The following is a 46,672-nucleotide window of genomic DNA, read 5'->3' as shown; positions in this document are numbered from 1 at the left end:
GAAGGCATCGGACTCTGCCGTACAGAGCATATGTTCTTTGAAGAAGACAGAATTGCAGCATTCCGTGAGATGATCTGTTCTGATACTGTAGAAGAAAGAGAAGCAGCACTTGAGAAGATCCTTCCATATCAGCAGGGAGATTTCAAGGCTCTTTACGAAGCCCTGGAAGGATGCCCGGTTACCATTCGTTTCTTGGATCCACCTCTTCATGAGTTCGTTCCTACAGAGGAAGCAGACATCAAGAAGTTAGCAGATGCTCAGGGCAAGACTGTAGAGCAGATCAAGACAATCATCGATGGACTCCATGAGTTCAACCCAATGATGGGTCACAGAGGATGCCGTCTTGCTGTTACTTATCCTGAAATCGCCAAGATGCAGACAAAGGCTGTTATCCGCGCAGCAATCGAAGTTCAGAAAGAGCATGCTGACTGGAACATTAAGCCTGAGATCATGATCCCACTTGTATGTGAAGTGGAAGAATTGAAGTATGTTAAGAAAGTCGTTGTTGAGACAGCAGACGCTGAGATCGCAGCAGCAGGCGTTACATTAGAGTACGAAGTTGGTACTATGATCGAGATCCCAAGAGCAGCACTTACTGCTGACGAGATCGCTAAGGAAGCAGACTTCTTCTGCTTTGGTACAAACGATCTGACACAGATGACATTTGGATTCTCTCGTGATGATGCCGGTAAGTTCTTAGATGCTTACTATGACAAGAAGATCTTTGAGAACGATCCATTTGCTAAGTTAGACCAGACAGGTGTTGGTAAGTTGATGGAGACTGCTATCAAACTTGGTAAGCCAGTCAACCCGGCACTTCATGTTGGTATCTGTGGAGAGCATGGTGGAGATCCTTCTTCCGTTGAGTTCTGCCACAAGATCGGTCTTGACTATGTATCTTGCTCACCATTCCGTGTACCTATTGCACGTTTGGCAGCAGCACAGGCAGCAATCGCAAACAAGTAGGCGAACGTTCTTTCGATGAAGTTCATCTATTTACAAAGCGATTAAGTTTTGAAGAAGCACAGAGGTATAGGAAAAGTTATGGTAGATATCTACGGAAAAATCAATGGGATAACATTAATGTCGAAGTAGTAATGTTACTGTAAAATTGAATATATTATGTGAGTTGATCCCATCAAGTAGTACAATCTACTTGGTGGGGTTATTTATTGTATACCTATACAATAAAACCACCTGCTCTGCGGGTGGTTCCCCATCCGGCTTTAGCCCTAGATAACAAAACCTCCAATGCTATAATAAGTGTGGGTCCTAAACCGCACTACATATAACAAAGGAGGTATCCCAAAATGGACAAAATACTTTATCACACACAACGTGGGAGTGCAAATATCACATTGTATTTGCACCAAAATTCAGAAGGCAAGTAATTTATGGAGCAATAAAAGCAGATGTGGCAAATATATTAAGCACACTATGCAAGAGAAACGGTGTAGAAATAATAGAAGCTGAATGTTACCCAGACCATATACACATGTTAGTAAGAATACCACCAAATATAAGTGTTTCAGAATTTATGGGATATTTAAAGGGAAAAATCTCGTTAATGATATTTGATAGGCATGCAAATTTAAAGTATAAATATGGCAATCGTAAATTTTGGTGTCGAGGTTACTATGTAGACACATGTGGAAAAAATGCGAAGAAAATCAAAGAGTATATAAAGAATCAGCTCATGGATGATCAAGCATATGACCAATTAAGTCTTAAAGAATATATCGACCCGTTTACGGGGGAGCTAGTAATCAAGGGCAAGTAAAAAGTCCTTGTAAGGACTAGCCAGGAAATAAGGTGCGGTTGGGGCTCTTATTTTCGTAGGACCTTTGAGGTCCAAGCCGGCAATAGTCCCTTACAGGGACAGAGCAAACCACCAGCTAAGCTGGTGGTGCTGATTTTGCAGAAGAATAGGAAGCAGATTTAAGCGTCCACATGACCAAAACCTCAAGGTCGTGTGTGGCGCTTTTTTTGTTGTCTGAAACCGGAAAGCGCGCGCCGGTGTTTCTATTAAAACTGTCAAAGAAAAGGAGAAAATTGAATATGGATTATGAACGTTTCAAAGAAGGTTTCCAGGATGCTTTAAAGGCTGAACTTGCTGTTAGAGGAGCTGATGTTGAACATACTGCTCGTAGAGTTGATAAGATGAATGACAGCTATGATGCTATTACAGTAAGACCTGTGGACAGTTCCATTGGATGGCAGTAAATGTATTGTGCAGGTGAGAGGTGTGAGGCCTTTTCTCTCAGATAAGTATGACCTGACGAAACATCCAAACTATCCATTGACAGCAGATTATGACAAGAAGAACTGGTTTGATATTGAGAAGTATTTAAACAGAAAGCTTGTCCTTCACCCAAATGATGAATACGAAGTATTCGAGGTTGATAAGAGCTGATGTCTTGGCTAAAATGTTATTGATAATTTTTATTTCGGTAAAAATTAGTCTCCAAACCTGAGAAGCAATAAATGCACGGATAATCTGATTTTCAGATTCAGCTAAGAAGGTGACAGTATTGTCCGCTATCTGGTGCGTGGTTGCTGCTATGGAATTCAGGTAGAAAGGAGATAATAGTCATGGCAAAAGGTGTATCATCTAAGACACACAGTCAAAAAGAATTGGATAATTACGCTAATCAGCATAATCCAAACAACAAGGCCTACAAGGCAAGAGTTGCTAATGATCAGGCGACTAAGAAACAGTCCAAGAAAGCATTGACAAAACAAGCTAAGAAGCGTGCAAAACGTCAGGCTGAATTCGAGGCGGAATATGGTGTCATGTATCCGCTTGATTGGATGTGTTCCAGCAATCCATATGATTTTGACTAATCATGAAAGCAAGAGAGCATCAATCTATTATGGTTGGTGCTTTTTTGTTGTAGTTTTTTAATTTTGAGAAAGAGCTTCTAACGCAGTTGCATTAGGGGCTTTTTTTAATGCGCGCATTTTCAAAGTTCAGTCGACGGGGCTTTGGAAGGACAACTAAATACAAAGAAACCAAAAACATTTTTTTTTAGAAAACAGGAGAATTTTATTATGGCATTTTTCAACTCAGCAGTAGGCGTACTTCAGACACTCGTTATCGCACTTGGTGCAGGTCTCGGAATTTGGGGTGTTGTAAATCTTATGGAGGGTTACGGCAATGACAACCCTGGAGCAAATGCTCATGTACGGTAAGGAAGCAAGCAACCGAAAACAAGAGATAGACCGCCAGCACTACACTATTCCGAACCAAAGACCAAAAGATAAGCATTGTGGGAAAATCTAAACTTTTGGATTTTCCTACAATGCCGACTACGGCGGAATCCTTCCCACTCCTTATATCTTTATTTCCGTATACATTGAATTTGTATTTAGTAAATGCTATAATGTCCCTATTCAAATTATAAATGTGTTGAATTAGTTACATGTACATATTTTTTGTGCCGCATAAATACCCTGTTGAGGTTGTCGTTCTTTGTCCAGATGTGGAAACAATAAAAGGAAGGGAACGATACAGGGAGAAAACAGGCTATTCCGGCTTTACGGTTGAAACCTTATACGATACATTTATGCAGACAACACCACGGATCGGCTTTTGGCTGGACAATTCCAACCAAACACCACAGCAGACAGCAGAAACCATTCTGAACGCCAGAAAGTCGGTATGATTGTTACATATAAGGGGAAGAAAAATTTCTTTTAGGTACTTTCTTTCCTAAAACTAATGTGATATAATAGCATCATTCCAAAAAAGGAGTAAAAAATATGCGGCAAGGTATTCTTAAATAAAACTATAATCAAATAGTGGGAACAAAGGATTATGATAGTCCCTTTTGTGGGGGCTTGGTTTTTTGTACCCAATTTAAGAATACTTTTGCCTTATCAATTTTGACATATCCGAAAAACAGCAATCACAAACAGGTGTATGCTGTATATGTGTATGTCCGCAAATTATAATCCCCAGGGGTAAAAGTATTTTACTGCTGGGGATTTTTATGCCCTTTTGGGGCTGTAAAAGGAGGACAATCACATGAAAATAATCAATATTGGAATTCTCGCCCATGTAGACGCAGGAAAAACAACATTGACGGAAAGCCTGCTGTACACCAGTGGAGCGATTGCGGAACAAGGAAACGTGGATAAAGGAACTACAAGAACAGACACTATGATTTTGGAACGGCAGCGCGGAATTACCATTCAGACAGCGGTTACTTCTTTTTGCTGGAATGATTATAAAATCAATATCGTGGACACTCCCGGTCATATGGATTTTTTAACCGAAGCATACCGCTCTTTATCTGTCCTTGACGGAGCTGTTTTAGTCATTTCGGCAAAAGACGGCGTACAGGCACAAACCCGTATATTATTCCATGCGCTTCAGAAAATGGACATTCCGACAATTATCTTTATAAATAAGATAGACCAAAATGGGATCGACCTGCGGCGTGTTTACCAAAGCATTAAAGATAAACTTACCAGTGATATGATTGTCATGCAGGAGGTTTCCCTGTCGCCAAAGATAACCATGACCGATATTTCTGATTTGGACAAATGGGATATGATTATTTCCGGAAGCGATGAACTATTAGAACGATATGTTGCAGAGGATTCTTTGGATATACAGGAATTACAATATGAAAAGTGCAAAAGAACCAGATGCTGCTCTTTGTTTCCTGTTTATCATGGGAGTGCAAAAGACAATTTAGGAACAGAAAAACTGATTGAAGCGATTACAGAAACTTTCATTACAGAAACAGACGATATTCAGTCTGAATTATGTGGATATGTTTTTAAGGTTGAGTATACAGAGCGGAAAAAACGGCTTTCTTATTTACGCCTGTATCATGGGACGCTCCATTTACGGGATACCCTGCTGCTGTCAAAAAAGGAAAAAATAAAGATTACAGAAATGTGTATTCCGTCAAATGGTGAAATCGTCCCGGTTGACCATGCCTGTCCGGGAGAAATTGTTATTTTAGCTGATGATACTTTGAAACTGAACGACATTCTGGGAAATGAAAAACTCCTGCCTCACAAAACACGGATTGATAATCCCATGCCATTACTTCGGACAACGGTAGAGCCGCAAAAGCCGGAGCAAAGGGAAGCCCTGTTAAATGCCCTCACAGAGATTGCTGATACAGACCCTCTTTTGCATTTTGACATTGATACTGTTACACATGAGATTATATTATCTTTTTTGGGAAAAGTACAGTTAGAAGTTATTTGTTCGCTATTAGAAGAAAAATATCATGTGGGCGTGGCTATGAAAGAGCCTTCGGTTATTTATCTGGAAAGACCGCAAAAAAAAGCGAGCTACACGATTCATATTGAAGTGCCGCCGAATCCGTTTTGGGCATCTATTGGTTTGACTGTAACACCGCTTCCTGTTGGAAGCGGAACACAATATAAAAGCGAGGTATCTCTCGGCTATTTAAACCAAAGTTTTCAAAATGCCGTCATGGAGGGTGTGCGTTATGGAATGGAGCAGGGCTTATATGGCTGGGGAGTGACAGACTGCCAAATTTGTTTTGATTATGGAGTTTATTACAGCCCGGTCAGCACCCCCGCTGATTTTCGTTTTCTTGCGCCTGTCGTGTTGGAGCAGGCATTGAAAAAAGCAGGAACACAACTGTTGGAACCATACCTTTCCTTTACCCTTTTTGCACCGCAGGAATATCTTTCACGGGCTTATAATGACGCACCAAAGTATTGCGCAATCATTGAATCAACCAGACTTGAAAAAGATGAAGTTATTTTTAAGGGGGAAATCCCTGCCCGTTGTATTGGTGAATATAGAAATGATTTGAATTTTTATACAAATGGAAGAAGTGTCTGCATTACAGAATTAAAAGGGTATCAGGAAACTTCCGGCGAGCCTGTGTTTCAGCCACGCCGCCCGAACAGCCGTTTAGACAAGATCCGGCATATGTTTCAGAAGATAATGTAACATCTTGCGCAATGCAAACGTTCATTGCTGGCTATTGCGAAATATCATTGATAAAATCAGCATCAGAGAGGAGGAACCATTTTGAACCAGAAACAGACGGATATTACAACAGGAAAGCAAATACGTCATCTGCGAACACAATCGGGAATGACACAGGAAGAACTGGCTGGGAAATTGAATGTTACCCGGCAGGCGCTATCGAATTGGGAGAGAGATGTTAATGAACCCGATTTAAATACGTTGAAAAAAATTTGTTTTCTTTTTGGAGTCCACATGGACGATTTTGCGAAGGAGGTAATAACAAAAATGGAAACATGTGAAAAAAAGAGAAACGACAATTTAATAAGTATGATATGGCAATTGGACTTTTTTATGGTGTCGGGATATTTCTTGGCATTGGTATTTTCTTTGTTGGCGGTTTTATGACAATGTCGGGTGCAGGGTGGGGAGCATCACTATTTGGCGGTGGCTGTTTTTCTCTTGTATTTGGCTTGATATGCCATGCAGTTATTACATTGAGAAGAAATGACAAATGATGACATATCCTGCTTTCTAGTCTTTTCGGTCATATCGCGTAAAAAAGCCGCTGCTTTTGGCTTTCCAATAGCGGCGGCAAAGGGAAATATCCTTTGAATACCTTACAGAAGAAAAGTTTTGCAGCATTATAAAAATAAAAGCCTATACCATTTTGGAAAGAAAAGATACATAATAGTCAAGACGGCAACAATCAGAAGTTATGGAGGGTAACAATGGAATATAGTAAGGAAGATTTAATGGAAGCAAAAAGGCAAATTTTGGGAGTGGGAGAGAACATGGGAACAGAGGAAAGCAAAAAGATCTGGGAGAAAAACGCACAATTTTGGGATGATGCAATGGGTGACGAATCCAATGAATTTCACAGAGAGGTAGTACGTCCCAAAGTAACGGAACTTCTCTCTCCTGATCCTTCGGATTACATTTTGGATATTGCGTGCGGCAATGGAAATTATTCTTCGTATCTTGCACAGAGAGGCGCTTCGGTCGTCGCTTTTGATTACAGCAAAAAAATGATAGAATTGGCTAAAAGACGGCGATCACAATATGCAAAACAAATTGAGTTTTGCGTAGCGGATGCGACCAATAGAGAAAGCTTATTAGGATTAAAAAGAAATCGAGCCTTTACGAAAGCAGTTTCTAATATGGCAATTATGGATATTACGGATATTGAACCGCTTTTTATGGCTGTTTATGAACTATTGGAGGAAAACGGGATTTTTGTCTTTGCAACGCAGCACCCTTGTTTTATCACATTGACTGAAAAATATATGACACCGCACAGTTACTATGATATAGCGATCGAAGGGCAGCCGGAGGAGCAGATTTATTATCATCGTTCCATACAAGATATTTTTAACCTTTGTTTCAGAGCTGGATTTGTCATTGATGGATTTTATGAAGAATGTTTCAAAAACAATAAAGAAATTCCTATGGTAATGATAGTAAGGCTTAAAAAGGTAAAACGTGATAGCTTAAAATAAATTCAAGTTTGCCGGATAAATAGCAAACCCGGCCGAGCCAGTCAACGGTCAAGATGAACGGGCTTCGCCCGCCGTTGACAGCCCCGCCCGGTTTTGCAGTTAGGCAGTCAAGGAGCGACAGCCTAAAGTGCTGCCGCCCCTTACTATCATAAAAAGCAACTACTAACCAGCCACAGCCCTTTTGGGAGGAAAGGGGGATTTTCCATGACCTGTACAGAAGAATATCGGGAACATATCGAGTACACTTTCCATGCCTTTTGCAAAGTCGTTATCCGAAATGCAACGATCAACGCAGCGAGGACACGGAGCAGGAAGCACAAAAGAGAAATATCCCTTGAATACCTCACAGACGAAAAGCACTACCCTTTAGGCACGACAGATGAATATTTCCAAGCCCCGGAGCCGGACGAGGAATACATACTTACCCTTTGCGGCGATACGGTCATTTTCAGCAGCGGTTTACTTGCGGAAGCCCTGTCACGGCTGGACGAACGGGAGCGGGAAATGATTTACCTGTCCTTTTTCAAGCGTATTCCACAGCACGAAATTGGCAGACAGTACGGGCGCAGCCGCAGCACAGCGGGCTACCATATCCGAAAAGCCCTACGGCAGCTCCAAGCGGAAATGGAGGGAATGGCATATGAGAAATAATAGGCTTCTCCCCTATGAAACAATCGTCCAAGCCGCCAGCGGGGAGCCGGAAGCGGTGGGAACTGTATTGCAGTATTACCGCCGCCGCATACAATGTGCCGCCCGTGTGAATGGACGGGTAGACCAAGATACAGAGGACTACATCACCCAGACGCTTCTCACAGCTATTTTCAAGTTCCGCTTTGGGAGATAGCCCTACCGCCTACAACTGAATAACCGCCGCTTCGCCGGCAACCAGAAAGCAGTAAATCTATTCAACAGATTTGCTGCTTTTTTTCGTTCCTGTTTGGCATTTTTGAAAATCCCCAGTATGAAAAAACAAAAGGGAAAATAGCCGCCGCAGTTGGCAAAATCCCTTACTTATCCGTAGAGGGTATCAAAGAAAAAAATACTGCCATTGTCCGCCTATTCCGGCTTGCGTGGTGTTGTAGGGAATAGAGGGGAAATTCTAAAAATCTCCGTCCATTTTGCTTTGCGTGGTGTTGTAGGTAGTGAAAGGAAAATTTTCAAGATAAGCCGGAATAGCGGGTAGCAAAGCCCTTTTGAAACGTTTTGTTAGCGGAAAGGACGGGAGCCGGGGAACGCCGGAGTTTTTCAGAGCAAGATTCTACCGCAGTACCAAAATTCGCTTTTCGCTCATTTTGCTCCTGCGGGAATCTTGTTGGGGAGTGCCTTCCCCAAACCCTGCTTATGCGGCTTACGCCGCTTATCCCGCCGCAGCCATGCGGCAGCCGAAAGGAGGTTTTTACCATGCGAAAACGATACAACACGCCGCACCGCAGCCGGGTAGTCAAGACACGCATGACCGAGGAAGAATACGCCGAGTTTGCGGAAAGGCTTTCTGCCTGCAACATGAGCCAAGCCGAGTTTATCCGGCAAGCCATAACCGGGGCAGCCATACGCCCCATCATAACCGTTTCCCCCGTCAATGACGAGCTGCTTGCCGCTGTCGGGAAGCTGACCGCCGAATACGGCAGGATCGGCGGCAACTTAAACCAGATAGCCCGGACGCTGAACGAGTGGCACAGTCCCTACCCGCAGCTTGCCGTGGAAGTACGGGCGGCGGTTTCCGACCTTGCTGCCCTAAAGTTTGAAGTCTTGCAGAAAGTGGGTGATGCTGTTGGCAACATTCAAACATATCAGCTCTAAAAATGCCGACTATGGCGCAGCGGAAGCCTACCTCACATTTGAGCATGACGAGTTTACCATGAAGCCCACCCTTGATGAAAACGGGCGGCTGATACCGAGGGAGGACTACCGCATTTCTTCCCTTAACTGCGGGGGCGAGGATTTCGCCGTTGCCTGTATGCGAGCCAATCTCCGCTATGAGAAAAACCAAAAACGGGAAGATGTGAAAAGCCACCACTATATCATCAGCTTTGACCCACGGGACGGGACAGACAACGGCTTGACCGTAGACCGGGCGCAGGAGCTGGGCGAGCAGTTCTGTAAAGAGCATTTCCCCGGACACCAAGCCCTTGTATGCACCCACCCGGACGGGCATAACCACAGCGGGAATATCCATGTGCATATCGTCCTCAACTCCCTGCGGATTTATGAAGTCCCGCTTCTGCCCTACATGGACAGACCAGCCGACACACGGGAGGGCTGCAAGCACCGCTGTACCAACGCCGCTATGGAATATTTCAAGAGTGAAGTTATGGAGATGTGCCACCGGGAGGGGCTTTACCAAATCGACCTCTTGAACGGCAGCAAGGAACGGATAACAGAACGGGAATACTGGGCGGCAAAGAAAGGGCAGCTTGCCCTTGATAAAGAGAACGCCGCCAGAGAAGCCGCCGGACAACCGACCAAGCCCACCAAGTTTGAAACGGACAAGGCGAAGCTGCGCCGGACGATACGGCAGGCACTTTCCCAAGCTACCAGCTTTGACGAGTTTTCTTCCCTTTTGCTGCGGGAGGGCGTGACCGTCAAGGAGAGCCGGGGGCGGCTTTCCTACCTCACGCCGGACAGAACAAAGCCTATCACAGCCCGGAAGCTGGGGGACGATTTTGACAAGGCTGCTGTCCTTGCCCTGCTTACGCAGAACGCCCACAGAGCCGCCGAAAAGCCTAAAGCCATACCGGAATACCCACATACCCAAAAGGGACGCTTGCAGGAGGAAAAAACCGCAAAAACCGCCCCGGCAGACAACACCTTGCAGCGCATGGTTGACCGGGAAGCCAAGCGAGCCGAGGGCAAGGGCGTGGGCTATGACCGCTGGGCGGCAAAGCACAACCTAAAGCAGATGGCGGCTACCGTTACCGCCTACCAGCAGTACGGCTTTTCCTCCCCGGAGGAACTGGACGAAGCCTGTTCTGCCGCCTATGCCGCCATGCAGGAAAGCCTTACAGAGCTGAAGCAGGTGGAAAAGACGCTGAACAGGAAAAAGGAGCTGCAACGGCAGGTACTTGCCTATTCCAAGACCCGCCCTGTCCGGGACGGGCTGAAACAGCAGAAAAACGCCAAAGCAAAAGCAGCCTACCGACAGAAGCACGAAAGCGACTTTATCATAGCAGACGCAACCGCCCGTTATTTCAGGGAGAACGGCATTTCCAAGCTGCCGGGCTATAAAGCCTTGCAAGCAGAGATTGAAAGCCTTATCAAAGAGAAAAACAGCGGCTACAACGATTACCGGGCAAAACGGGAGGAATACCGCCGCTTACAGACTGTCAAGGGCAATATCGACCAGATTTTACGCCGGGAACGCAAGCCTGTGAAAAGGCAGGAACAGGAGCGATAAAAAACCGTCCCCAAATGTACCTGAACCCATACAGAACAAGGGGGCTGCCCCGTACCCTATCCGCAATACCAAAGGATTTTTTAACTGGCTTACAGGGCAGAAAAACCCCGAAAATGATACCGAGATGATACAGAATTATCGCCGATACCGCCACACCAGCGGAAACGGCAGAAAGGAGCGCACCCATGCCAAGAATGAGCAAGAAACGGCGGCTGGAATGGTGTTTTTTCCTGCGGCAAGTGAAAGTCGGGAATGCCACCTGCGACCGTATCACATACAACGACCTCTGCCGGGGCTGTACCCATAGCTGCAAGCAGAGCTTCCGGGCGGTTATCATACTCTGCCCCCGCTACTACTCCAAACGCCGGAAAAAGGGGGACAGGGACAATGGCAGATAACCGCAAATATTACTACCTCAAGCTGAAAGAGAACTTTTTTGACAGCGACTCCATTGTGCTGCTGGAAGATATGAAAGACGGGATTTTATACTCCAATATCCTCTTGAAGCTGTACTTAAAATCGCTGAAAAACGGCGGGAAATTGCAGCTTGACGAGCATATCCCCTACACAGCGCAGATGATAGCAACACTGACCCGCCACCAGATAGGGACAGTTGAGAGGGCTTTAGAGATTTTCCGGCAGTTGGGGCTTGTGGAGCAGCTTGACAGCGGGGCTTTCTATATGACCGACATTGAGCTGATGATAGGACAGTCCTCTACCGAAGCCGAGAGAAAACGGGCTGCAAGGCTGGAAAACAAGGCACTTTTACCGCCCCGGACAAAAGACGGACATTTGTCCGACATTCGTCCACCAGAGATAGAGATAGAGTTAGAGAAAGAGAAAGAGATAGAGATAGAAAAAGAGAGAGAGGGAGAAACGGGACACCCCGCCCCCGCCGCTTATGGCAGATACAACAATGTGATACTGACCGATACAGAGCTTTCCGGGCTGAAAACAGAGCTGCCCGACAAGTGGGAGTATTATATTGACCGGCTTTCCTGCCATATCGCTTCCACCGGGAAGCAGTACCACAGCCATGCAGCCACCATTTACAAGTGGGCGCAGGAGGACGCTGCCAAAGGCAAGGCTGCCCCGAAACAGGGCATACCCGATTATTCATGCAAGGAGGGCGAGAGCTTATGAAAAACGAGATTGAAGCTATGATTACGGACATTACAGCCACTACCGCCGAAGCGGAGGACTACACAGGCGAGGACGGGCTTTTATACTGCGGCAAGTGCCATACGCCCAAAGAAGCCTACTTTGCAGAGGGAAAGACCTGTTTCGGGCGTGACCGCCACCCAACAGACTGCGACTGCCAGCGGGCAGCCCGTGAAAAGCAGCAAGCCGCCGAAAGCCGACAGAAGCACCTTGAAAAAGTGGAGGACTTGAAACGCCGGGGCTTTATCGACCCCTCTATGCGGAACTGGACATTTGAGCATGACAACGGCAGAAACCCGCAGACCGAAACCGCCCGCTTTTATGTGGAGAGCTGGGAAACCATGCAGGCTGAAAATATCGGCTACCTGTTTTGGGGCGGCGTGGGGACAGGAAAAAGCTACCTTGCTGCCTGTATCGCCAACGCCCTTATGGAGAAAGAGGTTGCCGTCTGTATGACAAACTTTGCAACGATACTGAATGACCTTTCCGCCAGCTTTGAGGGCAGGAATGAGTATATTTCCCGCCTTTGCAGCTACCCCCTGCTGATACTTGATGATTTTGGTATGGAGCGAGGGACAGAGTACGGGCTGGAACAGGTTTACAGCGTGATTGACAGCCGTTACCGAAGCGGCAAGCCGCTGATCGCCACGACCAACCTCACGCTGGAGGAATTGCAGCACCCGCAGGACACGCCCCACGCCCGTATCTATGACAGGCTGACTTCCATGTGCGCCCCCGTCCGCTTCACGGGCAGCAACTTCCGAAAGGAAACCGCACAGGAAAAGCTGGAACGATTAAAGCAACTGATGAAGCAGCGAAAGGAGAGCCTATGACAGAAACCAAACAGACAAGCACCACCAAAACAGACCGCCGCCCGGACTGTGTAACGGAAATCCGCATGGGCAACTCCGTCCTTACCGTTTCCGGCTTCTTCAAGCAGGGCGCAACCGATACCGCAGCAGACAAGATGATGAAAGTGCTGGAAGCGGAAGCTGCTACACAAAAAACGGCGATTTGACCGACCATAAAGAAGCAGATTTGACGCTTTTGCCGCTATACAGACAGCCGCCCCATGTGGTACAATCAAGGTACGGAATAGTGGGGCTGGCTGTCGGAAACGGAGGATTTTATGTTAAGACAGACCAACCAACAACCAATTACCGCCCTTTACCCAAGACTTTCCCATGAGGACGAGCTGCAAGGCGAGAGCAATTCCATTTCCAACCAGAAGCGTATTCTTGAAACCTATGCAAAGCAGAACGGCTTTTCCAATCTGCGCTGGTACACGGATGACGGTTATTCTGGTGCGAACTTTCAAAGACCCGGCTTTCAAGCCATGCTTGCGGACATTGAAGCCGGAAAAGTCGGGACAGTTATCGTAAAGGATATGTCGAGGTTAGGGCGAAACTACCTGCAAGTGGGAATGTACACGGAAATGATTTTCCCACAGAAAGGCGTCCGCTTCATCGCTATCAATGACGGAGTGGACAGCGCACAGGGCGACAATGACTTTGCCCCGCTGCGGAATATCTTTAACGAATGGCTGGTGAGAGATACGAGCAAGAAAATCAAAGCAGTAAAACGCTCAAAAGGCATGAGTGGCAAGCCCATCACAAGCAAGCCTGTGTATGGCTACCTCATGGACGAGGACGAAAATTTCATTATTGACGAGGAAGCTGCACCCGTAGTCAAGCAGATATACAACCTCTGCCTTGCCGGGAACGGTCCGACTAAGATAGCCCGTATGCTCACAGAGCAGCAAATCCCCACGCCGGGGACGCTGGAATACCGTAGGACGGGCAGCGCCCGCCGCTACCACCCCGGCTATGAGTGCAAGTGGGCGACCAATACCGTTGTGCATATCCTTGAAAACCGGGAATACACAGGCTGTCTGGTAAACTTCAAGACAGAAAAGCTCTCTTACAAAGTCAAGCACAGTGTAGAAAATCCCCTGGAAAAGCAAGTGATTTTCGAGAACCACCACGAGCCTATCATAGACACCCAGACATGGGAACGGGTGCAGGAACTTCGCAAGCAGCGCAAACGCCCCAACCGCTATGATGAAGTGGGCTTGTTCTCCGGCATACTGTTCTGTGCGGACTGCGGCAGTGTCATGTATCAGCAGCGATACCAGACGGACAAGCGCAAGCAGGACTGTTATATCTGCGGCAACTACAAGAAACGCACCCATGACTGTACGGCGCACTTTATCCGCACCGACCTCTTGACCGCTGGCGTACTCTCCAATCTGCGGAAAGTGACAAGCTATGCGGCAAAGCATGAAGCTCGGTTTATGAAGCTCTTGATTGAGCAGAACGAGGACGGGGGCAAGCGCAGGAACGCCGCCAAGAAAAAGGAGCTGGAAGCCACCGAGAAACGCATAGCCGAGTTATCCGCTATCTTCAAGCGGCTGTATGAGGACAGCGTGACCGGGCGCATATCAGACGAGCGTTTCACAGAGCTGTCGGCAGACTATGAAGCAGAGCAACGGGAACTGAAAGAAAGAGCCGCCGCTATCCAAGCGGAGCTTTCCAAAGCACAGGAAGCCACCGTGAACGCAGAAAAGTTTATGAATGTTGTCCGGCGGCATACCAGCTTTGAAGAACTTACCCCTACTCTGCTGCGGGAGTTTGTAGAGAAAATCGTTGTGCATGAGTGCGGCTATGACGAGAACAAGACCCGCAGACAGGACATTGAGATTTATTATTCTTTTGTTGGCAAGGTAGACTTGCCCGAATAACCGCCCGACCTATCCGACACAAGAGCTAAGTGCCGGATAGGAACGGCAAAATTTTTTACACTTCTATTACTTCTTTATCGCACATCAGTAAAGTCACAGGGCATGAAGCAGCTCATGGCCAGTGGTGGAGTTGCCCTCATCGGTACTACACTTGTTCCACTTCTTTCCGGACTTTTTTAATCCGACCTATCAAAAACAAAAATCAGGAAGGGCAGTGTAACAAGCTGCCCTTCTCTGAGAAAGGAGGCAATCGTTGGAAAGTTTGTTAGAAAAACTGACTGATTGGCTCAAAGACATGCTGGTAGGTGGGATTATGGATAATCTCACGTCTACATTTTCAACCTTGAATCAGAAGATTGGAGAAGTAACAGCACAGGTAGCACAGACTCCGGACCAGTTCCAGCCTACGGTTTATAACCTCATCAGGAACCTGTCGGAGAATGTGATTCTACCCATAGCAGGAATTATCCTTACGTTTATTGCCTGCTATGAACTGATACAGCTGGTCATCGCTCACAATAACCTGGCAAACTTTGAAACCTGGATCTTTTTCAAGTGGGTATTCAAGATCTTTGTAGCAGTAACGCTTATTACAAATACCTTTAATATCACCATGGCAGTCTTTGACGTAGCACAACATGTGGTCAGTCAATCAGGATCACTTATTACCGGAAGTACCGCAGTGGACGGTTCAACGCTGGCAATCATGCAAAGCACATTAGAAGCAATGGGTGTCGGGCCATTGCTTGGTATATTCCTACAGTCTTTTGCGGTGAAGTCCTTATTTGAGATTTTATCAATTCTGATCTGGGCTATTGTTTATGGTCGAATGATAGAAATCTATTTGACTATCAGCCTTGCTCCGATTCCTTTTGCAACCTGTGGCAACAGAGAACAGAGCATGATTGGACAGAACTATTTGAGATCCCTTTTTGCACTTGGCTTCCAGGAATTTTTAATCATGGTCTGCGTAGTAATTTATGCAGCCCTGGTTCAGACAGTTTCATTTTCATCAGATATCATGGGCTCTTTGTGGAACGTCCTTGGTATTACCTTACTTCTTGCATTTACCTTGTTTAAGACAGGTTCAATCGCAAGATCAATATTCCACGCACATTAAGGAGGAAAAGAAATGACATCTTATATTCCGGTGCCTCGTGATCTCACGAAGGTTAAGAGTAAAGATATGCCGGATGAGGTAGAACGTAAAGGTCTTGGTACGCCTGCAACAAGAGCTGGTGTTATTGAAAAGCTGGTTCGTATCGGTTTCGTAGAACGACAGGGAAATAAGAAGACGAAATATCTGGTTCCTACCGATAAGGGAACTTCTCTTATTACCGTAATGCCGGAACAGATTCAGTCAGCATCTATGACAGCTGAGTGGGAGCAGAAACTTCTGGAAGTGGAAAAACAGGATATTGCATCGGAAGACTTTATGGCTGAAATCAAGGATATGATTGTTGATCTGATTGAGACTTATGAGCCTGTAAAGAGTGCGGATAAGCTTTTTCCACCTCGTCAATACAAGCAGTATAAAAAGTATCCGAAGAAAGGAGCGCCCAGATGGCAAAGGTAAAGAAAATCAGAAAATGGGATGAAGTCACAGGAAATGCAGTAGAGGAACAGATTCCTGAGTCCATTGATCCGATAGAGGATGTTGGGGCAGGTCCATCTATCAGCAGAAATCATATGCGTGGCATCGAGGATATGGTTGAACAGAATGATAATTCATTTGATGGAATCATAAATAATGTGCCTGCAGCTCCTGTGCCGGATTTTGCAGAAATCAATGAAAAGGCAGATCAGGAGGATATCATTGCTGATACCAAGGCTTCTGTGATGGAGAAGATAAAAGAGCAGCAGGAAAAAGTGAAGCTGGCTCCAATACCGGAAACTGAGAAGAAGACTCCTGTGGTTCGCCCCTGCAGGGAGATGTAGTCATGAATAACAGAACGGAGCAGTTTCATTTCTTTGCTACTCCTGAGGAAGCAAAGCTGATTCGTGAGAGGGAGAAAGAAATCGGCATCTTAAATGAGAGTGCATATCTTCGCAAAATGGCGATTGATGGTTATCTCATCCAGATGGATTTAAGTGATGTCAAAGAGGCCGTAAGGCTTTCTTGGCATCACATCTTCTAACGTGATTCAGTATGCAAAGAAAGCAAATGAAACCGGCAGTATCTACAAAGAAGATATCGATGATATCAGACTTCATCAGGAAGAACTTTGGAAAGTGATGAAGGAAATACTAAAGCGCTTGTCTACGATTTAGGAAAGGAGGTGAATGCGCATGGCGGCTACAAGACTTATCACGGTGCACCAGAATAAAGGTAAAAGCGTAGCGAAGTCTCTCAGCGATAGAACAGATTATGCCAAGAATGGAGAGAAGATCGAAAATGGTCAATTCATCAGTTCATACGCCTGCCAGGCTGAGAGTGTTGATGAAGAATTCATGCTCTCAAAAAGAGAATATGAGCGTCTGACAGGAAGACATCCCAGGGGCAATATCATCGCTTATCAAATCAGGCAATCCTTTAAGCCGGGAGAGATCACACCGGAGGAAGCGAATCAGGTAGGCTATGAAACCGCCATGCGATTTACCAAAGGCAATCATGCTTTTATCGTAGCGACTCATACGGATAAGGCGCATATTCATAATCACATCATCTTTAATTCTACGAGTCTTGATTGCACCCATAAGTTTAGAGATTTCTTTTTTGTTGGTCTTGCTTTGCAGAGATTATCGGATATCATCTGCCTGGAGCATGGCTTATCTGTTATAGAAAAGAAGAAGCCAAGTGACCGTGTTAAGCGAACAACTTATCCTGAGAAGAAATCTTTCCGTGATGATATTAGAGATGCGATTGATAAGATTCTTAAGGAAGGCAGCGCAAAAGATTTTAATGAGCTGCTTTATAAATTGGAAGATGCCGGATACGAGATTAAGCGTGGAAAGCATATTTCTCTAAAGGGAAAAGATCATAAGCGCTTCATCCGGCTGCGCTCTCTGGGTGATGGTTATACAGAAGATGACCTTAAGAAGATTCTTGCCGGTGAGATGGAGCATGCTTTCTATGATAATGAAAAAGCCGAAAAGCAGCCAAAGACTTATCAGCGGAAAAAGGAAGATCATGAGTTTGACCTTCTTATCGATATTCAAAAGAAGCTGGCTCAGGGAAAGGGAAAATATTATGTTCGCTTTGCCAAGAACTTTAATACAAAGCAGGTAGCCAAGGCAGTTTTATATCTGAAGCAGCATGACATCCGAAGCTATGATGATCTGGAGAAAAATGTGAAAACAGCAACAGCCCACTATACAGAATTATCAGCTTCCATCAAAGAAAAGGAGAAGCGACTTGCTGAGATTTAGGTCTTGAAGAAACATATCTTTGATTACTTTAAGACTAAAGACGTATATGCGGATACAGAAAGAAGTTTCTGGAAGAGCATAGGCAGGAAATTCTGCTTCATAAGGCTGCCAAGAATGCCTTTGATGAGCTTCATCTGAAGAAGCTACCAAAGGTAAAAGATTTAAGTGCGGAGTATGCAGAGATCCTTGCAGAAAAGAAAAAGCTGTACGGTGAATATCGTCAGGTTAAGAAAGATATGCAGGAGATTCAAAGAGCAAAATATGATATCGATCAGTTCCTTAAAAGTGATGAAGAACAGAAGAAGGAACGTGTCAGAAAACACAATATCACTCGATAATTCTAATGGGGAATCTGTAGGTTTAAGACTTATGGATTTCCCTCTTTTTTTCATTTCTGAAGAAAATTCCAACATCAGAAAACAGCGATTCGGAAGAATTGCGTAGCCAAGCGATTAGCTTGTTCAAGGGGATTGGGGATGTGCCACCAACGAGCGGAAAGTAGCTTTTTGTACAAAAAAGCACTGCTCGCCACTTTGCGAAGACGCGCCCTAACACCATCGAAGATGGTGCCGCGCGAAGGGCGGGAAGAGTAGAAAAAATAGTTTACGAGTCCATATAATGGGACAGTGCTCTTGATAGAATTGTATTCAAACACATATGTAGGGGTAAAAAATTTTGATTTGAGAAATTAGTTTTAGAGAAGCAAAATATTGTCTTTTACTTTCTAAAGATCTACCGTGACTTTTGAGGTGCGCTGTGATATACTTTTCACTGGATATGTATTTTTTGTTTTGCGCTATGTGCGCAACTTAGTGAAAGGGAAAAATATGGCTATATCTTATAACGGCTTATGGAAAATGCTAATTGACAAAAACATGTACAAGAAGGATCTTGCTGCAGAGCTTAATATTAGTTCTGCTACTATGGCTAAAATGGGCAAAGGTGAAAATGTCTCTCTTGATGTTCTTCAGAAAATTTGCGAGTACATGGATTGCAACATTGGCGACATCATGAGTTTTGAAAAAGAAGATAAAAACGAAAAGGAAGAATGACATATAGAGTATAGCGCAGGGAATGTAAGCAATTTGCTTTGGTTCGTTGAAACGCGAGAAACAATGCGTCTTCTTAATACTGATTCAGTGGATAATGTAATGAATCGGGTTATAGACGAAAATGTGTATCAACAAAAAGATTTGAAACGTGCGAAGAGACAATTCAATGTGAAATGCTTTATACAGCCCTTACAAGGCAGCTTAACAAGATTATTATCCTGTATAATCAAGAGCCTTATCATCTGCTTAATTACTCGACAGATGCAAATTCAGATATAGCTACAAGGTTTACGGATCTATTTGCTGATGTATTTAAGGATGAAGGGCCTGATCTGAGACCTCAGATTGTCGAAGTCGGCGGAAAATTCTATGAGGATAAGCTGATTCATAGAACAGCTCGTGGAGAGCTTGTACGTAGCAAGTCAGAGGTGGCTATTGCAAATGCTTTGTATTATCACCATATCGACTATGAGTACGAGCCCGAATTGAAGCTGGAGGATAAGATTAAGCGCCCTGATTTCAAGGTCGAGGATTATGATACCGGAGTTGTCTGGTACTGGGAGCATTGCGGCATGATGACAGATCCTCAGTACAGAAAGCGTTGGGAAGATAAGAAGAAGTTCTATGAGAAGAATGGCATTGTGGAAGGCAAGAATCTTATCGTCACATATGATGACGAAAACGGTGGAATAGATACGGAACTAATAGAGAAGATCATAAAAGATACATTTGATGAGGATTAGATACAGCTATGGAAGGTAAGTATCCTGTTGTTACTCTTTGCGGAAGTACAAGGTTTAAAGAACAGTTTATGGAAGCACAGAAGAGACTTACATTGGAAGGCAACATTGTTATTAGCGTAGGTCTCTTTGGACATTCTGGTGATCAGGAAGTCTGGGAGAATATGGATGAAGGAATTCTCACTAAGACTAAAGAAATGCTGGATGATATGCATAAACGCAAGATTGATATGGCAGATGAAATATTTGTAATCAATGTTAATGGATATATTGGTGATAGTACTTGCTCTGAAATTGAGTATGCAAAGGCACATGGTAAGAAGGTAAGATATTTGGAAAAAATATAGTATGTACAAGGACTATAGTAAAAATAATAGAGTGAATCGAGGAGAGCAAATTGGTTATTGAATGGGGTAAGGCTGCAGGTATTGCATATAATATAATAAGTCTTTTTCTTAATGATGAAATATCATCAGGAAAGAACAAGATTAAAAATAAAGTTATAGAAAGATTTCATAGGCGAAAAATAAAAAGGTTCTGTTACTCATATTTTATAAAGCATAATGGAACAGTTATAACTAATCCTGTTTTTGCTGAATTCATAAAAAACGATCAGACTATAGAACGTCTTTTTATTGATACCGGGAAAGCGCATGTAGATCAAACTGATAGTGAATATCTTAATTCTGAAATGATTAGAATTGAGAAAGAATTAGAATACCCTATTACTGTTTTAGATAAAAAAGCTATTCGAGGATTCTTAAATGGATTGCTTTTACAACATAGGCAGTACAGAGAAAAATGTTTGACTGATGATTCTAAGCAAATTATTCAAAATAATGATAGAAATACGAAAGAAATTATAAACAGCTTTGAATCGATAAATGAAGATACTAAGAATGAACTATTGGCAGCTATATCCGCCAAGGGATCATTACAGATTAGTCAGGAGAATGCAATCTTTAAGATTCTTAATGATAGTTTTTGGAACGGCGAATTCTACATTTTGGAGAGCATACAACCTGCTCTTCATGAAAAGAGTGAAAGCCTTGATATTTGGGTAAATATGGTGCTAAATATGGCACTTCTTAATGGTGAAAACTATAGCAATTTTCATTCTGTAAATGATATAAAAAATCCAAATGTAAGAGAGGATGCAGTACGGAAGAATGTTATTTTTTCTTATTTGAGCAAAAAAACAGATGAAATTGAAGCGTTCAATGTCTCAGGAGACCTTAAAGAATTAGTAGAGAGAATTAGTATTGGTGATGAATGGCTATTCAGTGAGTCTAAAGAGGTAAAGGATAATGTTGAATGCTATAACATTACGCCTTTTTCTGGGCTCAAGCAAGAAGATGAGACGATTAAAAATCTCCAGATTATTTATATATTTGGCAAGGGTATTTTAGGCGTTGCTAAGGTTATTGATAATATTGGTGTTAGAGAATCCAATTTTATTGTAGAGTTGTTAAGTGATACTAGGCATTATGAAGATTCTATAATAACTTGTGAAAGTGAGACAGAAGCTAGAAAACTATCGTCAGCTTTATTTGAAAAGCTATGGGGCGAAAAAAATAAATATGTCAAAACATGTAAGGAATTGCAAGTGATTTATTGGCGTATATTATTACAAGCAGCATCTGTTAGTAACAACAATAGAGTTAATGATATTGTTTCGAATATTCCGGAAGTAATTAAGGAAGAATTAGCTGAAAGTATTTTTCTGGCCCGTTTTGAAAATGGAGAAGACATTAGCAACAAAGAAGTCATTGATATATGGAATAAGACAAAAAAACCACGTATTATGATTCCATATTTTGCAAAGACTAGTGCCGATAATGCTAAACAGCTTATTAGTGAAATTTCTGATATTATGCAAAATCCGGAATTAGTTATAGTTTACATAGAAACCTATCTAAAAGAGGATAGATATGATGAAGCAAAGCTTTTAATAAGACAATATGAAGCTTTGTGCAATGGGTATGCTGAATTCTTGGTTGATAAGATACAAGTTTTTCATGATGAGGAAGACGTGAAAGTACTTGTGGAAAAATGGAATAATCGGCAGTTGTCTTATATTACTAATCAAACGGATATAGCAATTGCTCACCTTTTGTTTGATTGGAAAAAATATGAGATGTGCCTGAATGTTCTTCAGGCCTTGGAACTTAAGGGATTTGTCAACCATAAATTAAAAAAACTGCGTGCTTTTTCCTTGATAAATACTGATAGAACGGTTGAAGGTCTTTCTATTTTGAATGAGCTTATTCCTGAATGTAGGGAGGATAAGGCAGTTGTGGGCAATATATTAAATTGCTCACTTGGTTTACAGAGAGAGATTTCTGAGGAGGTATTATTAGCAGCAGAAGAGATTAATACTCCTGAGATTAATCTTTACTTAGCAGTTGCCTATGAGCGGCGTGGTGATATAGCGTCTGCCAAAAAGACATATTGGAAATCATTATTATTTAATAAAAATGCTAAGTCAAAAGTTTATGGTACGTATTGGTTTTTCTCAACAAATCATATAAAAGGCAATGGTGAAGTTGAAATATCTGATGAAAATACATGTATTATCGCAGATGAAGTTGATGGTAATAGAAGAGTATCCTTGGGAATTCTTTCAAAAGAGTACTTAGAATCAGAACTTAATTTAGATGATTTATTCATTGTACCAACAGATAATGCTATAAAGCGAGGTTGGATTGGAAAAAAAGTTGGGGCGGTTATTGAATATGAAAGTATTCAGTATAATATAGTCCAGATAAAAACTATGGATGCTCGTTTTTCCGAATATTGTCTTGGAAAAATGATAGATTATGACAATGTAAAAGTTCTATCTGTACCTCAAGATTCTGAACCAGAAAAGATGAGGGAATACTTTGTTAATTTCTTAAAAGAGAACTCTTTCGGAAATAACAAGATTCAAGATTTGATTAAAGATTACAAAGACTTATCAAAAGTACCATTAAGTTTATTTTCTTTATCACAAAGCTTACGTCCCAATTATATAGTTTTAGTGTATGAATTCTTGAAAGATCCGTCATTGTTGATTAGAGAATGGATAGATTATGACAATGATGTAGCTTGCATAAATGAGGAAGGTTACATTCTGTCGTTTTCATCACTTATCCTTCTTTTTTTACTAGATGTACCGGTTGAGATGTTAATCGATAATAATGTATATCTGCCGAAGTCCACAGTATTAGAACTAAGAGATGAGAAAGATAAAGTTATTTCTGAGAACAAACGAGATGGCGGAGGAACGGTAGCTGTTGTTGATGATCAATTGCAGTTTTTTGTAAATTCAGATGATTCAAAGCAAGAATTGATGAAGTATGTAACTGAACTGCTAGAATATGCTGAAAAAATACCTACAGTTGATAATAAGAAGGACTTTTCGTTAAACAATATTCCAGAATCTCAACTGCGGCTTTTATTAGGAACTCCTGATTTAGATGCCATTTCAATTTGTAAAACAGAGAATTATGCTCTTATATCATTTGAAATATTTTTAGTAGAGTTAAATTTATTAGCTGGAAATAAGAGCATTACTCCGCTCGCATATATTAATTCAATCGAAAAAGATGATAGTGGTTTGATTGGTTATCTAAATAAAATGGTTCAATTTCATATGATGAATATTCTTAATAAGGATATTTATGAAAGAATAGCAAAGAGCACTGCCTCAGGAATTACGGAAGAGTGGAACCAATATATTGGAATGATTGATCAACAAGACAGTAATTATAAGAACTGGATTAAAGAACATTTTGCGCTTGTTGGACAAAAATATCAACAGAACAGAGGCGAAGATCAAACTATAAATGATATAGAAAAAATATACACCGTCGAATTATATAAACTCTTGGAACGAGAAGTACATTATAGTATGGATACTCTGCATGATGAAAAAGGCAACTTGGTGATTCGTACATACATGAGAGTATTTGATAAAAAGGAGCAAAAATATATAGAAGGCCTAGATCAAATTATAGATAGCGTGTTTCAAATTGATTTTTCGGATGAACAATAGAAGCCGGAAAATATGAAAAAGGTTAGAATAATGTTAAAAAAGTAAGTCGCGCTCCTTGAAAACCATCTCGCGTTCATGTTTTGCTTGATTTTGTGATAGGGTTTTATCTGAAGGAGGAATAAGACATGAATCTTATGGAAAAGACTTACATTGATAATGGCATAACATATTACATTGATGTTGACGCTTTGAATGCAGAACTAGATATCAGACGAGGTAAAGAAGGTATACAAAATTATGTTGATTCTTTGCCCCAAAAGGATGAAATGAATATGCCTTCTGGTAGATCTGTTTTGGATTGGACAACGAAGGTTCATTGCCCTCGTAATATTTCACAGCTAAAATGCTTGTTGGATGTCATAGCGGTTGAATATGAGAAGGTTATGATTCCAGAAAGCGTGGCATTTGATCCAGAGTATGAAAAGAAAAAGATAGTTGAACGTCAATTGTCTCTTAATGAAAAGAGGAAAAGGTTAGGGCTGGATGTATTCTTGATGGCACATTACCTTTTTTATTTCGGTCCATATAAAATTAGTCCGTTCAATATGAAAAGAGTTTTTGATGGAAAAATGATTGCACCGAGTGAATTCCTTGATGATGTAGAAGAAGTATTAAATCGTTATGATAAGGAACCAGTATATTCTAAAAATATTAAATCAGACTATAGGTGGAACGATGCTAATGATAGGAGCTTACGAAACAGATTTAAAATAGTTTTTCCAGGTTATGAGCTTGTGTCAAAAGTCCTTCGTTATGAGTATGGATTCAATGTATCAAGATGGCAACTGATGCTAGTTATAAATGGTATATATAGTCCATCTCCAGAATTGACTAGCGCTCTTGAGGAGATTTACAATGAAGCGAAGCAACATGTAATAGCAAATAATTTTGGAAGTGATTATTTAGATTTTGAATATTGTGAACCAATTGAGGAAGTAGCAAAAGGTGATTGGTATGTTCCAATATTATTGGGAAATGATACTATAATTACAAGGCATTTTAAATACAAAAAAATGGAGAAATTCTGCAAATTGAATGAAAAGCGTATGCAGCCTGCATGCGTACACGATATGAATATTAGTTCAATATGGGATATTCAAGAAGCTGTAGATCTTGCTCAGGAGAAATTCTCAACAGTATTGGTTTATGCTAATTGGGATTATGTAGATGAAGATATAAAGGCCCTAATATGTAATTACTCGAAAAATCATAATGTCCCGCTACAATACATGTTTAAGGATAATCGTATAGCATAGCCGTTCTAGTCTGTCCCTATAAAAGGACAGGATTTTTGTTACCATAGGTATCATAAAAGGGGGAGTGCACGATTTTCGCGGCTATCAGATATTTTTGATATTTTGTAGATCAGTGTTGCAAACAAGTGTTCGCGGTGATATACTTTCAAATAGGAAGTAACGAAAGCAGATTGTTTCCTTTAGAAAGGAGCGGCGTATGAGACATAAATCTACAGAACTTATGGGTACTATTAAGGCATTTGTAGAGGAATACTACAAGAATTATCGCCACTCACCGTCTACAACAGAGATTGCCAATGCGGTCGGTATTGCTAGAGGAACTGCATATAAGTATCTGTTAGCCATGAGTGACAATGGCATGATCAGATATGATGGCCAGCAGATTTCTACTGAGCAGACCGAGAAGGTTCAGACAGAGTTTACAAGCGTAGCACTTCTTGGTGCTGTTTCCTGCGGCGTTCCCACACTGGAGGAAGAGTACGCTGAAAGTTATGTGTCATTGCCTGTTTCTATGTTTGGCAACGGAACTTTTTTCCTACTTAGAGCTAACGGCGAGTCCATGATTGATGCTGGAATTTCTCCCGGAGATCTGGTACTTGTCAGAAAGCAGTCGGAAGCCATGGATGGCGATATTGTTGTTGCACTTGTAGGGAATGAGAACACGCTGAAGCGCTATTTTGTAGACAAAGAGAATCAGAAGATCAGACTTCATCCTGAGAACAAGACTATGAAGGACATCATTGTTTCAGACTGTGAGATTCAGGGTGTGGCTGTTAAGGTCATTAAAGACCTCGCGTAATGTGTGCTAAACAGTTTTTACAGATCAGACCAGTCGTGCATTGATAATGGCAGTGTTGACTACACTACGGAAAGGCCATTGTCGGGAGATTACAGTATGCTCATCATATCGGTTTCTTGCCCTTTTCCGAATGAGAGATATCAAGCTTGAAAGACAAAGGAGGCGTGATGTTGATGAGTTCAGCGGAGGAAAAAATTGGGGAATGCGTGGTTTGCTGCCACAGATGTGGTGGATTTCTTATGGAGTCAGCTAGTACAACTTCGTATATGGCCTGCCCGGAATGCGGTGCTCGCCTTGTTGTGTGCGTGAAGAAAGGCAAGGTATCCGTATTCGACGACAATAGATCCGAGGAGGAGCTTGCTAAGAAACGGCATGCTCGCTTAACCGGATACGCTGCGAAGCTTAACAAATTAGGCAAGTAGCAATTAGATTTACAATTTAATATTCATGAGGATGCTAGGGAGATTGCTGGATTGGTCGTCGGTATGGCGTTAAAAGACTTACAAATGAGTGACGTCTGGCATTCAAGAGTTTGTGAAGAGAGTCGTATTTACTACGGATAGATGCAGCAAGGGCGTAAGACATCTATTCAGATTAAAAAGGGCCTGCAAAACAGAAGCTAACTTGAAGTATGTTTTTACATACTAAGAGATTTAGTGGTTGTTTTGCAGTGCTCTTTTTATTTTTGTGCTCTTTTTCCGGTTCGCTTCTGTTTTGGAAGGCACCGGAAAGGGTGCAGATTATGAAGAAGGTAAACAGAAACAATAGAGCAATTGATGTAACAACAGTTGGTGGAAGAATTAAGAAGTTACGTACTGAAATGGGAATGAGCCAAGAGGAATTAGGATTTGCTCTTCACATGGAGGGGAAAAGTGTTATCTATGGGTATGAATCAAATAGAAGAGGAATAAGTGGTGATATTCTTGTTGACCTTGCTAAGTTATTACATTCTACACCAGAATATATCATGAATGGAGAATCTCCAGCTGACGAGGATCCGTATATATCTGCTGTTGTTTCATTGATGAAAGGGTTGAAAACGGATAAAAGAAGAAGAATAGCTCTTGAACATATAAAAATCGTTGCTGAAATGGAAGAATAGTCTTGGCGATTGTTCAATCCCATGGTATCTTATATACAGATGAATGAACAATCATATGTATATAGAAATGGAGGTTGAAATATGAGCTATAGAGTACAGTTCACGATATCTGATGAGCAGAAAATTAAGCTTGAAGAAGATATGAGAAAGGACGGTTATCCTAATATATCAGAGCTATGTAAGGCTAGAGTGTGTGGTGATCGCTCGTATGCATCACTATACAAACAACTAATAGAAAGAATTGAGAAACTAGAACCAGGGACAACCTTTATTATTCGAGATTTAATTGATACACCACCAGCGCTTATTGGGCGTTGGTTGTATCAGAATGTTGATAGTGGTGAAGGAAAAAATGTTATTCATGACGGTAAAGATTCCGTTGGTACCGAAAGATATAAAAAAATCTAGATATAAAATGAGGAAGAAATGATGCGAATTGAAAAAGATGTGGCGTTAATAGATAATCCGTTATTGCGTGCAGCAATATGGGGAGATCAGTCGTGTTTATATAAAAGCGTGAAATTTACTGGATATGTTCAAGCGAGTATAGATAAAATAGGCAAAGCATTTATTGAATATTGCATTGCTAGAGCATTAGGAATATATAGATTACCTAATTGTGGTTATGATTACTATACTGACACAAGTGTGTTGTTTAACTCTCTACCAGAAGAGGATATAAATGCAGCATGTGAAGAAATGGAACAGGTAATTAAACATGTTCAAAAAAAGTTAAACGAGTCAAAATTAGTAAAGAATGGAAAAATATCAGTTGTGCGTTGTTTGTCTCATTATCAATTGGAAGATGCAACAGAACAGCTTTTGGATGAGTCTTGTCGAAGCGTGACATTTCCTGTTAGCATTTTGTCCTCTTATTCCTATGATGGTAATGAAAATGAGATATATCCTTCAGGACGTACAGAAACTGGGCAACATATAAACATAAGGGAAGATGTTTCTGTTAGTGATATAGTTTTGTGGGATCAATATGTAGGTGATGGAGGACGAGAATGCATATACTGTAAGTCTATGTATGATGAAGAAAGAGAGCTATGGGTTGTTGATAGAAGTATTAATGGGATGAAGACATTACCACGAGAATGTTTTCTTTATTCAGATGGTCTTCCGGATATCAATAGGATTTCTAGATTTAGGTCGTTTGGAAAGGACTCGCCATTGTGTAGTGGGTTGTATCAAAAGCGTCCATGTGAATATGAAGATTTTTTGACAAAAATAGTAATGAAGAAAAATAAAGCAAAATTAGAAGCGGAGTATATTGAAACAAAAAGACGTTAATTGATATAAGGTTAATTAAAGGTCAGCCTATGCAAAGAACATAGGCTGATTTTTTTGTATAAATTGCATACCCAAAGTGGTCAGAACGCAGACGAAAATAGAAGTCTTTTTTCTTATCATAATTCTTGTAAAGAGTTACGAAGCAGCGCGCAGCTTAGTGACATAAACACAACTGAATATAGGAGGTGTATATGGCCACTAAGGTTAATTTTTATGAAAACTACGGTGACAAGTCAGCGAGGGAGAGGGCCGAGCTGATCTATTCTAATTACTCTTCCGTCCAGGGAATCATCGAGGATTGCAAGATGAGACTGATCTACGAGATTAAGGCAGAGAAGGAAAGAAAGCGTAGCAATCACAAAGATGAACTTGGAGTCCGTATTCAGAATTTGGGCAACTACAGTAATCCTACAGCGGATGAAGCGGTTCTTGATGTAATGCTTGAGGGAGCAATTAAAGGACTGAATTCAGCAGAGGATGCTTTATCAGATCCGGCTCTGGTACAGGAATTCAAGAGAAGAGAGTATGTCATTGTGATGATGGCTGATGAATACGCATCCTTCAAGAGGCACCTGCATGCACTTAGCGTGAAGGAGCAGGAACTTATCATTCCGCTTCTGAAGCAGGAGAAGGACTACTACACACTGGCAGAGGAAGCTGGTGTATCTGTTCCGGTTGTCAGAAGAAAGGCAAGCCGTATTCATTGTGAATTGATTTCCTACATGGAAAATTATTTCATTGAGAAGCTTTAGGAGGGATGGTCATGAAGGAATTAAAAGAGCTTACATTTCCTCCAGAGGCTGAGGAAATGGCTGTTAAGTATGCTGCTTTTGACATTATGAAGCAGCATAACAAAGAAGGAAAGATAACAGACGAAGAACTGCGGTATATCGCGAAAAAGCTTGATTTACCAATTGAGTAATTAGAGTAACCATTATATAATTAAGCTGTATGATGTACTCATAGTACTGACAGCTTAATTGGGAATGCGAGGTGCAATATGGCGCGAAAAGCTGCTATCTACGCCCGTGTTTCTACAGAGCATGAGGCGCAGATTTCTGCACTGGAGAATCAGGTGCAGTACTATGATGAATTATTACAAAGGCATCCTGACTGGGAGCTGGTTGATAGATATATTGATGAAGGTATCACAGGTACATCTATTCACAAGCGTGAATCTTTTATGAGAATGCTTCAGGATGCAAAAGAGAAGAAATTTGATCTGATAATTACCAGAGAGGTATCCAGGTTTGCACGAAATACAGTTGATACACTGCAGCAGACCAGAATCTTCAAATCTTACGGCGTGGAGGTGTGGTTCACAGAAGACAATATCTGGACAATGAATGATGAGGACGGAGAGCTTCGTCTATCAATCATGGCAATGCTGGATCAGAACGAAAGTAAGAAGATTTCACAGAGAGTAAAAGCCGGTCAGATGATTTCATTTAAGAATGGAGTTCTGTATGGCAATGGTAATATCCTTGGCTACGACAGAGTAGGGGATAAGCTTGTTGTAAATAAAGAACAGGCTGAGACCGTGAAGAGAATCTTCGAGCTTTATTTATCCGGCAATGGTGTTCGTATAATTCAGGACATCATGGAGCAGGAGGGCCGAAAGACTGCAACAGGACTTACCAGATGGCAGTCCGGTAATATTAACAGGGTGCTTAGAAATCCTTTTTATTGCGGAAGAATCGTTTATCGTAAGCAATATGTTCCTGATTATCTGGTTCAAAAGAAAATCAATAATTTTGGAGCCGTTGAAAAGGTTTATGTGGAAGGCACTCATGAGAAACTTGTATCACCTGAAGATTTTGATCGGGCTCAGGAGTTAAGAGCAAAACATCGAATCGGAAAGCGTGATAAGAATGGCAGATCTGTTGGTCAGTCATCATGCAAGCATATCTGGGGCAACAAATTTGTTTGTACCTGTGGTCATGCTATGAACAGAAGAATCGCTCACAAGGCAAAAGATGGAAATCTTTCGTATATCTATCAGTGCTATGGACAGTTAAGAACAGGCACACCTGAAAGCAGACGGAAGAAAGGCCTTGAGGTTGATGGAATCTGTGACAACTCATCGTTTATGGAATGGAAGTCGGAAGTTCAGGCTGATTTCATTTTTAAAAAGCTTTTAAACAATAAGGAAGCTATTTACCGTGAAGCAATGTCGATGTTGAATGATGTGGCTGAGGTTAAGGCTCCTGAAAGAAATGATAAGGAAAAGCTTGAATGAAATATGAAGCAACTGGATAAGCTGCATAAGCAAATGGCTAATCTTGTTGATATGTGTGCTGACGGAGATATTTCCAGAGAAGTCTTTCGCAGTAAGAAAAAGAAACTTGAAGATCAGATTTCAAACATTGAAAAAATTAATAGTGAGTGTAGACAGCAGATTCTAGAATTGGAAGATAATGAAGCAAAGGATAGACGCATTGAAAGTCTTTCTGAGTTCATTAAGATGACTGCTTATGATGCCAGGCGAAGATTCCAGAAACAGTGATTGATAACTTTGTGGATCGTGTGGTATTTGATCATGGAGATTTCATCTGGTATCTGAATCCAACCTTTGGAAATGAAGTATACAGTCAATCCACTTCCGATTGGAAAAAAACAACTGTCAACCGCTAGAAGATATGTCATATGCCTGCTCCAGCACAGGCAGCAATCGCAAATAAGTAGTCTGTGACGTAAATTTAAAAATATTTTTTGTAATAGCAATAAATGCCACGAAAATACAATTCGTGGCATTTATTATGTATAGCTTATTCTTCTAATCCGTTAGGATCATATTTTAGTATATCTCCAGGCTCACAATCCAGCACCTTACAAATACCAGCCAGGGTAGAAAAGCGGATGGCACTTACCTTGTTATTCTTAATCTTTGACATGTTCACATTGGTTATTCCGACTTGGTCTGCCAAATCGTTCAAAGACATATGGCGCTTTGCCATCATCACATCAAGTTCTAATACAATTTTACTCATGCCAGAAATCCTCCTATAATAAACCGTCTACATCTTTTTCAAGATTGGCTCCATAGTGGAAAAACTGAGATAGACATAAAACTACAAGACCAAAAAAGATAGTTGAAGCATCAACACTCACTTCAATTGTATTTGTGCTTATAAGTCCAATAACGATGCTTATAACGATTTGGGTTACAGGAATAGCAATCGCAAATATACCAATTTCTCTGACTCTTCTGATATTGTCGGTGCAAAAAGGAAGTTCAGCTTTGAAAATCTGGTTGATATTTCTGCAAATCATAGCACATAATCCCATGCTGACGATGCCTGCAATAAATGCAAAAAGAATAGCAAGAGTATTAAATGAGCCATCAGCAGAAATAACATTTATGTCAAATCCGGTAACAGTGAACGAACCATCATCAATTCTGGATTTAAGTATGTTTTCTATAAATTCGCCAGCTGCCATAGTTACTATGTATGCAACAATCATTAAAGTATCCCCAAGCCATAATAAAATTTCAAAAATCTTGGCTAATACAGCAGTTATATTTATTAATTTTTTGCTCATAAGAATTCATCCTCCAAAATGTTTTGTTTAATTGTGATAGTAATAACACTGCAGTAGCCATTGGTTATCGTTTATCGATAATTATTATATAACACTCGATAAAACAATTGTCAACTATTTTTTTGGATATGTAATAGGGAAAAATCAAATTATCAAAAAGCTAGATTGAAAAATTAAGTAAACGCTCAATAGCGAGTACGATTAAAAATTAAAAACCACCGTAATTGGCGGTTCCTGGTTATGGTTGTTTTGGAATCTCCTTCAGGAGATTTACAAAATAATCATATGGCTTTAAGTTATTTGCCTTTGCAGTTTCAGCAATGCAATGGAATTTGAACTGCTTGCAGATAGTATTAAGCAAATAAATGATAAAGCAAGTTCAGCAGCAAAAAAGGAATGAATTATACGCTTTTTAAGGCTTGTAGACAGTTTTATAAAGTATATCCTCAAATTGGTTCAACAGTGTCGGGTTCCCGTTATTTTTATCAGTAAACATATAGATACCTACTTATGATTTGTGTAAATGAACCTTAATTTAGTCAAAATAACTAAAATGACTAAATTAAAGCTATTGACGACCAAATTAAATCGTAATAGAATAACAATAAATTCATTATGCCATTTGTGAATAAAAAGACGAAATTAAACGTGCAATGAGGTAATTGGATGAGAGATTACAATTATAAAGGTAAATGGGAAAAGCTGCTGACGCCAGAAATAGTGAAAAAGCTCACTCTTATTCATGAGTTCAAAGGTGAACAGAGATTATTTATCGAAGCACACAAGGATGAATTAAAAGAATTGGTGGAACTTGCAAAGATTCAGAGTACAGAGGCTTCAAATAAAATCGAGGGCATTTTTACCTCTGATGATAGATTTAAAAGCTTAGCGCAGGCAAAAACAACTCCAAGAAATAGAAAAGAGTCAGAGATTGCCGGATATCGAGATGTGCTTAATACGATTCATGAGAGTTATGAATATATACCGATTAGTGCTAGTTATTTTCTGCAGTTGCATCGGGATTTATATAAATTTGTTGCGAATAATGATGGTGGTACTTTTAAATCCAGTGACAATATTATTCGGGAAATGGATGTGAAAGGAAATGAGCGTATAAGATTTCACCCCGTACCGGCTTGGGAAACACCTGCCGCTATTGATGAATTATGCAAAGCATATGCGGATGCAAAAGGGGAGATAGATCCGTTGATTTTAAATGCAATGTTTATTCTTGATTTCTTATGTATTCATCCATTCAATGATGGTAATGGAAGAATGAGTCGCCTTTTGACATTGCTTCTGCTATATAAGTTTGGATTTATCGTTGGCAAGTATATCAGTATCGAAAAGATTATAGAAGAATCTAAAGAAACATATTACGAAGTACTTCAGGATAGTTCTATAGGCTGGCATGAGAATGAGAACGATTATAAGCCGTTTGTAGACTATATGCTCGGAGTCATTGTTAGCGCATATAAAGATTTTGAATCCAGGGTGAGTTTGGTGACAAATCCGAACTTTTCAAAACCAGATCGTATACGCGAGATGATAAAAAATCATATCGGTACGATTACGAAATCAGAACTAGTGGAGATGAATCCGGACATTAGTGATACGACGGTTCAGAGAACTCTTTCAGAATTATTAAAAAATGGAGAAATAAAGAAAATCGGCGGTGGTCGTTATACGAAATACACATGGAACACGGAGGGGCAGTAAATGATTACAGGTGAGTTAAAAAATAAAATCGATGGACTTTGGGATGTGTTTGCAGCAGGCGGACTTGTAAATCCACTGGAAGTAATCGAACAGATCACATATCTTATGTTTATTAGGGATTTAGATGATGTAGATAATAAGCGTGAAAAGGAAAGTGCTATGCTTGGACTTTCATATCATAGCATCTTTGAGGGGAAAGTGAAAATCGGTGACCGTTCTATTGAAGGAATACAGTTGAAGTGGTCTGTGTTTCATGACTTTCCTGCAGGAAGAATATATACGGTAATGCAGGAGTGGGTGTTTCCATTTATTAAGAATCTTCATAGTGATAAGAATAGTGCATATTCCAAATATATGGATGATGCGATTTTTAAGCTTCCAACACCACTTCTTTTGTCGAAGGTAGTGGATTCGCTAGATGAAATCTATGACATTATGAACGCTACACAGTCATTGGATGTTCGTGGAGATGTATATGAGTATCTGTTAAACAAAATTGCATCGGCAGGAAGAAATGGTCAGTTTAGAACGCCTCGTCACATCATTCGAATGATGGTAGAGATGGTAGATCCAAAGTCTGATGATGTAATCTGTGATCCGGCATGTGGTACTTCCGGATTCCTTGTTTCAGCTGCGGAATATCTAAGGGAAACAAAGAAAGAAGAAATCTTTTTTGATAAGGATAAAAAAGAACACTACATGAATTCTATGTTCAATGGATTTGATATGGATAGAACCATGCTTCGCATCGGTGCTATGAACATGATGACACATGGTATTGATAATCCGTTTATCGAATATCGTGACAGTTTATCGGATCAGAATGCAGATCATGATAAGTATTCATTGATTCTTGCAAATCCACCTTTTAAGGGAAGTTTAGATGCGGATGCAGTTTCCGGAGATTTGCTTAAAGTATGTAAGACAAAAAAGACAGAACTTTTATTTTTGGCACTTTTCCTTCGCATGCTAAAAGTGGGTGGAAGATGTGCGTGTATTGTTCCAGATGGTGTCCTTTTTGGTTCATCAAAAGCTCATAAGGATATCCGTAAGCAGATTGTAGAAGAGAATCGATTGGAAGCGGTGATTTCTATGCCTTCTGGTGTGTTCAAACCATATGCTGGGGTATCTACCGCCATTCTTATTTTTACAAAGACCGGCCATGGTGGAACAGATAACGTATGGTTCTATGATATGACTGCTGATGGATATAGTTTGGATGATAAGCGTACACCGGTTAGTGAAAATGATATTCCGGATATCATCGAACGCTTCAAGAACCTGGATAAGGAAACCGATAGAAAGCGTACGGATAAGTCATTTATGGTTCCAAAGCAGGATATTATAGATAATGATTATGATCTTTCGATTAACAAATACAAAGAAGTGGAGTATCAGAAGGTAGAGTATCCACCAACATCAGAGATTATGGCTAATATCCGCCAAATCGAGATGGAGATTGGCAAAGAAATGGATGAGTTGGAGAAATTGTTAGGAGAGTAGAAAAGTGGCGAAGGTAAGTAAACGGGGTGGTTTTTCCGATCGTTATAACATCAAGACAGAGAATACCACAATTCAAGTAAAAGAATTTGATAAACGAACAAGAATACAAATCCAAAATATGTTAAGTGAGATGTATCAGGAAGTATATCTACATAAAACATATTGGGGAAATGAAGATATACAAGAATTTTTTCGTTATATTTTGGGAACAGTGTATGCTGAATTGGTAGATACTAGAGAAAAAATAGATGATGATTCTATTTGGCAAATGATTAATAACACTATACTGTTTGATGAATATGATGATGTGCTAACGGTGATGGAAGCAATAGTTCAGTATTGGGATAGATACATGCGAGATAGTAGAGGATTTAAATATTATAATCCGTACGATAAATGTTATCAAAGTATTTCGTTGTTTCAGCTAGTTAATGAATATCTTAAGCGTGAATATATAGGGTATCGATTTGTTGACGGACAGTTAACACCAATCACTGACGACATAGAGATCGAGGCAATTAATCAAGCCATTAATATTAAATACGAACCTGTACGTATTCATTTATCGAAAGCAAATAAGTTGATGGCGGATAGAAATGCTCCTGATTATGAGAATTCAATTAAAGAGAGTATAAGTGCAGTAGAAGCATTATGCGAGATTTTAACAGAAATAAAAGGAAAAGAGGCTACATTAGGTAAAATGCTTAAACTATTGGATGATAGAGGCATTGAAATACATTCGGGGTTAAAATCGGCGTTTAATGTTTTGTATGGATATACGTCAGATGCAAATGGGATCAGACATGCAGGTAACATAGGAGGACCGGCATCTACATTTGAGGAAGCAAAGTATATGTTGGTTTCTTGCAGTGCTTTTATTAATTATTTGATAGGAGTGTCGGCAGATTAGATGAAAGGAAAAACAAATTCGGATTTGTAGGGCTGATTGAAAAACAGAATATATGTTTGACATAGATGCGGTTAGATGCTAGTATAATGATAAAGAAGGTGCTACCGATAGACGGTTAGCCCTGATACATGTGATTAAAAATAACCGCCAAGTTTTGTCAGGACAGGGCGGTTATTTTTGTGTCTTATCATTGCTCTTAGACCCAACGGTATAACCAAGAGCAAAGCAAGTAATACATAAGCTGATAATGGCTATAAATAGCTCCGTTGTAAGCATAAGCACAAACCTCCTCAAAAGATTTCCAGAAGTGGATTTCTATGTAAACACAGGCTATAACTCCTGTGGAGAAGGCTAACCGCCTACCGAATAGGGTAGCACCAAATATATTATACCAAACATATGTTCTAATATCAAGCCTGCGAAAAATAACGAGAGATTTGTAAGGGATAAAGATATGGATAAGATGTATGTAGAAGATTGCTGCCAAATACTTGATTCTATGCGAGTGCCCATTACAGCATCTGATAGAAAAGAAGGTGAATATCCTTATTATGGAGCAAATGGTATACAAGACTATGTTGCAGATTATATTTTTGATGATGAACTTGTATTATTGGCTGAGGATGGTGGTAATTTTGGATCGAAGGAAAGACCTATTGCATATAGAGTTTCTGGGAAATGTTGGGTTAATAATCATGCACATGTATTAAAACCAAAAGAGGGGTTAGATGTTGATTATCTATGCTATTCATTAATGTTTTACAATGTGGATGGAATGGTTAATGGTGCTACAAGGAAAAAACTAACTCAAGCGGCTATGCGTAAGATGCAGATTCCCTCAAGAAGTATGGAGGAGCAAAAATTTATTGTGGATGAATTGAATCGCATTATTAAGATAAAAGAACAGCGTCAGCAAGAGTTGCAGCTATTAGACAATCTTATCAAAGCCCGATTTGTCGAGATGTTTGGAGATCCCTTTGGGAATCCGAAGGGGTGGAGAAGATTGACATTTAAGGAAGCGGGAGAAAGGCTAAGCGATGGTCCTTTTGGCTCAAATCTGAAGTCTGAGCATTATACTGATAGAGGTATTCGTGTAATAAGGCTTGGTAATATAGGGGTTGGAAGATTTATAGATGATGATAAATCATATATTTCGCCAGAACACTATGAGAGATTAAAAAAATACACTTGTAAATCTGGAGAGATTATAATCGGAACACTCGGAGAACCAAATTTGAGAGCTTGTATTGTTCCAGAAGTGGTAGGCGTTGCAATAAACAAGGCAGATTGTGTTCACTATATTCCAAAGAGCGAGATATTGAACAATGATTTTGTGTGTCAGTACATAAATTGTCCGGAAACTTTGTTGCTCGCGAAAGGAATGATACATGGACAGACCCGTTCAAGAGTTTCATCAGGGCAGATAGCACAGATGCCTATTTTTGTGCCGCCGATAGATCTTCAGAGAGATTTTTCTGAATTTATGTCTCAGACTGACAAATCAAAAGTTGCTGTTCAAAAAGCACTAGATGAAGCGCAGCAGTTGTTTGACAGTTTGATGCAGGAGTATTTTGGGTAATCATTAAGACGATATAGGAGCAGCATATATGGATATAAATAGAGTTTCCGTGGAGACAGGAATAAAGGAAATTGTATTACAGGAAATTATTCAATTAGCAAAACAGAATAATGTCGAAAAAGTTATCCTTTTTGGGTCAAGAGCAAGAGGAGACTTTAAAGAGCGTAGTGATATTGATCTGGCATTTCGCGGCGGTCATAGAAGTCATTTCGTTTTGGATGTAGATGAAATGACATCGACATTACTTGAATTTGATATTGTGGATTTAGATATGCCAGTTAAAGAGGAATTACTTGAGTCTATTAAAAGTGAGGGAGCAGTTTTATATGAAAAAATTTGAGAACTTTAAAGCATCATTAGCTAATTTGAAAGACATTTTTTCTTATCAAGAACCATATGGAAATGTAGAAATTGCTGGTATGGTTGGATTGTATGAAATATGCTTTGAACAATCATGGAAAGCTATGAAGGAAATATTAGAAAACTATGGTTATGCGGAGGGAACCACAGGATCACCAAGAGCAATTCTGAAAACAGCATATAAAGCGGGAATGATTACGGATGAGGAAGTATGGTTAGATGCTCTTGTGTCGAGAAACAATGTGACGCATGCATATAATCAAGCGATTGCAATGGATATTATCAATCAAACAAAAGAAAAATATTATGATATGTTTATACAGTTGGAGCAGACAATAGAACAGAACTGGCTCTAGTAGAACATGTTTAATCATATAAAATATGGCTGTAGGATGTTGGTATCAGAAAAGGAGAAACCAACATGGAAGAAAAAATTGTAATAGTACTAAATGAAATGTCAGAGTACTTATCAATCACCCAAATGAAAAAACTGCAGGAGGTTATTATTAAAACATTTGCAGAAAATAAAGTGTCAAAAGTAGCCATAAAGAATGAAGATTTTTTAAATATGTTTCTGTCAGCAAAGAGAATTGAGGGATGTTCAGAGAGAACGATTAATTACTACAAGGTGACGGTTGAACATTTATTATCGTATACGGAGAAAAATGTTCGAAAGATTACGACTGAGGAAATGAGAGAATATTTGTCAAACTATCAAAAACGCAATAATTGTTCTAATGTTACGATTGATAATGTGCGTAGAAATATTTCAAGTTTTTTCTCATGGCTGGAAGAGGAAGATTATATCTTAAAAAGTCCAATGAAAAGGATACATAAGATAAAAACAAAAAAGACTGTTAAGCATACAATCACGGATGAAGAGATAGAAAAACTGCGTGACAATTGTAAGGAAAAAAGAGATTTAGCAATGATTGATCTTTTGTATTCAACGGGAATCAGGGTAGGAGAACTGGTAAATCTAAATATAGAAGATATTAATTTTGAAGGCAGAGAATGCGTTGTTTACGGAAAAGGTGACAAAGAACGAAGAGTATATTTTGATGCAAAAACGAAAGTTCATTTAAAGCAGTACCTTGAAAGTAGAACGGATTACAATGAGGCTCTGTTTGTAACGTTGGACGCACCATATGAGCGATTGAAAATAAGTGGTGTGGAAATACGGTTGCGAAATATTGGAAGAGGTTTAAATATCGAAAGGGTACATCCGCATAAATTTCGTAGGACAATGGCAACAAGAGCAATTGATAAAGGAATGCCAATTGAACAAGTGCAAAGATTACTGGGGCATTCACAAATAGATACAACCATGCAGTATGCAATGGTGAATCAAAATAATGTCAAAACATCTCATCAAAAATATATAGCCTAGGCAAAAGATACAATTCGGATTTGTAGGGATGTTATGAAGCGTAGAATATGTATAAATGAAATTGCAGATTATTCAAAAGGACAACAAATCAACGGGGATGATTTGTTAGCAGATGGCAAATACGATTATCTTAATGGGGGAATTAATCCGTCAGGAAAATGGTCGGATTATAACGTTGAAGGTGGTACTGTAACAATTAGTGAGGGCGGCAATTCTAGCGGATATGTTAATTATATGAATTCTCCGTTTTGGTGTGGAGCGCATTGCTATTATTTGTACAACGTAAAGGGAAATACAAGGTATCTGTATTATGCATTAAAAAGTCAGCAGGATAAGTTGATGGGGATTCGCTCTGGTGCTTGTATGCCAAATATTAAAAAATCTGATTTGGGAAAGTTTGAAGTTTGGTTTGATACTGATATAAACGAGCAGGTAAAAGTCATAGAGGTTTTAGAAAAAGTAGAGAACATTATTCAGGCAAGGAAGAGACAATTAGAAGCCTTTGACCAATTAATCAAAGCCCGATTTGTCGAGATGTTTGGTGACCCTGAACTGAATCCTATGGGATGGGAGCAGGTCACGCTCAATGATGTATGTTCTTCTATTGTTAGGGGACCTTTTGGTAGTGCATTAAAGAAAGAGTTTTTTGTAGAGCCAGATGAAACAACCTATAAAGTATATGAGCAGAAACATGCAATTCAAAAATCTGCATCAATAGGTACGTATTATATTACCGAAGAGAAGTATCAGGAATTGAAGCGATTTGAATGCTTGCCAGGTGATATATTGATGAGTTGTTCTGGCACTATGGGAGAGTTGTATCAGCTTCCAGATGGATGCGAAAAAGGTGTTATAAATCAGGCTCTATGTAAGTTTACATTAAATGAGCGTATTTTGCCGATTTGCTTCCTGGTATACATGAAACAAACTATAGGCAATCTTGAGACTAAAGGAAGTGGTATTCAGAATATTGCAGCTGTTTCCTATGTTAAGCAGATGCCAATAAACTTACCGCCAATGGACGTTCAAAATGAGTTTGAACAGTTCGTCCACCAAGTCGACAAATCAAAAGTTGTAGATATAAAAGCAGCATAAATGGAGATGTTAGAGGTATCGTCGTAGAGATATATAGAACGCTAAAGGGGTGGTTATATGATGACAAATTTTGATTATTTAAAGCGAGAACCCAAATTTAATAGCTTTTCAGGTGTGGCGATTTCTGCTGAACGAATTATTCTTATGGATCCGGAGGCTAGTATTATTAACAGCCGCCGTGCTATGGAATTTGCATTGAAATGGATGTATTCCGTGGACAAGGAATTGGAAATGCCGTATCAGGATAATTTGCAGAGTTTGATGAATGCGGAAGAGTATCGACAGATTATCGGACCGGATTTGTGGAAACGAATGGATTTTATCCGAAGATGTGGTAATAACGTTGCACATAGCGGAAAAAAGCTTGGACGGGATGAGGCAATGCTTTGTCTTGAGAATCTGTTTATTTACTTGGATTATATTGCTTATTGCTATTCTGATTTGTATGAAGAGCGTAGCTTTAATCCAAATCTGATTGATGAACGCATCAAGAAGAGTAAGGAGAATCGTGAACAGGCAGAGGCAACAAAAGCAGAACTCAAAAAGGAAATAGAAAATTCGGCACAGAAAGATTTAGATTTACAAAAGCTTCGTGAAGAAAATGAATCTTTAAAAGAGGCTTTGTCTGCGCGTCGTGTGGAAAAACAACAGACTTACGTGCCAAAGCCGCTTGATTTGTCAGAATATAAAACCCGTAAAATTTATATCGATTCTATGCTCGTTGATGCAGGCTGGACAGAGGGTAAGGATTGGATTAACGAGGTAGAACTTCCAGGAATGCCAAATAAGTCTGAAGTAGGATTTGCGGACTATGTTCTTTATGATGATGCCCATAAACCACTTGCGGTTATTGAAGCAAAGCGTACTTGCGTGGATGTGGCTAAAGGACGTCAGCAGGCAAAACTTTACGCTGATATTTTAGAAAAAGAATACGGTAGAAGACCGGTTATATTCCTGACAAATGGTTTCGATACAAGAATCATAGATAATCAATACCCAGAGAGAAAAGTGGCAGAGATTTATTCGAAGCGCGATTTGGAAAAATGGTACAATCTCCAGTCGATGAAGACCAGTTTGAATCATATATCAGTGGATAAAAATATAGCGGGTCGTTATTATCAGGAAGCTGCGATTAAGGCAGTTTGTGATAGCTTTGATAAGAAAAATCGAAGAAAAGCGCTCCTTGTCATGGCGACAGGTTCCGGAAAGACGAGAACGGTTATTGCATTATGTAAGGTATTGTTAGATGCCGGATGGGTGAAGAATATCCTTTTCCTTGCAGACCGTAATTCATTGGTTACACAGGCAAAGAGAAGTTTTGTAAATTTGCTCCCGGATTTGTCATGTACAAACCTTTGTGAAGAGAAGGATAATTACAAGTCACATTGTGTATTTTCTACGTATCAAACTATGATGGGGTGTATCGATTCTATCAAGGATGAAGAAGGAAAACTTTTTACAAGCGGACACTTTGATCTCGTGATTTGTGATGAGGCACATCGTTCCATTTATAACAAGTATAAGGATATCTTTACGTACTTTGATGCTCCATTGGTAGGATTGACTGCTACACCGAAAGATGAGATTGATAAGAATACCTATTCTATTTTTGAATTGGAAAATGGTGTTCCGACATACGGATACGATTTGGCACAAGCAGTAAAGGATGGATATCTTGTTGATTATATGTCGGTTGAGACGAAATTAAAATTCATCGAGCAAGGCATCAGCTATGCGGAACTTTCCGAAGAAGAGAAAGAAATCTACGAAGATACTTTCGAGGATGAAAATGGCGAGATTCCGGAGCGGATTCATTCGTCTGCATTGAATACGTGGCTATTTAATGAGGATACCATTCGCCAGATTCTTCATATTGTGACGCGTGATGGATTGAAGATTAATTACGGCGAGAAAATAGGAAAAACAATTATCTTTGCAAAGAACCATGCACATGCTGAAAAGATTTTGGAAGTGTTCAATAAAGAGTATCCGAATCTTGCGAAGGGAGCAAATGGACAGGCTTTTGCAAAGGTCATTGATAATTATATGACTTATGCGCAGAGCGCGATTGACGAGTTCTCTGATGCGAAGAAACTTCCTCAGATAGCGATTTCTGTAGATATGCTTGATACCGGCATTGATGTACCGGAAGTTTTAAACCTAGTCTTCTTTAAGAAGGTTATGAGTAAGGCAAAGTTTTGGCAGATGATTGGTCGTGGTACCAGACTTTGCCCGGGACTTGTTGATGGAGAAGATAAGAGCAAATTCTATATCTTTGATTTCTGTGGCAATTTTGAATTTTTCCGAATGGGAGAAGGACGTCCAACAGCCAATATGATTGCTTTGCAAGGGGCGGTATTTAATCTGGAATTCCAGATAACGTATAAGCTTCAGGATATTAATTACCAGGTGGAACGATTGATTGCATATCGTAATCAGTTGGTTGAAATGATGACGGGAAAAGTGAAAGAATTAAATCGCGAAAACTTTGCGGTCCGTCAACATATTAAGTATGTAGATTTGTATTCGAATGAGAGTAATTATCAGAATCTCTCTTATGAGGATACTTTACTGGTGCGTGATGAATTAGCACCGCTGATTTTGCCGGATAACGATGAGGCATCAGCGGTTCGTTTTGATGCATTGATGTATGGATTAGAATTAGCACAGCTTGCGGGTAGAAAGTATGGACGATTGAAATCGGATTTGTTTGATAAGGTGGGCGCGATTGCGACGGTGGCAAATATTCCAGAAATTCAGGTTCAGAAAGAATTAATTGAGAAAATTCTTAATACCGATTATGTAGAACGTGCAGGAATTGAGGATTTTGAACATATCAGAGAAAATTTGCGTAATCTGATGAAATATTTACCTCATCCAAAGGTGCGTTATGACACAGATTTTACAGATGATATCCTGGATACTCAGTGGAATGAATCTGAACTTGAAAATGATGAATTGAAGAATTATAAGGCAAAAGCAGAATATTATATTCGCCAGCATCAAGATAATATTGTTATTGCAAAGCTTCGTACAAATCAGCCGCTTACACATTTAGATGTGGAGTCGTTGGAAGAGATTCTTTGGAAAGAGGTTGGTACTAAGGAAGATTACGAGAGGGAATATGGACAGAAACCATTAGGTGAGTTCGTTCGCAGCATCGTCGGAATGGAAATGAATGCTGCCAAGGAAGCATTTTCAGAGTTCCTAGATAATACAAGTCTTGATAGCAGACAGATTTATTTTGTAAATCAGATTATAGAATACATTGTGCATAATGGTATGATGACAGACCTTTCTGTACTTCAGGAGCCACCTTTTACGGATCAGGGGAGTGTGGTTGATATCTTTACTGATTTAACGGTTTGGAGTGCGATTCGAAAGACCATTGAGAGGATAAACGCAAATGCGGTAGCATAATAAAAGGTAAAAGTATCAAATTTTTCTGGTATGGTTGTTTCATGGACAATAGGAACTTCACCCAATGCCGAGCTGACAAACACTATGCTTGGCAACGCAATTGACACACTAAATGATAATGAACATCCTTTGGTTCACTCGGACAGAGGTTGTCATTATCGATGGCCAGATTGGATAAAGCTGATGGTTGGGGCCGCACTGACACGTTCTATGTCAAAAAAAGGGTGTTCTCCGGACAATTCTGCATGTGAGGGGTTCTTTGGTCGACTCATGAATGAAATGTTTTATAACACAAACTGGAATCATATCTCTATTGAATCGTTCGTTAATGAACTTGATGAATATATGCACTGGTATAATGAAGATCGAATCAAAATGTCACTTGGTGGAATGAGCCCACTTAAGTATAGACGTAGTCTGGGAATAGCAACTTAGTCCAAGAAAACGTCCGCACCCCCCCCCCTTAATTCCACCGCATAAGCGGAGGGTGGAATTAACGTTTTCAATTTTTAGTGGATAATTGATACAGTTTGTGGTATTATAACATTGTGGTTCCTGCTCACTGTCAGGTAGAGGTCGTAATTCCAGAGTTAGATGATATGAGATTCTCAGTTGGAGAATATACTTTTCAATTGGATAAGAAGGAATTGTGCAGTTAAGAATTCTTGATACAAGGAGAACAAACATGAAAAAGCAAGCATTTAATCCATATTTACCAAGTTATGAATATGTGCCGGATGGAGAACCACATGTCTTTGGGGACAGATTATATATTTATGGTTCTCATGACAAGTTTAATGGCAAAAGATTTTGTGAAAATGACTATGTGGCATGGTCAACTCCAGTTGATAATTTGGCTGATTGGAGATATGAAGGTGTTATATATAAAAAGACGCAGGATATTGACAATGCAAATGGAGATAAGGTGATGTATGCTCCGGATGTGGCAAGAGGAGTAGATGGAAAATATTATCTCTACTATGGTCTTGAAAACGACAACAAAATTGGTGTGGCTGTGTGTGATAGCCCGGCTGGAGAATATCATTTTTTAGGTTGTGTGCAGGATAAAAATGGTGAATACTGGGGGAGAAGACCGCAGGATTTTATGCCGTTTGATCCGGGTATTCTTGTAGACAATGGCAGAGTATATCTTTACGCAGGTCAGGGACCTATGATGGAAAAAATGGCCAAGAGTGAGTATAAGCGACATTTCAGAGATAGTTCTTATTTTGTGGAACTTGAGACCGATATGCTTACGATGAAACAAGAACCGGTTAGATTATTACCAAATATAATGGATTCTGCAGGCACGGGCTTTGAGAACCATGAGTTTTTTGAGGCAAATTCCATTAGAAAATTTGACGATAAATACTATTTTATTTATTCATCCGTGCAGAGTCACGAGTTGTGTTGGGCTGTATCTGACAGACCAGATGGAGATTTTACTTATGGTGGTGTATTAACTTCTAATGGTGATGTGGGTCCTCTTGGCTTTACATCTACAAAAAGTTATGCTAAGCCATTGGGATACGAAGTCAAGAATTACATTGGAAATAATCATGGTAGTGTAGAAAAGATAAAGGACAGGTATTATGTTTTTGGACATAGACATACTGCCAGAAATATGTTTTCCAGACAGGGGTATGCAGAGGAGATAAAGTTTAAAAACGGAAAATTTGAATATGCTGAACTTACAAGTTGCGGTCTTAATGACGGCCCTCTGATGGGAGTTGGTGAATATGAGGCAAGGATAGCCTGTCATTTGTATTCAAAGAAAGGTCCGACTTGGTCTGCTCATAAACTGGTCCAAAACAAAGAGCATCCAGCCTTTATGCAAGACGGATTAGATCGCGAGGACAATCCAAACCAATACATTCAGAATATGAAAGATGGTGCTGTTGCTGGATTTCGGTATTTTGATTTTGAAAACTATGAGCCGGATTCGATTTCTGTAAAGATTCGTGGAAAGGCTAATGGGTATTTCTACATATACGATGACGCTGACAAGAAAAATATACTAGGAAAGATCGCTATAGTTGTGAATGACAAGAAGAATTTTTGCTGTGTAAAAGACTCTTTAACTGTTCCAAAAAAGAATAGTGCACTTTACTTTGAATACAAGGGTAAGGGATATCTAGATTTTTATAGTTTTGAACTAAAATAAATGTTCATACATATCACTAAGGAGCCGAACGTAATGGCGCAAGGAATGTCTTGGATCAAAACGAATATGAAACTTGCGATGAATACATCGGATGAAACCATTGCGGAACTTATGACGGACGGATGTAATATGGGAGTGAAGTCTTTGAATCGGTATTTAAATCAGTATAAGGCAGCGGATGATAGGGCAAAGGCAATCACGAAGAAATTGATCAATTTGGAAACTGATTTGTGTAGTGATTTAAGAGTATATTTATAGCAAAGAGTGTGCGGTAAAGCACACTTTTTCTATATACAGAAATGATATATAAGATATGCAAATTAGAATATAATTTGACTATGAAGATAGAGAGGTATTGTAAGAGATGATAGAGTGGCACCGATTAGTGGAACATTTGATGATTTAAGACAGATGCTGCGGGAGGGATAGGATTTGAAATATAAGGTCATTCGAACAGATACTGCAGATGCCTCGAGCATAAAGTACTTGGCAGAGTCCTGAAATTCTGTTTATAATATAGGAACATATGCAGTGCCGTAATGGTAAGAGAACAGCTCCGGCTGCTCTTAAGATCGCATGT

At 40.2% G+C, this 46,672-nt stretch carries 49 protein-coding genes and 4 pseudogenes; 50 read left to right on the top strand and 3 right to left on the bottom strand.

Annotated features, from left to right (window positions below; all coding sequences use genetic code 11):
- From DW183_RS12110 to DW183_RS12720, 38 genes and pseudogenes are all read left to right on the top strand, one after another.
- Positions 1 to 966 (top strand): putative PEP-binding protein (locus tag DW183_RS12110; protein ID WP_305793759.1); only part of this gene is annotated, 966 nt, incomplete at its 5' end.
- Between the two features lie 322 nt (positions 967 to 1,288).
- Positions 1,289 to 1,780 (top strand): IS200/IS605 family transposase, encoded by a 492-nt coding sequence (tnpA, locus tag DW183_RS12105; RefSeq protein WP_118282602.1) that lies wholly within the window; start codon positions 1,289 to 1,291, stop codon positions 1,778 to 1,780.
- A 278-nt stretch (positions 1,781 to 2,058) separates the two neighbouring features.
- Positions 2,059 to 2,223: a hypothetical protein gene (locus tag DW183_RS12480; RefSeq protein WP_158573087.1), complete on the top strand. Its 165-nt coding sequence runs from the start codon at positions 2,059 to 2,061 to the stop codon at positions 2,221 to 2,223.
- A pseudogene (locus tag DW183_RS12945) lies at positions 2,210 to 2,413 on the top strand (VirD4-like conjugal transfer protein, CD1115 family); the annotation flags it as partial. The gene DW183_RS12480 and the pseudogene DW183_RS12945, both read left to right, overlap by 14 nt.
- A gap of 179 nt (positions 2,414 to 2,592) precedes the next feature.
- A complete protein-coding gene (locus DW183_RS12095) occupies positions 2,593 to 2,844 on the top strand; it encodes a hypothetical protein (RefSeq protein ID WP_243069581.1) in 252 nt (83 codons plus the stop codon).
- Positions 2,845 to 3,051: 207 nt separating this feature from the next.
- Positions 3,052 to 3,192 (top strand): Maff2 family mobile element protein, encoded by a 141-nt coding sequence (locus DW183_RS12090; RefSeq protein WP_118282597.1) that lies wholly within the window; start codon positions 3,052 to 3,054, stop codon positions 3,190 to 3,192.
- 835 nt (positions 3,193 to 4,027) lie between these two features.
- Positions 4,028 to 5,947, top strand: a complete 1,920-nt coding sequence (tet(32), locus tag DW183_RS12080; RefSeq protein WP_002602099.1) for a tetracycline resistance ribosomal protection protein Tet(32) — start codon at positions 4,028 to 4,030, stop codon at positions 5,945 to 5,947.
- Between the two features lie 81 nt (positions 5,948 to 6,028).
- A pseudogene (locus DW183_RS12075) lies at positions 6,029 to 6,483 on the top strand (helix-turn-helix domain-containing protein).
- A gap of 213 nt (positions 6,484 to 6,696) precedes the next feature.
- Positions 6,697 to 7,464 carry a class I SAM-dependent methyltransferase gene (locus DW183_RS12070; RefSeq protein WP_002602097.1) on the top strand — a complete coding sequence of 256 codons (768 nt, stop codon included), beginning with the start codon at positions 6,697 to 6,699 and terminating at the stop codon, positions 7,462 to 7,464.
- Positions 7,465 to 7,668: 204 nt separating this feature from the next.
- Positions 7,669 to 8,115, top strand: coding sequence for an RNA polymerase sigma factor (locus DW183_RS12065; protein WP_002602096.1), 447 nt, complete (start codon positions 7,669 to 7,671; stop codon positions 8,113 to 8,115).
- Positions 8,105 to 8,308 carry a helix-turn-helix domain-containing protein gene (locus tag DW183_RS12060; protein ID WP_002602095.1) on the top strand — a complete coding sequence of 68 codons (204 nt, stop codon included), beginning with the start codon at positions 8,105 to 8,107 and terminating at the stop codon, positions 8,306 to 8,308. Before DW183_RS12065 ends, DW183_RS12060 begins: the two co-directional genes overlap by 11 nt.
- Before the next feature lie 557 nt (positions 8,309 to 8,865).
- Positions 8,866 to 9,264, top strand: a complete 399-nt coding sequence (locus DW183_RS12055) for a plasmid mobilization protein (RefSeq protein ID WP_118282593.1) — start codon at positions 8,866 to 8,868, stop codon at positions 9,262 to 9,264.
- A complete protein-coding gene (locus DW183_RS12050) occupies positions 9,236 to 10,858 on the top strand; it encodes a relaxase/mobilization nuclease domain-containing protein (protein WP_118282606.1) in 1,623 nt (540 codons plus the stop codon). The genes DW183_RS12055 and DW183_RS12050 overlap by 29 nt, the downstream gene beginning before the upstream one ends.
- Positions 10,859 to 11,043: 185 nt before the next feature.
- Positions 11,044 to 11,256 carry a hypothetical protein gene (locus tag DW183_RS12570; RefSeq protein ID WP_199649464.1) on the top strand — a complete coding sequence of 71 codons (213 nt, stop codon included), beginning with the start codon at positions 11,044 to 11,046 and terminating at the stop codon, positions 11,254 to 11,256.
- Positions 11,246 to 12,001 (top strand): phage replisome organizer N-terminal domain-containing protein, encoded by a 756-nt coding sequence (locus DW183_RS12040; protein ID WP_118282590.1) that lies wholly within the window; start codon positions 11,246 to 11,248, stop codon positions 11,999 to 12,001. The genes DW183_RS12570 and DW183_RS12040 overlap by 11 nt, the downstream gene beginning before the upstream one ends.
- Positions 11,998 to 12,852 (top strand): ATP-binding protein, encoded by an 855-nt coding sequence (locus DW183_RS12035; RefSeq protein ID WP_118282587.1) that lies wholly within the window; start codon positions 11,998 to 12,000, stop codon positions 12,850 to 12,852. The genes DW183_RS12040 and DW183_RS12035 overlap by 4 nt, the downstream gene beginning before the upstream one ends.
- Positions 12,849 to 13,037, top strand: coding sequence for a transposon-encoded TnpW family protein (locus DW183_RS12030; RefSeq protein WP_002569233.1), 189 nt, complete (start codon positions 12,849 to 12,851; stop codon positions 13,035 to 13,037). Before DW183_RS12035 ends, DW183_RS12030 begins: the two co-directional genes overlap by 4 nt.
- A gap of 111 nt (positions 13,038 to 13,148) precedes the next feature.
- Complete coding sequence (locus DW183_RS12025) at positions 13,149 to 14,759, top strand: recombinase family protein (protein ID WP_118282584.1); 1,611 nt, start codon at positions 13,149 to 13,151, stop codon at positions 14,757 to 14,759.
- A 36-nt stretch (positions 14,760 to 14,795) separates the two neighbouring features.
- The gene (locus DW183_RS12900) at positions 14,796 to 14,939 is read left to right on the top strand and encodes a Maff2 family mobile element protein (protein ID WP_118282604.1); all 144 of its coding nucleotides are present in this window, start codon (positions 14,796 to 14,798) and stop codon (positions 14,937 to 14,939) included.
- 73 nt (positions 14,940 to 15,012) lie between these two features.
- Positions 15,013 to 15,879 carry a VirB6/TrbL-like conjugal transfer protein, CD1112 family gene (locus DW183_RS12015; RefSeq protein WP_118282582.1) on the top strand — a complete coding sequence of 289 codons (867 nt, stop codon included), beginning with the start codon at positions 15,013 to 15,015 and terminating at the stop codon, positions 15,877 to 15,879.
- A 12-nt stretch (positions 15,880 to 15,891) separates the two neighbouring features.
- Positions 15,892 to 16,335, top strand: coding sequence for a DNA topoisomerase (locus DW183_RS12010; RefSeq protein WP_330416410.1), 444 nt, complete (start codon positions 15,892 to 15,894; stop codon positions 16,333 to 16,335).
- Entirely contained in the window at positions 16,323 to 16,697 is a 375-nt protein-coding gene (locus DW183_RS12005; protein ID WP_118282578.1) for a DUF4316 domain-containing protein, read from the top strand. The genes DW183_RS12010 and DW183_RS12005 overlap by 13 nt, the downstream gene beginning before the upstream one ends.
- Positions 16,698 to 16,699: 2 nt before the next feature.
- A complete protein-coding gene (locus DW183_RS12940; RefSeq protein ID WP_330416409.1) occupies positions 16,700 to 16,897 on the top strand; it encodes a plasmid mobilization protein in 198 nt (65 codons plus the stop codon).
- Positions 16,898 to 17,048: 151 nt separating this feature from the next.
- Entirely contained in the window at positions 17,049 to 18,128 is a 1,080-nt protein-coding gene (locus DW183_RS11995) for a relaxase/mobilization nuclease domain-containing protein (RefSeq protein ID WP_330416408.1), read from the top strand.
- 827 nt (positions 18,129 to 18,955) lie between these two features.
- On the top strand, positions 18,956 to 19,180 hold the full coding sequence (locus tag DW183_RS11990) for a helix-turn-helix domain-containing protein (protein ID WP_026508810.1): 225 nt from the start codon (positions 18,956 to 18,958) through the stop codon (positions 19,178 to 19,180).
- A 3-nt stretch (positions 19,181 to 19,183) separates the two neighbouring features.
- Positions 19,184 to 19,459, top strand: a complete 276-nt coding sequence (locus DW183_RS12935; RefSeq protein ID WP_118282574.1) for a BrxA family protein — start codon at positions 19,184 to 19,186, stop codon at positions 19,457 to 19,459.
- A complete protein-coding gene (locus tag DW183_RS12565) occupies positions 19,354 to 19,923 on the top strand; it encodes a hypothetical protein (RefSeq protein ID WP_147403382.1) in 570 nt (189 codons plus the stop codon). Before DW183_RS12935 ends, DW183_RS12565 begins: the two co-directional genes overlap by 106 nt.
- Positions 19,924 to 19,931: 8 nt before the next feature.
- Positions 19,932 to 20,267, top strand: a complete 336-nt coding sequence (locus tag DW183_RS11975; RefSeq protein WP_118282566.1) for a hypothetical protein — start codon at positions 19,932 to 19,934, stop codon at positions 20,265 to 20,267.
- Between the two features lie 50 nt (positions 20,268 to 20,317).
- Positions 20,318 to 23,956 carry a PIN domain-containing protein gene (locus tag DW183_RS11970; RefSeq protein WP_118282562.1) on the top strand — a complete coding sequence of 1,213 codons (3,639 nt, stop codon included), beginning with the start codon at positions 20,318 to 20,320 and terminating at the stop codon, positions 23,954 to 23,956.
- Between the two features lie 125 nt (positions 23,957 to 24,081).
- Positions 24,082 to 25,212, top strand: coding sequence for a hypothetical protein (locus DW183_RS11965; RefSeq protein ID WP_118282558.1), 1,131 nt, complete (start codon positions 24,082 to 24,084; stop codon positions 25,210 to 25,212).
- A 196-nt stretch (positions 25,213 to 25,408) separates the two neighbouring features.
- Positions 25,409 to 26,011, top strand: coding sequence for a transcriptional repressor LexA (gene lexA, locus DW183_RS11960; RefSeq protein ID WP_022518944.1), 603 nt, complete (start codon positions 25,409 to 25,411; stop codon positions 26,009 to 26,011).
- 742 nt (positions 26,012 to 26,753) lie between these two features.
- Complete coding sequence (locus DW183_RS11950) at positions 26,754 to 27,113, top strand: helix-turn-helix domain-containing protein (RefSeq protein WP_158573085.1); 360 nt, start codon at positions 26,754 to 26,756, stop codon at positions 27,111 to 27,113.
- 81 nt (positions 27,114 to 27,194) lie between these two features.
- Complete coding sequence (locus tag DW183_RS11945) at positions 27,195 to 27,521, top strand: hypothetical protein (protein WP_118282546.1); 327 nt, start codon at positions 27,195 to 27,197, stop codon at positions 27,519 to 27,521.
- Between the two features lie 18 nt (positions 27,522 to 27,539).
- On the top strand, positions 27,540 to 28,409 hold the full coding sequence (locus tag DW183_RS11940) for a hypothetical protein (RefSeq protein WP_147403381.1): 870 nt from the start codon (positions 27,540 to 27,542) through the stop codon (positions 28,407 to 28,409).
- Between the two features lie 191 nt (positions 28,410 to 28,600).
- The gene (locus DW183_RS11935; RefSeq protein ID WP_118282539.1) at positions 28,601 to 29,161 is read left to right on the top strand and encodes a hypothetical protein; all 561 of its coding nucleotides are present in this window, start codon (positions 28,601 to 28,603) and stop codon (positions 29,159 to 29,161) included.
- A gap of 11 nt (positions 29,162 to 29,172) precedes the next feature.
- Positions 29,173 to 29,331 (top strand): hypothetical protein, encoded by a 159-nt coding sequence (locus DW183_RS12470; RefSeq protein ID WP_158573084.1) that lies wholly within the window; start codon positions 29,173 to 29,175, stop codon positions 29,329 to 29,331.
- A gap of 78 nt (positions 29,332 to 29,409) precedes the next feature.
- The gene (locus tag DW183_RS11930) at positions 29,410 to 30,648 is read left to right on the top strand and encodes a recombinase family protein (RefSeq protein WP_243069580.1); all 1,239 of its coding nucleotides are present in this window, start codon (positions 29,410 to 29,412) and stop codon (positions 30,646 to 30,648) included.
- Between the two features lie 3 nt (positions 30,649 to 30,651).
- Entirely contained in the window at positions 30,652 to 30,915 is a 264-nt protein-coding gene (locus DW183_RS12720; RefSeq protein WP_243069579.1) for a hypothetical protein, read from the top strand.
- A gap of 262 nt (positions 30,916 to 31,177) precedes the next feature.
- Here the strand turns inward: DW183_RS12720 and DW183_RS11925 are convergent, their stop codons facing one another.
- From DW183_RS11925 to DW183_RS12890, 3 genes and pseudogenes are all read right to left on the bottom strand, one after another.
- Positions 31,178 to 31,399, bottom strand: coding sequence for a helix-turn-helix domain-containing protein (locus DW183_RS11925; RefSeq protein WP_118282535.1), 222 nt, complete (start codon positions 31,397 to 31,399; stop codon positions 31,178 to 31,180).
- A 13-nt stretch (positions 31,400 to 31,412) separates the two neighbouring features.
- The gene (locus DW183_RS11920; RefSeq protein WP_118282531.1) at positions 31,413 to 31,952 is read right to left on the bottom strand and encodes a DUF2975 domain-containing protein; all 540 of its coding nucleotides are present in this window, start codon (positions 31,950 to 31,952) and stop codon (positions 31,413 to 31,415) included.
- 247 nt (positions 31,953 to 32,199) lie between these two features.
- Positions 32,200 to 32,280, bottom strand: a pseudogene (locus DW183_RS12890) (transposase domain-containing protein); the annotation flags it as partial.
- 338 nt (positions 32,281 to 32,618) lie between these two features.
- On the opposite strand from DW183_RS12890, the gene DW183_RS11910 reads away from it, so the two are divergent.
- From DW183_RS11910 to DW183_RS11855, 12 genes and pseudogenes are all read left to right on the top strand, one after another.
- The gene (locus DW183_RS11910) at positions 32,619 to 33,671 is read left to right on the top strand and encodes a Fic family protein (RefSeq protein ID WP_118282527.1); all 1,053 of its coding nucleotides are present in this window, start codon (positions 32,619 to 32,621) and stop codon (positions 33,669 to 33,671) included.
- Positions 33,672 to 35,174, top strand: a complete 1,503-nt coding sequence (locus DW183_RS11905) for a class I SAM-dependent DNA methyltransferase (RefSeq protein ID WP_118282524.1) — start codon at positions 33,672 to 33,674, stop codon at positions 35,172 to 35,174.
- A 4-nt stretch (positions 35,175 to 35,178) separates the two neighbouring features.
- Entirely contained in the window at positions 35,179 to 36,084 is a 906-nt protein-coding gene (locus DW183_RS11900) for an AbiJ-NTD4 domain-containing protein (protein ID WP_118282521.1), read from the top strand.
- A 454-nt stretch (positions 36,085 to 36,538) separates the two neighbouring features.
- Positions 36,539 to 37,663, top strand: coding sequence for a restriction endonuclease subunit S (locus tag DW183_RS12715; protein ID WP_243069577.1), 1,125 nt, complete (start codon positions 36,539 to 36,541; stop codon positions 37,661 to 37,663).
- A 28-nt stretch (positions 37,664 to 37,691) separates the two neighbouring features.
- Positions 37,692 to 38,003 carry a nucleotidyltransferase family protein gene (locus tag DW183_RS11890; RefSeq protein ID WP_118282517.1) on the top strand — a complete coding sequence of 104 codons (312 nt, stop codon included), beginning with the start codon at positions 37,692 to 37,694 and terminating at the stop codon, positions 38,001 to 38,003.
- The gene (locus DW183_RS11885; RefSeq protein WP_118282513.1) at positions 37,990 to 38,379 is read left to right on the top strand and encodes an HI0074 family nucleotidyltransferase substrate-binding subunit; all 390 of its coding nucleotides are present in this window, start codon (positions 37,990 to 37,992) and stop codon (positions 38,377 to 38,379) included. The genes DW183_RS11890 and DW183_RS11885 overlap by 14 nt, the downstream gene beginning before the upstream one ends.
- Positions 38,380 to 38,444: 65 nt before the next feature.
- Positions 38,445 to 39,413 (top strand): site-specific tyrosine recombinase/integron integrase, encoded by a 969-nt coding sequence (xerA, locus tag DW183_RS11880; RefSeq protein WP_118282509.1) that lies wholly within the window; start codon positions 38,445 to 38,447, stop codon positions 39,411 to 39,413.
- A gap of 33 nt (positions 39,414 to 39,446) precedes the next feature.
- Entirely contained in the window at positions 39,447 to 40,508 is a 1,062-nt protein-coding gene (locus DW183_RS11875) for a restriction endonuclease subunit S (protein ID WP_118282505.1), read from the top strand.
- Positions 40,509 to 40,565: 57 nt separating this feature from the next.
- Positions 40,566 to 43,928, top strand: coding sequence for a DEAD/DEAH box helicase family protein (locus tag DW183_RS11870; protein WP_118282501.1), 3,363 nt, complete (start codon positions 40,566 to 40,568; stop codon positions 43,926 to 43,928).
- A 21-nt stretch (positions 43,929 to 43,949) separates the two neighbouring features.
- Positions 43,950 to 44,363, top strand: a pseudogene (locus tag DW183_RS11865) (transposase); the annotation flags it as partial.
- A gap of 250 nt (positions 44,364 to 44,613) precedes the next feature.
- Entirely contained in the window at positions 44,614 to 46,092 is a 1,479-nt protein-coding gene (locus tag DW183_RS11860) for a family 43 glycosylhydrolase (protein WP_118282498.1), read from the top strand.
- A 33-nt stretch (positions 46,093 to 46,125) separates the two neighbouring features.
- Positions 46,126 to 46,350, top strand: coding sequence for a hypothetical protein (locus DW183_RS11855; protein ID WP_199649458.1), 225 nt, complete (start codon positions 46,126 to 46,128; stop codon positions 46,348 to 46,350).
- Positions 46,351 to 46,672: the final 322 nt, after the last annotated feature.

The organism is Roseburia sp. AM16-25 (genome assembly GCF_003473825.1).
Taxonomy (GTDB): domain Bacteria; phylum Bacillota; class Clostridia; order Lachnospirales; family Lachnospiraceae; genus Pararoseburia; species Pararoseburia lenta.
Note: the sequence above shows the minus strand (reverse complement) of the source record. Positions and strands in the feature narration are given on the sequence as shown.

What these genes read in the sequence shown, in the direction of transcription:
- DW183_RS12480 (WP_158573087.1), top strand. Translation starts at nt 2,059, where the DNA reads ATGGATTATGAACGTTTCAAAGAAGGTTTCCAGGATGCTTTAAAGGCT.
- DW183_RS12095 (WP_243069581.1), top strand. Translation starts at nt 2,593, where the DNA reads ATGGCAAAAGGTGTATCATCTAAGACACACAGTCAAAAAGAATTGGAT.
- DW183_RS12090 (WP_118282597.1), top strand. Translation starts at nt 3,052, where the DNA reads ATGGCATTTTTCAACTCAGCAGTAGGCGTACTTCAGACACTCGTTATC.
- DW183_RS12070 (WP_002602097.1), top strand. Translation starts at nt 6,697, where the DNA reads ATGGAATATAGTAAGGAAGATTTAATGGAAGCAAAAAGGCAAATTTTG.
- DW183_RS12065 (WP_002602096.1), top strand. Translation starts at nt 7,669, where the DNA reads ATGACCTGTACAGAAGAATATCGGGAACATATCGAGTACACTTTCCAT.
- DW183_RS12060 (WP_002602095.1), top strand. Translation starts at nt 8,105, where the DNA reads ATGAGAAATAATAGGCTTCTCCCCTATGAAACAATCGTCCAAGCCGCC.
- DW183_RS12055 (WP_118282593.1), top strand. Translation starts at nt 8,866, where the DNA reads ATGCGAAAACGATACAACACGCCGCACCGCAGCCGGGTAGTCAAGACA.
- DW183_RS12570 (WP_199649464.1), top strand. Translation starts at nt 11,044, where the DNA reads ATGCCAAGAATGAGCAAGAAACGGCGGCTGGAATGGTGTTTTTTCCTG.
- DW183_RS12040 (WP_118282590.1), top strand. Translation starts at nt 11,246, where the DNA reads ATGGCAGATAACCGCAAATATTACTACCTCAAGCTGAAAGAGAACTTT.
- DW183_RS12035 (WP_118282587.1), top strand. Translation starts at nt 11,998, where the DNA reads ATGAAAAACGAGATTGAAGCTATGATTACGGACATTACAGCCACTACC.
- DW183_RS12030 (WP_002569233.1), top strand. Translation starts at nt 12,849, where the DNA reads ATGACAGAAACCAAACAGACAAGCACCACCAAAACAGACCGCCGCCCG.
- DW183_RS12025 (WP_118282584.1), top strand. Translation starts at nt 13,149, where the DNA reads ATGTTAAGACAGACCAACCAACAACCAATTACCGCCCTTTACCCAAGA.
- DW183_RS12010 (WP_330416410.1), top strand. Translation starts at nt 15,892, where the DNA reads ATGACATCTTATATTCCGGTGCCTCGTGATCTCACGAAGGTTAAGAGT.
- DW183_RS12005 (WP_118282578.1), top strand. Translation starts at nt 16,323, where the DNA reads ATGGCAAAGGTAAAGAAAATCAGAAAATGGGATGAAGTCACAGGAAAT.
- DW183_RS12940 (WP_330416409.1), top strand. Translation starts at nt 16,700, where the DNA reads ATGAATAACAGAACGGAGCAGTTTCATTTCTTTGCTACTCCTGAGGAA.
- DW183_RS11995 (WP_330416408.1), top strand. Translation starts at nt 17,049, where the DNA reads ATGGCGGCTACAAGACTTATCACGGTGCACCAGAATAAAGGTAAAAGC.
- DW183_RS11990 (WP_026508810.1), top strand. Translation starts at nt 18,956, where the DNA reads ATGGCTATATCTTATAACGGCTTATGGAAAATGCTAATTGACAAAAAC.
- DW183_RS12565 (WP_147403382.1), top strand. Translation starts at nt 19,354, where the DNA reads ATGCTTTATACAGCCCTTACAAGGCAGCTTAACAAGATTATTATCCTG.
- DW183_RS11975 (WP_118282566.1), top strand. Translation starts at nt 19,932, where the DNA reads ATGGAAGGTAAGTATCCTGTTGTTACTCTTTGCGGAAGTACAAGGTTT.
- DW183_RS11965 (WP_118282558.1), top strand. Translation starts at nt 24,082, where the DNA reads ATGAATCTTATGGAAAAGACTTACATTGATAATGGCATAACATATTAC.
- lexA (WP_022518944.1), top strand. Translation starts at nt 25,409, where the DNA reads ATGAGACATAAATCTACAGAACTTATGGGTACTATTAAGGCATTTGTA.
- DW183_RS11950 (WP_158573085.1), top strand. Translation starts at nt 26,754, where the DNA reads ATGAAGAAGGTAAACAGAAACAATAGAGCAATTGATGTAACAACAGTT.
- DW183_RS11945 (WP_118282546.1), top strand. Translation starts at nt 27,195, where the DNA reads ATGAGCTATAGAGTACAGTTCACGATATCTGATGAGCAGAAAATTAAG.
- DW183_RS11940 (WP_147403381.1), top strand. Translation starts at nt 27,540, where the DNA reads ATGATGCGAATTGAAAAAGATGTGGCGTTAATAGATAATCCGTTATTG.
- DW183_RS11935 (WP_118282539.1), top strand. Translation starts at nt 28,601, where the DNA reads ATGGCCACTAAGGTTAATTTTTATGAAAACTACGGTGACAAGTCAGCG.
- DW183_RS12470 (WP_158573084.1), top strand. Translation starts at nt 29,173, where the DNA reads ATGAAGGAATTAAAAGAGCTTACATTTCCTCCAGAGGCTGAGGAAATG.
- DW183_RS11930 (WP_243069580.1), top strand. Translation starts at nt 29,410, where the DNA reads ATGGCGCGAAAAGCTGCTATCTACGCCCGTGTTTCTACAGAGCATGAG.
- DW183_RS12720 (WP_243069579.1), top strand. Translation starts at nt 30,652, where the DNA reads ATGAAGCAACTGGATAAGCTGCATAAGCAAATGGCTAATCTTGTTGAT.
- DW183_RS11925 (WP_118282535.1), bottom strand. Translation starts at nt 31,399, where the DNA reads ATGAGTAAAATTGTATTAGAACTTGATGTGATGATGGCAAAGCGCCAT.
- DW183_RS11920 (WP_118282531.1), bottom strand. Translation starts at nt 31,952, where the DNA reads ATGAGCAAAAAATTAATAAATATAACTGCTGTATTAGCCAAGATTTTT.
- DW183_RS11910 (WP_118282527.1), top strand. Translation starts at nt 32,619, where the DNA reads ATGAGAGATTACAATTATAAAGGTAAATGGGAAAAGCTGCTGACGCCA.
- DW183_RS11905 (WP_118282524.1), top strand. Translation starts at nt 33,672, where the DNA reads ATGATTACAGGTGAGTTAAAAAATAAAATCGATGGACTTTGGGATGTG.
- DW183_RS12715 (WP_243069577.1), top strand. Translation starts at nt 36,539, where the DNA reads ATGGATAAGATGTATGTAGAAGATTGCTGCCAAATACTTGATTCTATG.
- DW183_RS11890 (WP_118282517.1), top strand. Translation starts at nt 37,692, where the DNA reads ATGGATATAAATAGAGTTTCCGTGGAGACAGGAATAAAGGAAATTGTA.
- DW183_RS11885 (WP_118282513.1), top strand. Translation starts at nt 37,990, where the DNA reads ATGAAAAAATTTGAGAACTTTAAAGCATCATTAGCTAATTTGAAAGAC.
- xerA (WP_118282509.1), top strand. Translation starts at nt 38,445, where the DNA reads ATGGAAGAAAAAATTGTAATAGTACTAAATGAAATGTCAGAGTACTTA.
- DW183_RS11875 (WP_118282505.1), top strand. Translation starts at nt 39,447, where the DNA reads ATGAAGCGTAGAATATGTATAAATGAAATTGCAGATTATTCAAAAGGA.
- DW183_RS11870 (WP_118282501.1), top strand. Translation starts at nt 40,566, where the DNA reads ATGATGACAAATTTTGATTATTTAAAGCGAGAACCCAAATTTAATAGC.
- DW183_RS11860 (WP_118282498.1), top strand. Translation starts at nt 44,614, where the DNA reads ATGAAAAAGCAAGCATTTAATCCATATTTACCAAGTTATGAATATGTG.
- DW183_RS11855 (WP_199649458.1), top strand. Translation starts at nt 46,126, where the DNA reads ATGGCGCAAGGAATGTCTTGGATCAAAACGAATATGAAACTTGCGATG.